Origin of the sequence: Pseudomonas sp. Irchel s3f10, assembly GCF_900187515.1 — a bacterium.
Taxonomy (GTDB): Bacteria; Pseudomonadota; Gammaproteobacteria; order Pseudomonadales; family Pseudomonadaceae; genus Aquipseudomonas; species Aquipseudomonas tensinigenes.
Window position 1 is genome coordinate 1 of the sequence record NZ_FYDZ01000009.1, and the last position, 57,671, is coordinate 57,671.

Below are 57,671 nucleotides of genomic sequence, written 5' to 3' on the forward strand. Positions count from 1 at the left end.
AGGGCCGTCGAAGACTACGACGTTGATAGGTTGGGTGTGTAAGCGCTGTGAGGCGTTGAGCTAACCAATACTAATTGCCCGTGAGGCTTGACCATATAACACCCAAGCAATTTGCGTCGAAAGGCCAGATTGCGGTGTGTGAAGACGAAACGAACCGAAAGTTCGACTGCACTTAAAAAAGCAGCACAAACACCGAAAGCTGTCACATACCCAATTTGCTGAAGCGAGGCCATCTGGCCACGATTCGGTACCCGAATTTCTTGACGACCATAGAGCGTTGGAACCACCTGATCCCATCCCGAACTCAGCAGTGAAACGATGCATCGCCGATGGTAGTGTGGGGTTTCCCCATGTGAGAGTAGGTCATCGTCAAGATTAAATTCCGAAACCCCAATTGCGAAAGCAGTTGGGGTTTTGTTTTGCCTGTGGAAAAGTTCTTACAGCGCATTGACCTGCCCCCCAACCGTCGCAAGAGATGCCATTGGGGAAATTCCTTCTGAGTGACCGGGCTGTTTTTGGTATGGTGCAGCTCGTTTTTTAACGGACTGATGTCATGCCCATGGATCGGCACTCATTTATGTTTATGTCAAAGAGTTGCTGTAGAAATGCCTGAGCCCATCCCGATCAAGGATCACGAAAAAGAGACGCGTCTGGTCAACAAACGGTTGATTGCCTGCGCCATGTTCGTCTTCGCCGTTAGCTGCGCCCTGGTCGTGCGCCTGTACATCCTGCAAGTGGTGGAATTCGACTACCACTCGACCATCTCTGAAAACAATCGTGTCCACGTCTTGCCGATCCCGCCGACACGCGGCTTGATCTACGATCGCAATGGTGTACTGCTCGCGGATAACCGTCCCAGTTTCAACCTGACCATCACCCGCGAACGCGCCACCGACGTCAATCAAGAACTGGACGAAGTCATCAATCTCCTGCACCTGCCTGCGGAAGATCGCACAGTCTTCGATAAAGCCATGAAGCAGTCCCGCCACCCGTTTACGCCGGTGACGCTGTTCTATGAGCTGACGGAAGAGCAAATTGCCGTACTGGCCGTCAACGAGTTCCGCCTCCCGGGCCTGGACGTCGAGCCGCAGTTCGTTCGCCATTACCCGCTCGGCGCCCACTTCGCCCACTCGATCGGTTACGTCGGCCGGATCAACGAAAAAGAATCCAAAACCCTCGACTCGGTGGAGTACCGTGGTACCCAATCGATTGGCAAAACCGGCATCGAACGTTTCTATGAAGCCCAGCTACACGGCCACGTTGGTTACGAAGAGGTGGAAACCAACGCCCAAGGACGCGTACTCCGAGTGCTCAAACATACCGACCCGGTCCCCGGCCAGAACATCGTCCTGAGCCTTGATATCAAGCTGCAGGAAGCCGCCGAAGCCGCGCTGGGTGATCGTCGTGGTTCCGTGGTAGCGCTCGATCCGTCGACCGGTGAAGTGTTGGCCATGGTCAGCAATCCGAGCTTCGACCCGAATTTGTTCGTCACCGGTATCAGCTCCAAGGAATACTCGGCACTGCGGGATTCGATCGACCGGCCGCTGTTCAACCGTGTACTGCGCGGACTTTACGCCCCGGGATCGACCATCAAGCCAGAAGTGGCCATCGCTGGCCTCGATGCCGGTGTGGTGACGCCGCAAACCCGCGTCTTCGACCCCGGTTATTACCAGCTCCCGGACTTCGATCACAAGTACCGCAACTGGAACCACAGCGGCGACGGCTGGGTGGACATGGACGCGGCGATCATGCGTTCCAACGATACCTACTTCTATGACCTGGCGCACAAACTCGGTATCGATCGCCTGCACGATTACATGGCGATGTTCGGCCTCGGCGAGAAAGTCTCTCTGGACATGTTCGAAGAGTCGCCCGGCCTGATGCCATCGCAAGCGTGGAAACGCGCGACTCGCCGGCAAGCCTGGTACCCGGGCGAAACGGTCATCCTCGGCATCGGCCAGGGCTACATGCAAGTCACGCCACTGCAACTGGCTCAGGCCACGGCATTGATCGCCAACAAAGGTGTATGGAACCGGCCGCACCTGGCCAAAACCGTCGATGGCGTCGCCCCGGTCGATGAGCATCCGATGCCGAACATCCTGCTCAAGGATCCGCGAGATTGGGAACAGGTCAATCACGGCATGCAGATGGTGATGCACGATGCCCGAGGCATTGCTCGTGCGGCCGCGGCCGGTGCGCAATACCGTATCGCTGGCAAGAGTGGTACGGCGCAGGTGGTGGCGATCAAGCAAGGCGAACGCTACAACCGCGAGAAAACCCTTGAGCGCCACCGCGATAACGCCTTGTTCGTTGGCTTTGCGCCGGCTGAGCATCCGAAGATTGCGATCTCGGTGATGATCGAGAACGGTGAGGCTGGTGGTCGTGTCGCCGGCCCTGTGGTGCGGCAGATCATGGATGCCTGGCTGCTGGATCAGGACGGTCATCTCAAGCCGCAATACGCGGCGCCGACCAAAGCGCCTGGAGACCCGCACGTCTAACGGTTCGCAGCCTCGGCTCTGCTGGTTGAGCCGAGGCTGTGAGTTGCCCTGCAAAGCCTATTTGCAGCGATAACCCTCGGGCATCGTGACGGTGTAGTTGCGCTGAACACGGTCCTCGAAGTTGAGGTTCTGCAGGCCTTGCTCCACTAGAAAGTCTTCGACCTTGGAGGATTGGCAGTCTTCGTTATAGGACGAAGCGCGAAGCAGGTAGACCGGGCGCTTACTGACTTCATCGCGTGCAGTGGCAACGAAGGTGCTGAGCGTGGTGTAACCTGTTCGCTCCGAGGTGCCTATCGGGCCGTAGGTTGTGTTCGGTTTACTCGTGCACGTCAGCCGATCGTCCTTTTTCTTGCTGCTCTTGCACACGGTAGAGGTGCTGGTCGGCACTTGCCCATACTCGGTGGCGGTATATCGGTAAGTCACCTGTCGGCTGCCGACATCGAGGCTGACGGTCATTTTTATCGGCGCATGGTTCTTCGGCAGACTGGCGTCGGTATAAACCTCTTGGAAGCCCCTGTCTTTCAGCGCATTAACCATGTCGCGAAGATAGTAACGGGCATTCAGCGCGTTTTCGTCACTGCCGCCTACTGACGTCACCAGCACAGTTGCCTTTCGATCAAAATGATAATCCGGATCAGGTGTGGCATTTAGCGCTACGTCCATTTGCGTGGCGCAGCCGCTGATCAACGCTGTCAGTAAAAACAGCGCGCAGAATAAAAACCGGGTCATGACAAAGTCGCCTTACAAACTAAGGATTGAATAAGAGTAAAACGCAGTGGACTGACGACAATTAACTCGCGCGGATGCGCAAGGTTCAGTCTTTCTGGTATTCCAGCAAATCGCCTGGCTGGCAATCGAGTGCTGCGCAGAGCTTGTCCAGGGTGGCCATTTTCACGCCCTTGACCTTGCCATTTTTCAGTAATGACAGGTTGGCCTCGGTGATGCCCAGCAGGCTGGCCAATTCTTTCGAGCGAATTTTTTGCGTGGCCATGACAACGTCAAGGCGGACGATAATGGTCATTGTATTGTTCTATATGTATTGGCTTTGCTCATCGCTGAGTACTTTTGCATCGCGCATGATAATTGAAAACAAACAGAGCAATACGCCTTTGACAATCTCGTAGGCAGAAGTGGAAGACAGGCCGACCGAGAACTGAAAAATACGATCCCCTGGCGGCATATCAATAGACAGGGCCAAACCTTGCAGGGTCTCTACCAGCGGGTAGGCGGCCGGTGAAATGATGCACAAAATCCCCACTCGCCATAACACCTTGATATTGCGCTCGGTCCAGGTTTCGCCGCGGGACAAGCGCAGGAAAAACAACCCGGTCAGCCAGAGCACGTAGGTCGAAAGAAGGACGGGCAGGAAATCCAGAACGACGAGCAGCGCAGTGACCAGTGGCGAGAGCCATGTGTCGGGGGCAAGCAGGGCACCTTCGACAAACGGGTCAAGTAATTGCGGCGAGTTTTCGGCGAAGGCGTAGAGCAGCGCCGCGAGCATTTCATCCGTTTTGAAGAACCAGATCGAAGCGTTGCCACCGACCTCGGTCACCCCCAAAACCCAGACAAGAATCGCTGCCAGTAGTCCGACCCAATGCATGCGCTGCAGTGCCAATCCGTTGTTACGAGTACTCATGAAAAATCCTTGCGGTGTCATTGGGAATGACTAATTCTCGATGTTAAATTATCGAATGGCAATAATAAATTGTTCTTGTTTTGTGAAGGGCACCGCTGGCATCGGGTGCAGGGGCGAAAGACTGAACCTCAGATCAAGCGTTTTGCGGGGGATTTCAATGTCGATAGGCTCTCGAATTCGAAACAAGTCGAGAGCAGAGGAGGGGCGCGATCCACTCGGTGGCCGCTGATATTGATGGTGGGGGCAGGGTCACTATGGCGAGGCGGCTGTCGCGCGATTGATTCTGGTGCGCGATGCCCAGCGGCTGGGATTTTCTCTCGACACCATACGGGGCGTATTCCTGGAGGACGGGAGTTGTTCGAAATCGTTGACCATCGAGCAAATCGATATCCGTATGGATGAGATACGCCAGATCGAGGCCAACCTGACGATGCAGCGGGAGGGTTTGTTGCGGCTACGGCATGTGCTGGAGGAAAGCTTGCGCAGTGGTGCACCTGTCGTGTGCGCGAGTGTGCAATGGACCGAGTCGTATCGGCCCGAGCAGAACATGATCACGCGCAACGCGTTGAACGGGCGTTGACCCACATTTGAAATGCGTTCCAATGTGAGAGCCTGCTCGCGAAGGATTCCTCAAAACCGTGGCAAAAAATCAGGCCCCAGGCACCGGGCAGCTCATGTCACCTTCTTCACACTTCAAATACTGTTTCAGCGCCTCGACCCGCACCTTGGTCACCCCGGTCAGACAACTGCTGTAAACCCACGGATAAACACTCCCGCCAGTTACCCCGGACGATGAAAACTTGCACTCGGCATCCCGAAACCCGAGCCACGCCCGCTGTGCACTGACCAATAGTTTCTTGCCATCCGGGTTGTCCTTCAAACGCCCGGTAATCTGCTGGTACACCGTGTTTAACTCCTTGTCCGCCGCTTTGAAGTCCCGACCGGCGCATTGATTCATCGTCGCCTGATCGCTGGCGTTCGCGCAGTCGACGGCGGCGTGGGCGAGGGGGGTGAACAGGAAGGGCGTGAGAGCCAGAAGCAGGCGTAGGGACATGGTCAAATCTCGCTGTATCGAAGTAAGTGCCGAGCAGTGTAGCGGCTGCGTCGCGCTTATTCCGGCGGGCGCATTCGGGAAGCCGCAAGCAAACGGTCGGCGGTCGCCGCAATCTCTTCAACGTCGTGCAGCTTTTCCAGCCAGTGTTCAGGAATCCCCCGCACGCCGTAATAGGCGCCGGCCAACTGTCCGGTAATCGCGGCGGTGGTATCGGCGTCATCGCCCAGGTTGGCCGCCCGCAAAATGGCCGCTTCGAAGCTGTCCGTGTGGTGAAAGCACCACAACGCCGCTTCCAGCGACTGCACGCTGTAGCCACTGCCTTTGATGTCTGCCTCGGACAGACCGAGGAAATCGCCACGCGCAATGGCGGCGACCTTGGGTTGCGAGAAGCTGGCGACAGGCAGCTGCCGCAGTTCTGCTTTGCTCGCGCCTTCAAGCGCTCTGGCGAGCAATCCCGCCAACAATTGGCAACTTTCGATGGCTTCCGGTGCTGCGTGGGTGGTTCGCGAACTGTCGGCGGCAAAGCTTTGGATTTGCCGGGCGTCGGGAAAGTAGAACAGCACCACCGGAGCCAGACGCATCAGTGAACCGTTGCCGGCACTGTACGGGTCGGTCGAGCCGGCGAAGGGATCAGCGGTTTGCTGATATTGCGCCAGCGCCTGACTGACGGTCATGCCGATATCGAAACATTCACCGGTCGAGCTGAGATAGCCCCATTGCCACCAGTTGAGGTAGCGGCCCATCTGATCGGCAGCATTGAAGCCATTCTTGTTCAGCAGGCTTTCTGCCAGACACAGGGCCATCGAGGTGTCATCGGTCCACTGCCCTGGCTTGAGGTGGAACGGGCCACCGCCGACCATATCGGTCAACGGTTGGAATGATCCCCGTGGTTTGAACTCAACCGTAGTACCGACAGCGTCGCCGCATGCCAGACCAAGCAGGGCACCGCGGTAACGTTCGGCGAGGGATGGCGGCATGATTCGTCCTTGTTGATTCAAATTCGTTGGAAAAGGTAACAGTTTCGTTGGGCGAAGGGTGCCTGGATCCATCACAGTACCGGTCAGAAAACTGCAGCTTGATGTTTCCTTGCTGATGAATGACTGCACCGCTCTGATACAACTTCACAGTGGACATGTGGTCATAGAGGCCTAGTGTTCAGAACAGGAGGTGACGTATGAAACCAGTACCCAATAGTTTCGAACGCAAAATCACGCTCAAGGCTTCGCGTTCGCATGTCTGGCGTGCATTGGTCGATGCCGAGGCGTTTGGCCAGTGGTTTGGTGTGGCGCTGGAGGGCAGGCGGTTTATTGCTGGTGAATGGACGCAAGGGCAGGTCACCTATCCGGGTTATGAACATGTGTTGTGGAACGTGTTGATCGAGCGGGTCGAGCCGCAGCAACTGTTTTCGTTCCGCTGGCATCCGTATGCAGTCAATCCGAAGATTGACTATTCCCAAGAGCCGACCACGCTGGTCAAGTTCGAGCTACAGGATTATGAGGACGGCACACTGCTCAAGGTTTCCGAGTCAGGTTTCGCGCATATTCCCGACGTTCGCCAGAAAGAGGCCTATTTCATGGACAGCCGTGGCTGGGAGGAGCAGTTGAGCCGGCTTGAGCAGTTTCTTGCCGAGAGCGCCAAGGCCCGCGAGCGTGACGGTGGCTGATATTTTCGAACCTTGGCTGAAACGCTGGGCACTGGTGCCGGACGGCGCGCCGATCATCACGCCCGGCAACCGTCTGCTGCCGGTACGCGTGAACGACAGGCCGGCCATGCTCAAGGTTGCGCTGGACATCGACGAGAAGCACGGCAATCGATTGATGACCTGGTGGGAGGGTGACGGCGCTGCGCAAGTGTTGGCGCACCACGAGGATGGCCTGTTGATGGAGCGTGCCATGGGCCGTCGCTCGCTGATGCACATGGCGCTGAATGGCGAAGACGACGAGGCAAGCCGGATTCTCTGTCCGGCGCTGTCGCGATTGCATGCGCCACGTCCGACACAGCCACCGCCGCTGGTGGAGTTGGGGCCATGGTTTGCGTCGCTGCGCATCGCAGCGGCCCAACATGGCGGCCTCTATACCCTGAGCCTGCAAACCGCCGAAGCCCTGCTCGCCGATCCACAGGATGTCGTAGTGCTGCACGGCGACATGCATCACGACAATGTGCTGGATTTCGAGTCGCGCGGCTGGCTGGCAATTGATCCGAAAAGGGTCAGGGGCGAGCGCGGTTTTGACTACGCCAACCTGATTTGCAACCCGGACTTGCCGACGGCCACCGATCCCCAACGCTTTCGTCGGCAGCTGGCTGTGATTGTCGAGGCTGCCGGACTGGATCGGCGGAGGCTGCTGCAATGGGTGCTGGCGTTTGCCGGTTTGTCCGCTGCGTGGTTTCTGGAGGATGATGCGCTGGAACAAGCCTCAGGGCAGCTGAAAGTCGCGCAGATCGCCGCTTCAATGCTCGATGCCTGACAGGGCTAAGGGTTTTCGGAAGGGTTGCTATGGCGAATGTCTTACACGCATTGGTAGCTTTTACGACTATTGCCGATTGGATCCACTGCGTAATCTACACACATCAACTGAGACACAGGGAGTGTTTCAGGATCAGGGATGATCGACCATTTGCAAGGATTGCTGCCGACAGGGAGTCGATAATGGTCTTGGGAAAAACCCGCTTCGGCGGGTTTTTTTTCGTCTGCATGTAGGAGCAGCCGCAGGCTGCGATCTTTTGATCTTGCTTAAAAAAGCCAAAGTCAAAAGATCGCAGCCTGCGACAGCTCCTACATTGGTTTGTGCGTTATGAGGCGATCAACTGGCGCAAGACGTAATGCAAAATCCCGCCCGACTTGAAGTACTCCACCTCATTCAACGTATCGATGCGGCATAACACTTCGATTTTCTCCTGCTTGCCATCCTCACGGGTAATCACCAACGGCAAGTTCATTCGCGGTGTCAGCTCGACGCCGGTCAGCCCCTGGATTTCAAAGGTTTCCTTGCCGGTGAGGTTGAGGCTCTTGCGGTTCTGATCAAGCTTGAACTGCAGCGGCAACACGCCCATGCCGACCAGATTGGAACGGTGAATCCGTTCGAAGCTTTCCGCGATCACCGCTTTCACGCCCAGCAGATTGGTGCCCTTGGCCGCCCAGTCACGGCTGGAACCGGTGCCGTATTCTTGCCCGGCAATCACCACCAGCGGCGTGCCCGAAGCCTGGTACTTCATCGCCGCATCATAGATCGCCAGTTTCTCCCCGGTCGGCATGTAGATCGTGTTGCCACCTTCTTCACCACCGAGCATTTCATTGCGGATGCGGATATTGGCGAAGGTGCCGCGCATCATCACTTCATGATTGCCGCGACGTGAGCCGTAAGAGTTGAAGTCCCGTGGCTCCACGCCTTTTTCGCGCAGATAACGCCCGGCCGGGCTGTCAGCCTTGATGTTGCCTGCAGGGGAGATGTGGTCGGTGGTGACCGAATCGCCGAGCAGGGCCAACACCCGCGCACCTTTGACATCCTTGATTTCCGGCAGCGGCCCGGAAATATCGTCGAAGAACGGTGGATGCTGGATGTAGGTCGAATCGTCCTGCCACACGTAAGTCGCCGCTTGCGGCACCTCGATGGCCTGCCATTGTTCATCACCGGCAAACACTTCGGCGTATTCCTTGTGGAACATTGCCGTGCTGACCTGATTCACCGCATCAGCGATCTCTTTACTCGATGGCCAGATGTCGCGCAGGTACACCGGATTGCCTTGCTGATCTTCGCCCAACGGTTCGCTGCTGATGTCGCTGCGCACGCTGCCGGCCAAGGCATAGGCGACCACCAGTGGCGGCGAGGCCAGCCAGTTGGTTTTCACCAACGGATGCACGCGGCCTTCGAAGTTGCGGTTGCCGGAGAGCACGGATGCCACGGTGAGATCGGCTTTCTGGATAGCTTTCTCGATCGGCTCGGGCAGCGGTCCCGAGTTGCCGATGCAGGTGGTGCAGCCATAACCGACCAGGGAAAAGCCGAGCTGATCGAGATATTGCGTCAGCCCCGCAGCCTTGTAATAGTCGGTGACCACTTTTGAACCCGGTGCCAGCGAACTCTTCACCCACGGTTTGCGGGTCAGGCCTTTCTCAACAGCTTTTTTTGCCAGCAGCCCGGCAGCCATCATCACGCTCGGGTTGGAGGTGTTGGTGCAGGAAGTGATCGCGGCGATGACCACGGCGCCGTTTTTCAGGCGATAGGTGCGGCCTTCGTACTCGTATTCGGCTTCGCCGACCAGATCGGCGTTGCCCACCGCGACCCCACCACCGCCCTCGCTTTCCAGACGTCCTTCTTCCTTGCTGGTGGGTTTGAATTGCAGATCGATGAAGTCGCTGAAGGCTTGCGGTACGTTCGGCAGTGACACACGATCCTGCGGGCGTTTCGGTCCGGCCAGACTCGCTTCGACGCTGCCCATGTCCAGTGCGAGGCTATCGGTGAATTCCGGCTCCTGACCGGGCAGGCGCCACAGTCCTTGCGCTTTGGTGTACGCCTCGACCAGTTTCACCACTTCCGGTGGCCGGCCGGAGAGGCGCAAGTATTCCAGGGTCACGTCATCAACTGGGAAGAAGCCGCACGTCGCGCCATATTCCGGGGCCATGTTGGCGATGGTCGCACGGTCGGCCAGTGGCAGATCAGCGAGGCCGTCACCGTAGAACTCGACGAATTTGCCGACCACGCCTTTCTTGCGCAGCATTTGCGTGACGGTCAGCACCAGGTCGGTGGCGGTGATGCCTTCCTTGAGTTTGCCGGTCAGTTTGAAACCGATCACTTCCGGAATCAGCATCGACACCGGTTGCCCGAGCATTGCCGCTTCGGCTTCGATCCCGCCGACGCCCCAGCCGAGTACGCCGAGGCCGTTGATCATCGTTGTGTGCGAATCGGTACCGACCAGCGTGTCGGGGAACGCATAGGTGCGGCCGTCCTCATCCTTGGTCCACACGGTGCGGCCGAGGTATTCGAGGTTGACCTGGTGGCAGATCCCGGTGCCCGGTGGCACCACGCTGAAATTGTCGAAGGCGCTCTGGCCCCAACGGAGGAAGGCATAACGTTCGCCGTTGCGCTGCATTTCGATGTCGACGTTCTGCTCGAACGCGCTCGCGGTGGCGAACTTGTCGACCATCACCGAGTGGTCGATCACCAGGTCCACCGGCGACAACGGATTGATTCGCTGTGGATCGCCACCAGCCTTGGCCATCGCCGCGCGCATGGCGGCGAGGTCGACCACGGCGGGCACGCCGGTAAAGTCTTGCATCAATACCCGGGCCGGGCGGTACTGGATTTCGCGGTCGGAGCGGCGCTCCTTGAGCCACGCAGCAAGCGCCTTGAGATCGGCGCCGGTGACAGTTTTTTCATCTTCCCAGCGCAGCAGATTTTCCAGCAAAACTTTCAGCGACATGGGCAGCTTGTCGAGATCGCCCAGGCTTTTGGCGGCATTCGGCAAGCTGAAATAGTGGTAGGTCTTGTCGTCGATTTGCAGTGTTTTAAGGGTCTTCAGACTATCGAGGGACGGCATTACGATCACTCCTTTGAATCCGCACGGCTACGGATTGAGGGGACGGGCAGAGCTATCAACGTAGCCCTGTTTTCATTAGCTGGCTAATAACTGGACTCTATGGGCAAGTCCAAGGTTCCGACATCGGCTATCATGCGCCGGTTTTCGTGACAGGCTTTGCTTCAGCGCAAGGCCTGAGCATCGCGCAGCGGCCGAATGATCGCCCGCTGCCCAGGAGTAAGAATGAACACCCTATTCATGCATTGCCGGCCAGGCTTCGAAGGCGAAGTCTGTTCGGAGATTTCCGACCTCGCCGCGCAACTCAACGTGGCCGGCTACGCCAAGGCCAAAGCGGCCACCGCCTGCGCCGAGTTTGTCTGCACCGAAGAAGACGGCGCCGAACGCCTGATGCGCGGCCAGCGTTTCGCCGAGCTGATCTTCCCGCGCCAATGGGCGCGCGGGGTTTTCATCGATCTGCCGGAAACTGATCGCATTAGCGTGATCCTCGCGCACATGGCCGAATTCCCGGTGTGCGGCAGCCTGTGGCTGGAAGTCGTTGATACCAATGACGGCAAAGAGCTGTCGAACTTCTGCAAGAAATTCGAAGGCCCGTTGCGCAAGGCGCTGACCGGCGCCGGCAAACTGCTGGATGATGCGAGCAAGCCGCGTCTGCTGCTGACCTTCAAGAGCGGTCGTGAAGTGTTTCTGGGTATGGCCGATGCCGGCAACTCGGCGATGTGGCCGATGGGCATTCCACGCCTGAAGTTCCCGCGTGAGGCGCCGAGCCGTTCGACGCTGAAGCTGGAAGAGGCGTGGCACCACTTCATTCCGCGTGATCAGTGGGAAGATCGTCTGCACAGCGACATGACTGGCGTTGACCTCGGCGCCGCGCCGGGCGGCTGGACCTGGCAACTGGTCAACCGCGGCATGCTGGTGACCGCCATCGACAACGGCCCGATGGCTGAAAGCCTGATGGACACTGGCTTGGTGCAGCATTTGATGGCCGACGGTTTTACCTTTAAGCCTAAGCAGCCGGTGGACTGGATGGTCTGCGACATCGTCGAGAAGCCGGCGCGTAACGCCGCGATGCTCGAAGAGTGGATCGGCGAGGGGCATTGCCGCGAGGCGGTGGTCAACCTGAAATTGCCGATGAAGCAGCGTTACGCCGAGGTGAAGCGTTTGCTCGAACGTATCGCCGATGGTTTCAAGGCGCGCGGGATCAAGGTCGATATCGGCTGCAAACAGCTGTATCACGACCGCGAAGAAGTGACCTGCCACTTGCGTCGGCATGACATCAAGAAACCAAAATCCCGCTGACACACTGCAAAACCCTGTGGGAGCTGCCGCAGGCTGCGATCTTTTGATCTTGAAAAGCAAAGATCGCAGCCTTCGGCAGCTCCTACAGGGGGGGTGTAACGCCACAGATGACCGAATACCCGGCAATGCGCGACAATGCCGGCCAGTTTCAGGAGTGAATCATGAGTGAAATGATCGATACCCCGGTCGACGGTACCCTCGACGCCACCGGCCTCAATTGCCCGGAACCGGTGATGATGCTGCACCAGCACATCCGTGACCTGGCGCCCGGCGGCCTGCTCAAGGTGATCGCCACCGATCCATCGACCAAACGCGATATCCCCAAATTCTGCGTGTTTCTCGACCATGAACTGGTGAGCCAGCACGAAGAGGCCGGTACTTACCTGTACTGGATCCGTAAGAAACACGCCTGAATCCCAGGCGAACGCAAAACCAAATGTGGGAGCGAGCCTGCTCGCGAAAGCGGTATCTCAGTCACTGTTGATGGCGACTGACACACCGCATTCGCCAGCAGGCTGGCTCCCACATTTTTTCGTCCCGGTTTAAAGGACTTAGCCTGCCGAGCGACTGATCCGAATACGCTTGCGCGCACTACGCGTCAAACGGATCGACAGCATCAACGCCGCACAGCTCAAACCAACGATCAGACCCTGCCACAAGCCGCTCGGGCCGCGTGGCTCGCCGAGCCAGTCGGTCAGGCCGAGGGCGTAACCCACCGGCAAACCAATCCCCCAATAGGCGAACAGGGTCAGGATCATCGTCACCCGAGTGTCCTGATAACCACGCAGTGCGCCGGCAGCGGTGACCTGGATCGCGTCGGAAAACTGGAACAGCGCCGAGTACACAATCAGCATCGCCGCAATGTGAATCACTGTTGGGTCGGCGGTGTAGATCGCCGCAATCGGCTCGCGCAGCAACAGCATCATGCTCGCCGACAGACAGGCGTAGGCCAGCGCGGTGCCCATACCGACGCCAGCGGCAAACCGCGCCTCACGCGGTTCTTCGCGGCCCAACGCCTGACCGACACGCACGGTCACCGCCATACCCAATGAGTACGGAATCATGAACACCAGCGAACTGACGTTCAGCGCAATCTGGTGCCCGGCCACCACGGTAGCGCCGAGGCTGCCGATCAACAGCGCGATCACGGCGAAAATGCTCGACTCGGCAAACACCGCGATGCCGATCGGCAGACCAATCCCCAGCAGACGCTTGATCACTGTCCATTGCGGCCAGTCGAAACGGCTGAAAATCTCGCTCGAACGATAGGCAGGCGCCCAGCGCTCATAACCGGCCAGACCCAGCGCCATCACCCACATCACGATCGCCGTGGCCCAGCCGCAGCCAACGCCGCCCATGGCCGGCACACCGAAGTGGCCATAGATGAAGACGTAGTTCAGCGGAATGTTCAGCGCCAGACCGCACAGGCCCAACACCATTGCCGGACGCGTGCGACCGATGCCGTCACTGGTGCAGCGCAGCACGTGATAGAACGCCACCGCCGGCAGACCGCTGGCGATGCCGTGCAGGTATTGCATGCACGGGCCGATCAGCTCGGGATCGACCTTCATCAGGTGCAACACCGGTTCGGCGGCGACCAGCATCGCTGTCGCGATCAGCCCGACTACCAGCGCCAGCCACAACGCCTGACGCACGAGCGGGCCGATTTCGCTGTGAGTGCCAGCGCCAAAACGCTGGGCGACTTTCGGCGTAGTTGCCAGCAGCGTGCCGGTCATCAGCAGAAACACCGGCACCCAGATCGAGTTGCCCAGCGCCACGGCCGCCAGATCCTTGGGCCCGACGCGGCCAGCCATCACCGCATCGACGAAGCCCATGGCCGTGGTCGCCAGTTGCGCGATGATGATCGGCAACGCCAGGGCGAGCAGGTTCTTGAACTCCAGGCGAATACGCGCGGGGCGGGTGAGGGAAACAGCGACAGGTTGATCAGTTACAGAATTCACGGGCAAAGCGTCCACAGGTGTTGATGCGCAGGGCGCCGCATTCTACGCCGCTGACGCCTTGGTCAGGAAAAATCCTCTGTTGCGGATTTGTAAGCGCAAAGCCTGCTGGCCCGGCGACCGATCTGCACCTAAACTGCCGATCCGCCTAAGGAGCCCGCCATGCTGATTGTTGCCGACGAAAATATCCCGCTGCTCGATGCCTTTTTTGCCGGTTTCGGCGAGATCCGCCGGGTCCCGGGCCGTTCCATCGACCGTGCGACGGTCGAGCAGGCCGACGTGTTGCTCGTACGTTCGGTGACCAACGTCAATCGTGCGTTGCTCGAGGGCAGCAAGGTGCGCTTTGTCGGCACCTGCACCATTGGCACTGATCATCTGGATCTCGACTACTTCAATGAGGCCGGCATCACTTGGTCGAGTGCGCCTGGCTGTAATGCCCGGGGCGTGGTCGATTACGTGCTGGGCAGTCTGATGACGCTTGCCGAAATCGAAGGCGTCGATCTGACTCAGCGGACCTACGGTGTCGTCGGCGCCGGTGAGGTGGGAGGGCGCCTGATCAAGGTTCTGAAGGGCCTGGGCTGGAACGTCAAAGTCTGCGATCCGCCGCGTCAGTCTGCCGAAGGCGGCGATTACGTCAGCCTGGAGCAGATCATCGAGCAGTGCGATGTGATCAGTCTGCACACGCCATTGACCCGCAGCGGTGACGGCGCGACCTGGCATTTGTTCGATCAGCAGCGTTTGCAGCAACTCAAACCCGGCGCTTGGTTGATCAACGCAGCGCGTGGTCCGGTTGTGGATAACGCCGCGTTGCGCAAAGTGCTACTGGAGCGTGAAGACCTGCAGGCCGTTCTCGACGTCTGGGAAGCCGAGCCTGAGGTTGACGCGGCGCTGGCCGAACTCTGCGTGCTGGCCACGCCACACATTGCCGGTTACAGCCTTGATGGCAAACAGCGCGGAACGGCGCAGATATATCAGGCCTATTGCGAGTTCAGCGGTCAGCCGTCCAGCATCCAGCTCAGTGACTTGCTACCGGCGCCGTGGTTGTCGCAAGTGACCTTGCATGGCGACAGCAATCCGGCCTGGGCGCTGGCGATGTTGTGCCGTGGTGTCTACGACCCACGCCGTGATGACGCGGATTTTCGCCGCAGCCTTGTAGGCAATGTCGGCGAGCAGCGAGCGGCGTTCGACGTGTTGCGCAAGCAGTATCCGGTGCGGCGCGAGATTGAAGGGCTGAAGGTGCGGATTGAAGGGGAGTCGCCGGCTTTGGCGAAGATCGTGGCGGCGCTGGGGGCGGTGACGGTCTAGAAACCGGGTCGGCCATTTCGCGAGCAGGCTCGCTCCCACATGGATCTGTGATTCACTGAAGATCCCCAGTGGGAGCGAGCCTGCTCGCGAAGGCCGCGCCACAAATTCCTGATCTGCAGACAGAAAAAACCCGGCCAAAGGGGCCGGGTCATGAAGACGGTGGCTATATCACTCTTGTTCGGCAGGCTTGACCAATCGCTTCTCCAGCTCACTGCAGGCTTGCTGGATCATTTCTTCAGTGATCGGTACTTCGCGCCCATCCTTATCCAGTATCGAGCAACCCAGAGATTGGCCGGGCTTGGTGCGGATCACTTCAATTTTGTCTTCGCTGCTGTGTTGCAAGGACATGGCCTGTCTCCTCATCAGGTTGTGCGCCTAGGGTAAAACCGCCACGTGACCGGGCTGTGACAAACTCCTGCGGTCTGTCAGTGGAGGCATCTCCACTCAAACAGAAACGACCGCTCGTCTCAACCGGGACTTTAGACCAATAGTAACTATGGCCTAGTCTTTGGGGGCATATTTAACCTGACTCATTGTGATTTACAGAGTTCCGCCCCAAGAAGGTTTAGGCTAGCCCTTTCACCAACACGGATGTGTACCTGAATGACCCCGAAGCTTTCTTCACGACACCGTCGGGCCCTGCGTCTGACCAGTCGATTTCTGGCCCCTTACCGCTGGCAAGTCATCGCTGCGCTGCTGGCGTTGATCGTCACCGCCGCCGTCACGTTGTCGATGGGGCAGGGGATCAAACTGTTGGTCGACCGCGGCTTCATGACTCAGTCGCCGCATCAGCTCAACCAGAGTATCGGCATCTTCATGCTGATGGTGCTGGGTTTGGCGGTGGGCACGTTTGCTCGGTTCTACTGGGTGTCGTGGATCGGCGAGCGTTGCGTGGCCGACATTCGCCGTGAGGTCTTCAACCATCTGGTCTATCTGCACCCCGGCTTCTATGAGAACAATCGCAGTTCGGAGATTCAGTCGCGGCTGACGGCCGACACGACACTCCTGCAGTCGGTAATCGGCTCGTCGCTGTCGATGTTCCTGCGCAACCTGCTGATGGTCATTGGTGGTGTCATTCTGTTGTTCGTGACCAACGCGAAACTCACCAGCATCGTGGTAATTGCCTTGCCGTTCGTGGTGGCACCGATTCTGATTTTCGGCCGGCGCGTGCGCAATCTGTCGCGGTTGAGCCAGGATCGGGTCGCCGATATCGGTAGCTACGTTTCCGAAACCCTCGGCCAGATCAAAACCGTGCAGGCCTACAACCATCAGGTGCAGGATGAGCGGCGTTTTGCGACAACGGTTGAGGACGCCTTCGACACTGCGCGCAAACGCATCTTTCAGCGTTCGTGGATGATCACCATGGTGATCGTACTGGTGCTCGGTGCGGTGGCGGTGATGTTGTGGGTCGGCGGCATGGACGTGATCGCCGGGCGCATCACCGGTGGCGAACTGGCCGCGTTTGTCTTTTACAGTCTGATCGTCGGCAGTGCGATTGGCACGTTGAGTGAGGTGATTGGCGAACTGCAGCGCGCGGCCGGGGCCGCCGAACGAATCGCTGAGCTGTTGGGTTCGGAAAATATCATCCAGCCGCCCGCCACCGGGCTTGTGACCCTGCCAGAGCGCGTGCGCGGCGAATTGCAATTTCAGGACGTGCGTTTTTCCTACCCTTCGCGTCCGGAAAGCTACGCCGTCAACGGTTTGAATCTGGCCATCCGGGCCGGTGAGACGCTGGCGCTGGTTGGGCCATCCGGCGCCGGCAAGTCCACGGTGTACGATTTGCTATTGCGCTTTTATGACCCCGTGGAAGGGCGGATCCTGATTGATGGTGTGCCGCTGACCAGTCTCGACCCGCTGGACCTGCGTCGTCACTTCGCTTTGGTATCACAGTCGCCGGCGCTGTTTTTCGGTAGCGTTGAAGAAAACATTCGTTACGGCAACCCGGGGGCGACGCTGGAGCAAGTCAAGGACGCGGCAAAAATTGCTCACGCCCACGACTTCATCGAGAAAATGCCCAACGGTTACCAGACCCATCTCGGCGATGGTGGCCTTGGTCTTTCCGGCGGCCAGCGCCAACGTCTGGCGATCGCAAGGGCATTGCTGGTCGACGCACCGATCCTGCTGCTGGACGAAGCCACCAGCGCCCTCGATGCGCAGAGTGAACACCTGATTCAGGAAGCCTTGCCGAGTCTGATGCAGAACCGCACTACGCTGGTGATCGCGCATCGACTGGCCACGGTGAAAAACGCTGACCGGATTGCGGTGATGGATCAGGGCAAGCTTGTGGCCATTGGTACTCATCAGGAGCTGATTGCCAGCAATCCGCTGTATGCGCGGTTGGCGGCGTTGCAGTTTAATGATGGAAAAGTAACGGTTGATCAAGTCTGATGGACACTGCTCGTATCGGGCATTATGGCGGCCTGTTTGGAATGCCTGGATGAGGACATGAGCCGTTACCAACCGCCGTTGACCCTAACCACACGAATGATTGCGTTGATCGCCGAAATCAGCGAGCAAATCGGTCAGCTTTCGGCTGGGGGCGACAGTCGGCAGACGCCTCATCTGCGCCGAGGCAATCGTATCCGTACGATTCAGGCCTCTTTAGCAATCGAAAACAATACATTGAGCGTCGAGCAGGTAACCGCAGTGCTCGCCGGGCAACGGGTTTTAGGTTTGCCCAAGGAAATTCAAGAAGTGCGCAATGCATTTACAGCGTATGAAACCATGCTGCAATGGCAGCCTGACAACAGGGCTGACCTGCTTCAAGCGCATGAGTTGTTGATGCATGGGCTGATTGATGAGTGCGGGCACTTTCGTCGAGCAGGTGTGGGGATTTATCGCGGAGCGCAACTGGTTCATATGGCGCCGCCTCCGAGCCGCATATCACCGCTGATGGATGACTTGCTGGCATGGCTTGTGCGCTCTGAATGGCATCCGCTGATCATCAGTTGCGTATTCCATTATGAGTTTGAGTTCATCCATCCGTTTGCTGATGGAAACGGGCGAATGGGACGGCTGTGGCAAACATTGATATTGAGCCAATGGCGCCCGGTCCTGGCGTATTTGCCGGTCGAAGCGGTTATTCGAGAGGAGCAGGATGCCTATTACTCTGCCTTGTCTGCTTCTGATCAGCAGGGAGAGTCAACGCCTTTTGTCGAGTACATGCTGCATGCGCTAAATGTTTCGTTGCGTGAAGCCATCGCTAATGAGTCAGCAAGCGACCTAGTAACCGACTCAGTAACCGACCTAGTAGCGAGATTATTGTTAACGCTGGGGGCCCGTTCTCTGAGGATCAGTGATCTGATGGCAGAGATGAGCCTGGTCCACAAGGCTACGTTCAGATCCAACTATCTCAAGCCGGCCTTAACCGCTGGAATGATCGAAATGACCGATCCTCAATCACCCAAGAATCCAACCCAGAAATATCGGCTTACTCAACTTGGCAAAATGATGATTAAAAAGTTGAAGTGTTAATTTGGCAGCCGACAGCTCAATAAAAATGCCCGTATCGCGAGATACGGGCATTTTTCGTTATCCGGCCTTAAGCGCTGGATTACTGATCATCAAAATACCGCTCATGCCAATCCACCAGCGGCTGTGGCGAGTTGAGCTTCTGGCCGTAGATCACCGAGTACGACAGCACGTTCTGCACGTACTGACGGGTCTCGTCGAACGGAATGCTTTCCACCCAGACGTCGAAGCTCAGATGATCAGCGCCGCGCAGCCATTGGCGCACACGACCGGGGCCGGCGTTGTAGGCGGCGGAGGCGAGGACGCGGTTGCCGTTGAACTGGCTATGCACCTGACTCAGGTAAGCGGCGCCGAGCTGGATGTTCTTGTCCGGATCGAGTACCTGCTGCGGCGAGGCCAGCGGGATGCTGAACTTGCGCGCGGTTTCCTTGGCGGTGCCGGGCATCAATTGCATCAGGCCACTGGCGCCAACGCCGGAGCGCGCGTCGTCCATGAAGGCACTTTCCTGGCGGGTAATGGCGAACACCCAGCTCGAATGCAGACCACGTACCTTGGCTTCACGCACGAGGGTTTCGCGGTGGGCCATCGGGAAGCGGATATCCAGATCGTCCCAGTATTGCGCCTGACTGATGGTGCGGATCGCCGGGAAGTACCATTTCAGGTCGTAAGCCAGTTTCGCTTGGGCAACCATCTCATCGCGGTTGAAATGGCGGCTGACGTGATACCACTCGCGGCGACCGTCGACGATCTGCCCGCGGGCGTGGAATTCCAGCGCGCGGCGTACGCCCGGGGTGTTGCGCACCTTGTTGATCAGCGCCTGGCTGAGGACCAACGGCTTGTTGTTCAGCGAGTACGGCGATTGCGAGCGGTCGGCGGCGAGGAAGCCGTAGAAGTCACGTTCCCGGGCGAGGCCTTTGTACAGCGTCTGTGCTTCCGGGTTTTGCGGCTGGGCCAGTTCCAGACTGCGCGCCTGCCAGTAGCGCCAGCGGTTGGTGGTGGCCAGATCCTGCGGCAGACGGCGGGTCAACTGATACGCATCGTCCCAACGGGCCAGACGCAACAGCAAGCGCAGGCGCCATTCTGAAACGGTGTTGTCGCGCAGCTCCGGGTCGTATTTGGTCATCACGTCCAGCGCGCGGCTGTCGAAACGACGGGCGAGGGTCAAGCCGATTTCCCGGGCGATCGCGACTTTTTCATCGCGAGAGAAATGCATGCTGCTGGCGTAACCGTCGAGCAACGCCATGGCCTTGTCCGGGTCCTGACGGGCGAGGCGACGCAGGCCGAGGCTGACCACGTCGGACATCGGCTCATCGGCCGGGGTGAAGCGCGAAGGCTGATTCAGCAACTCCGGTTTCTGTGCCACATCCACCAGCAGACGACCGCGTGGGGCGAGGGTGGTCAGGCCGTTGACCAGACTGTTGGCCAGTGGATAGTTGCGCGTCTGAGCGGCGAGTTTGGTGCGCTCCCAGCGTTTCTGTTCGGTGAGCTGACCGTCGGCGGCCCAGATACCGAACAGCGCGTCGCATGCAGCGGGTTGCGATTTGCCGGTCAGCCAGAGCTTGTCGGCGTTGGCATAGCCTTCGGCTTTCTTATTGTGGGTGATCTGGTATTGCGCATTGAGGCAATCCAGCTCGGTGAAGTTGAGTTTCGGGTCGTAATACTTGACGAAGGTCGCCCAGTCGCCACGGTCGGCGAGCCAGCGCAACCAGCGCAGTTTCATCCAGTTGGCCTGGGGCAGGTCACCGTGCTCGGCGAGAAACTTCTCGATCTCGGCGTTGCTCGCGGTCTTCAGGCGCGCGGTCAGTTCGTCGTAGGCCAGGTACGGTTCCAGCGGGTAATCGGCCAACGCCTGGCTGTAACGGAAATACGGGCCGGTATCACCCTTGGCCAAGGCGCGCTTGGCTTCATCGTAATACTGGCGTTGGGTGGACAGGTCCACCGCCTGGGCGGATTGAGCGGCAGCGGCGGTAAGTAGCAAACAGGACAAAACACTGAAAAGGCGACTGCGCATGAGACATCCGGGCAGAGAAATCATGACAAGTGCCGACACGAATCAGCACTGAATTGTCTGTAGCTTAGCCTTTTGCCAGCAAGCGGCGAAAGCTTTGCGGGCCTCGCAGCACAAGTTCGCAACAAATGTTGTGCAGAGTGCTTCGACAGACAAATTGCCGGCCTGCTGAAGCCCTAACTCAGGTAGAATGCGCGCCCGGTTTTTGGAGAAGCTCATGACCCTGCTCAAATTCAGCGATGTGTCCCTTGCGTTCGGCGCTATGCCGTTGTTGGACAAGGTGTCCTGGCAGATCGCCCGTGGTGAGCGGGTGTGCATCATCGGTCGCAACGGCACTGGCAAGTCCAGCATGATGAAACTGGTCAAGGGCGACCAGAAGCCCGATGAAGGCTCGGTGTGGCGTGCCCCCGGTCTGAAAATCGGCGAATTGCCGCAAGAATTGCCAGTGGCCGACGATCGGACGGTGTTCGACGTGGTCGCTGAAGGCCTTGATGGCGTGGGTGCGTTGCTCGCCGAGTACCATCACCTTGCGCAGAACTGCGTCACTGAAGAAGACCTGAACAAGCTGATGCACGTTCAGCAAGACCTCGAAGCCCGTGATGGCTGGCGCTTGCAGACTCTGGTCGAAAGCACCTTGAGCCGTCTGCAACTGCCGGCCGACAAGACCCTCGCCCAGTTGTCCGGCGGCTGGCGTCGTCGCGTGCTGCTGGCACAGGCGCTGGTGTCCGAGCCGGATCTGCTGCTGCTCGACGAACCGACCAACCACCTGGACATCGGTGCGATTGCCTGGCTTGAAGAAGCGTTGAAAGATTTCCAGGGCGCCGTGCTGTTCATCACGCACGATCGTTCCTTCCTGCAAAACCTCGCCACGCGCATCCTCGAACTGGATCGCGGCGGCCTGATCGACTGGAACGGCGACTACGCCAGCTTCCTCGTTCACAAAGAAGCCGCGCTGGCCGCTGAAGAGACCGCTAACGCGCTGTTCGACAAGAAACTGGCCCAGGAAGAAGTCTGGATCCGCCAAGGCATCAAGGCGCGCCGCACCCGCAACGAAGGCCGCGTCCGCGCCCTGAAAGCGTTGCGCGTCGAGCGTAGCGAGCGTCGTGAACGCACCGGCAAGGCTAACATTCAGCTGGACACTGCCGACAAGTCCGGCAAGCAGGTGATGGTCCTCGAGAACGTGAGTTTCGCTCACCCGGGCGGCCCGCTCCTGATCAAGGATTTCTCGATGGTGCTGACGCGCGGCGACCGTATCGGTCTGCTCGGCGCCAACGGTACCGGCAAGACCACCCTGCTGAAGCTGATGCTCAGCGGTCTGCAACCGACCAGCGGCAAAGTGGAAGAGGGCACGCGGATCGACGTGGCGTACTTCGACCAACTGCGTCATCAGCTGGATCTGGAAAAAACCGTGATCGATAACGTCGCCGAAGGTCGCGACTTCATCGATATCGACGGCCAGAGCCGTCACGTGCTGAGCTACCTCGGCGACTTCCTGTTCAGCCCGCAGCGTGCCCGCACGCCGGTCAAGGCGCTGTCGGGTGGTGAGCGTGCACGTCTGTTGCTGGCCAAACTGTTCAGCAAGCCGGCTAACCTGCTAGTGCTCGACGAACCGACCAACGACCTCGACGTGGAAACCCTCGAGCTGCTCGAAGAAGTGCTGCTGACCTTCAACGGCACCGTGCTGATGGTCAGCCACGACCGGGCATTCCTCGACAACGTGGTCACCAGCACGCTGGTCTTCGAAGGTGAAGGCAAGGTGCGTGAATACGTCGGCGGCTATCAGGACTGGATCCGTCAGGGCGGTTCGCCGCGTCTGTTGGGCGTGACTGAAAGCAAATCGGGCAAGGCTGACCTGAATTCGGCGGTGGTTACTGCAGAGCCCGCAGTGGCTGCAGCGCCTGCGGCAGCTGCTCCGGCGGCGAAGAAAAAGCTGAGCTACAAACTGCAGCGTGAGCTGGAAGCGTTGCCGGGCGATATCGACGCCAAGGAACAGCAGATCGCCGCAGTGGAGGCCGAGATGGCTGAAGGCGGTTTCTATCAGCGTCCACCGGCTGAAACAGCCAAGGTGATTGCTTCGCTGGAGCAGTTGCAGGCTGAGCTGGATGCGTTGATGGAACGTTGGGCCGAGCTGGATGCCTGATTGATCGGGATGTGAAAAAGCCCGGCGTTCAGTGATGAACGCCGGGCTTTTCATATGTAAACGCATTTTCCTTGTAGGAGTGAGCCTGCTCGCGATAGCGGATTAGCATTCAACGAATTCGTCGACTGTCAGAACGCTATCGCGAGCAGACTCACTTCTACATGGAGCGGTGTTTCAACGTTTGACCAGGTGGACGGCGAGGACGTCGCATGGCGCGCCGTGCAGCACGTCATTCGCGGTCGAGCCGAGCAGCAGCGCCAGACCATGTCGACCATGACTGCCGACCACGATCAGATCGCACGCTTGTTCCTTGGCGAAATGATGGATTTCCTGGCGTGGCTGGCCATAGGTCAGGTGGCAATTGGCACCTTCAAGCTCAGTGTACTTTTGTTTCAAACGCTCAAGTCGTTCCTTGGCCTGATCGAACTGCTGTTGTTGCAGTTGTGACAGATCCATCGGTACGTCGCCGCCGAACGCCATGGCCATAGGTTCGACGATATGCACCAGCGAAAGCTTGGCGCCATTGCTCACCGATAGCTCGCGGGCGCGGTGAATCACAGGGTCGCACTCTTCGGTCAGATCTACGGCGACCAGGATGTGGTGGTAGGGCATGAGGTGCTCCTCGTGAGGGTTCAATATTGTTAAGTATGGCTGGTTTCAAGCGCATTGGTTCCAAAGTGACACAATGCGCTGACCAAGAATTGGGAATAGAGATATGACGGTCTGGTTGGTGGTGTCAATCCTGCTGGTGGTTTTAAGTCCGCTGGCGTGGTTGCGCCCATCGCGCGCGCAAAGCGGTCGCATCGCCCTGCGCATGGAGGCGCGCCGCATCGGTCTGGCCATGCAACTGGCGCCTCAGGAATGGCCGCACTGGCTGGCGCAGGAACCGCCGAACCCGTGCGCGCAGTATCATCGACCGCGCCGTGGCAAGTCGCCTGCCTGCTGGACTTACTGGCAGAAAGCGCCGGGGGTGTGGGTCAATCAGTGGCAGGAAGTCTGCGAAGATCGGGCGCTGCTTAATCATTTCGAAAAATTGCCGGGCAACGTTTTCAAAGTCGAGGCAGACAAGCAGATGATCGCCTTGTATTGGGGCGAGAAGGGCGACGCCACGGTTTTGCTGGATATCGATGCCACCCTGAAAGCACTGGCATGACGCGCGGACTTTTCCCACTGCAACGGTGTGGAAGGTCCGGCAGACGCGCAATAAAAAGCCCGACATGATTCATCGGGCTGGGGTGGCCAGGCAGGCCGGAAATCTTTTTGATGCTTAGTCAGTCAGCGCATTTCCCTGTCGTCCACCCAGCGTAGCCCTTTAAACAAGGGCTGCTGCGAATTAGGGCGACTTTTCTAACTATTGATTCTATGAATGGCTTCACATGCAGACGCGTGTTGCGGGTCTTCGTCTTACAGAAATGACCGCAAAGTCGCATTTCAACCCGTATTTTGGGCGATTGACAATTGTCGGAAATTCCGTGAAGGTGACGTACCCAAATCAAACGGGCGTATGAATTGAGCGTTTGTCTTACAGACTGCTCCTACAGAATCCCGACTATCGCGTTGGCGGGTGTGCCGGGTGGATTGGCTTCAGCATCGACGAAAAAGCGTCCTGCCGAGCCATTCGCCTGCGTCCGACGTGTACTGTTCAGCTTCCATATCGTGGAGATCAGTTGATGATTTACGAAGGTAAAGCCATCACGGTTAAAGCTCTTGAAAGTGGCATCGTCGAATTGAAATTCGACCTCAAGGGTGAGTCCGTCAACAAGTTCAACCGTCTAACCCTGAACGAACTGCGTCAGGCCGTAGACACCATCAAGGCAGATGCTTCGATCAAGGGCGTGATCGTCAGCAGTGGCAAGGACGTGTTCATCGTCGGCGCCGACATCACCGAATTTGTCGACAACTTCAAGCTGCCGGATGCCGAGCTGGTTGCTGGCAATCTCGAAGCCAACAAGATCTTCAGCGATTTCGAAGACCTCAACGTTCCGACCGTCGTGGCCATCAATGGCATCGCGCTGGGCGGCGGCCTGGAAATGTGCCTGGCAGCTGACTATCGCGTCATGTCGACCAAGGCCAAGATCGGCCTGCCGGAAGTCAAACTGGGCATCTACCCAGGCTTCGGTGGCACCGTGCGTCTGCCGCGCCTGATCGGTGTCGACAACGCCATCGAATGGATTGCCTCCGGTAAGGAAAACCGCCCTGAAGACGCTCTGAAAGTCAGCGCCGTCGACGCCGTGGTTGCTCCTGAAAAACTGCAGGAAGCTGCCCTTGAACTGATCAAACGCGCCATCTCCGGCGAGTTCGACTTCAAGGCCAAGCGTCAGCCGAAACTTGAAAAACTCAAGCTGAACGCCATTGAACAAATGATGGCTTTCGAAACCGCCAAAGGTTTCGTCGCCGGTCAAGCGGGCCCGAACTACCCGGCGCCGGTTGAAGCGATCAAGACCATCCAGAAAGCCGCGAACTTCGGTCGTGACAAGGCGCTGGAAGTCGAAGCTGCCGGTTTCGTCAAACTGGCCAAGACCTCTGCCGCGCAGAGCTTGATCGGCCTGTTCCTGAACGATCAGGAGCTGAAGAAAAAGGCCAAGGCCTACGACGAAATCGCCAAAGACGTGAAGCAGGCCGCTGTACTCGGCGCCGGCATCATGGGCGGCGGTATCGCTTATCAGTCGGCCTCCAAAGGTACGCCGATCCTGATGAAAGACATCAACGAGCACGGCATCGAGCAAGGTCTGGCCGAAGCCGCCAAGCTGCTGGTTGGCCGCGTTGATAAAGGTCGCATGACCGCTGCGAAGATGGCTGAAGTGCTCAACGCCATTCGTCCGACCCTGTCCTACGGCGATTTCGGTCACGTCGATCTGGTTGTCGAAGCTGTCGTCGAGAACCCTAAGGTCAAGCAAGCCGTGTTGGCTGAAGTGGAAGGTCAGGTCAAAGAGGACACCATCCTCGCGTCCAACACCTCGACCATTTCCATCAGCCTGCTGGCCAAAGCCCTCAAGCGTCCGGAAAACTTCGTCGGCATGCACTTCTTCAACCCGGTGCACATGATGCCGCTGGTGGAAGTGATCCGTGGCGAGAAGTCGAGTGAGCTGGCTGTTGCCACCACCGTTGCCTACGCCAAGAAAATGGGCAAGAACCCGATCGTCGTCAACGACTGCCCGGGCTTCCTGGTCAACCGCGTCCTGTTCCCGTACTTCGGCGGCTTCGCCAAGCTGGTCAGCGCCGGTGTCGACTTCGTCCGTATCGACAAGGTCATGGAAAAATTCGGCTGGCCGATGGGCCCGGCATACCTGATGGACGTGGTCGGCATCGACACAGGTCACCACGGTCGTGACGTAATGGCTGAAGGTTTCCCCGACCGCATGAAGGATGACCGTCGTTCGGCCATCGACGTGCTGTACGAAGCCAAGCGCCTGGGCCAGAAAAACGGCAAGGGCTTCTACGCCTACGAGGCCGACAAGAAAGGCAAGCAGAAGAAAGTCGCCGATCCATCGGTACTGGAAGTGCTCAAGCCAATCGTTTACGAGCAGCGCGAAGTCACTGACGAAGACATCATCAACTGGATGATGATCCCGCTGTGCCTGGAAACCGTGCGTTGCCTGGAAGACGGCATCGTTGAAACCGCCGCCGAAGCCGACATGGGTCTTGTCTACGGTATCGGTTTCCCTCCATTCCGTGGCGGTGCGCTGCGCTACATCGATTCGATCGGTGTTGCCGAGTTCGTTGCCCTGGCTGACCAGTACGCTGATTTGGGCGCGCTGTACCACCCGACCGCGAAACTGCGTGAAATGGCCAAAACCGGCCAACGGTTCTTCGGTTAAGCGTCCCAACTTTTGAGCGAGAGTGAAATTTTATGAGCTTGAATCCAAGAGACGTCGTGATTGTCGACTTCGGTCGTACTCCGATGGGCCGCTCCAAGGGCGGCATGCACCGCAACACCCGCGCCGAAGACATGTCGGCGCACCTGATCAGCAAATTGCTGGAACGCAACGCCAAGGTCGATCCTGCAGAAGTCGAGGACGTGATCTGGGGCTGCGTCAACCAGACCCTGGAGCAGGGCTGGAACATCGCGCGCATGGCGTCGCTGATGACCCAGATCCCGCACACTTCGGCTGGCCAGACCGTTAGCCGTCTGTGTGGTTCGTCGATGAGCGCATTGCACACTGCTGCGCAAGCGATCATGACCGGCAACGGTGACGTGTTCGTGGTTGGCGGCGTCGAGCATATGGGCCACGTGAGCATGATGCACGGTGTCGATCCGAACCCGCACATGTCGCTGTACGCGGCGAAAGCCTCGGGCATGATGGGCCTGACCGCAGAAATGCTCGGCAAAATGCACGGCATCACTCGCGAACAGCAGGACGCTTTCGGCGTGCGTTCCCACCAGTTGGCCCACAAGGCAACTGTGGAAGGCAAATTCAAAGACGAAATCATCCCGATGCAGGGCTACGACGAGAACGGTTTTCTGAAACTGTTCGACTACGACGAAACCATTCGTCCGGAAACCACCCTGGAAAGTCTGGCGGCCCTCAAGCCTGCCTTCAATCCAAAGGGCGGCACCGTGACTGCCGGTACTTCGTCGCAGATCACCGATGGTGCTTCGTGCATGATCGTGATGTCGGCGCAGCGTGCGCAGGACCTGGGTATCCAGCCAATGGCGGTTATCCGTTCGATGGCAGTGGCGGGTGTGGATCCGGCGATCATGGGCTATGGTCCAGTTCCGGCAACACAAAAAGCCCTGAAGCGTGCGGGCCTTGCCATCAACGATATCGACTTCTTCGAGCTCAACGAAGCTTTCGCCGCACAGGCCCTGCCAGTGCTGAAAGATCTGAAAGTGCTCGACAAGATGAACGAGAAGGTTAACCTGCACGGCGGCGCGATCGCCCTGGGTCACCCGTTCGGTTGCTCCGGTGCCCGTATTTCCGGCACCTTGCTGAACGTGATGAAGCAGAATAGCGGCACCTTCGGGGTGGCCACTATGTGCATTGGTCTCGGCCAAGGCATCTCCACTGTCTTCGAACGCGTTTAAGCGTCTCGTCGATGGAAGCCGGGGCCAAGTGCCCCGGTTTTTGTTTTTGTGGATTTATTTTGTTTTTATTTTGAAAAAATTTGAGTGAGGGCCGAAGCATGCCGATACAACCTGGGCTCTACCAACATTACAAAGGTCCGCAGTACCGCGTATTCAGTGTTGCGCGGCATTCCGAGACCGAAGAAGAAGTGGTCTTTTACCAAGCCCTGTATGGCGATTACGGCTTTTGGGTGCGCCCTCTGAGCATGTTTCTCGAGTCAGTCGAAGTTGACGGCGAGCAGGTGCCACGCTTTGCTTTGGTGCAAGCCGAACCGAGCCTTTTTTCCAAGGCATAAGGCGAGGGCGCACAGAACCCTGTGCTTGACCTCACCTTGTATCAACTATATATAGCGGTGCCGCGTCAGGCGCCAACCGCCTTTCACTTCTAGAATTCAGGAATTTTCTGATCCATGGGCAAATCGCTGGTCATTGTGGAATCCCCGGCTAAGGCCAAGACCATCAACAAGTATCTGGGTAACCAATACGTGGTGAAGTCGAGTATCGGCCATATCCGAGACCTGCCCACCAGCGGTTCGGCTAGCGCCAGCAAAGAGCCAGCCGCCAAGCGCGGCAAGGCTGCTGCGGGCGAAGGTCCGGTGCTCTCGCCGAAAGAGAAAGCGCGCAAGCAGCTGGTCTCGCGTATGGGTGTCGATCCCGATCATGGCTGGAAAGCCAAGTACGAGATCCTCCCGGGTAAAGAGAAGGTCATCGAAGAGCTGCGCCGGCTCGCCAAAGATGCTGACACCATCTATCTCGCAACCGACTTGGATCGCGAGGGGGAAGCCATTGCCTGGCACCTGCGCGAAGCCATCGGTGGTGACGACAGCCGCTACAAGCGCGTGGTGTTCAACGAAATCACCAAGAAGGCGATTCAGGAAGCCTTCTCGGAACCGGGCGAGCTGGACATCGATCGTGTCAACGCTCAACAGGCGCGTCGCTTCCTCGACCGCGTTGTGGGTTACATGGTCTCGCCGTTGCTGTGGGCGAAAATCGCTCGTGGTCTGTCCGCCGGTCGTGTGCAATCGGTTGCTGTGAAGCTGGTGGTGGAGCGTGAACGCGAAATTCGTGCGTTCAACCCGGAAGAGTACTGGGAAGTGCACGCCGATCTCGGCACCACGAAAGGCTCGACCGTGCGTTTCGAAGTGGCTCGCGAGAAAGGCGAGGCCTTCAAGCCGCTCAACGAAGCCCAGGCCATGGCTGCGCTGGAGAAGCTAAAGTCTTCCAGCTACAGCATCGTCAAACGCGAAGACAAGCCGACCAGCAGCAAGCCTTCGGCGCCGTTCATCACGTCGACCCTGCAACAGGCTGCGAGCAACCGCCTGGGCTTCGGCGTGAAGAAAACCATGATGATGGCCCAGCGTCTGTACGAAGCCGGCTACATCACTTATATGCGAACCGACTCGACCAACCTCTCGGCTGATGCCGTGGCGATGGCGCGCACTTACATTGAAGACGAGTTCGGCAAGAAGTACCTGCCGGAAACACCGAACGTCTACAGCAGCAAAGAAGGCGCGCAAGAGGCTCACGAAGCGATCCGTCCTTCCGACGCCAACACCACGCCGACCAAACTCGCAGGCATGGAGCGTGACGCTGAGCGCCTCTACGAACTGATCTGGCGCCAGTTCCTCGCTTGCCAGATGCTGCCGGCGCAATACTTGTCGACCACCGTCAGCGTCGGCGCTGGCGACTTCGAGCTGCGTGCCAAGGGCCGTATCCTAAAATTCGACGGTTACACCCGCGTCATGCCGCAGATTGCCAAACCAGGCGACGACGACGTTCTGCCTGATATGGCGCAGGGCGATGTGATGAAGCTGATCAAGCTTGATCCATCGCAGCACTTCACCAAGCCACCGGCCCGTTACTCGGAAGCCAGCCTGGTTAAAGAAATGGAAAAACGCGGCATCGGTCGTCCTTCGACTTACGCTGCGATCATTTCGACCATTCAGGATCGCGGCTACGTGACCTTGCACAACCGTCGTTTCTACTCGGAAAAGATGGGCGACATCGTCACCGAGCGTCTGTCGGAAAGCTTCTCCAACCTCATGGACTACGGCTTCACTGCCGGCATGGAAGAGAACCTCGATGACGTGGCACAGGGTGAGCGCGACTGGAAAAGTGTGCTGGACGAGTTCTACGGCGATTTCAAAAAGAAACTCGAAGTAGCCGAAAACCCGGAAAGCGGCATGCGCGCCAACCAGCCGGTCATGACCGATATTCCTTGCACCACTTGCGGCCGTCCGATGCAGATTCGTACTGCGTCGACTGGCGTGTTCCTCGGGTGCTCGGGCTACAGCCTGCCGCCGAAAGAACGCTGCAAGGCCACCGTCAACCTGGTGCCGGGCGACGAGATCGCTGCGGACGACGAAGGTGAGTCGGAATCGCTGGTGCTGCGTGGCAAGCATCGCTGCCCGATCTGCAGCACGGCGATGGACGCCTACCTGCTGGACGAGAAGCGCAAGCTGCACATCTGCGGTAACAACCCGGATTGTGCTGGCTACGAAATCGAAGAGGGCAGCTACCGTATCAAGGGCTACGAAGGTCCGAGCCTGGAATGCGACAAGTGCGGCAGCGAGATGCAGCTCAAGACTGGCCGTTTCGGCAAGTTCTTCGGTTGCACCAACCCTGAGTGCAAGAACACCCGCAAACTGCTGAAAAGCGGTGATGCAGCGCCACCGAAGATGGATCCGGTGAAGATGCCTGAGCTGAAATGCGAAAAGGTCAACGACACCTACATCCTCCGTGACGGTGCCTCTGGTCTGTTCCTGGCCGCCAGCCAGTTCCCGAAAAACCGTGAGACCCGTGCTCCGCTGGTGATCGAGATTGTGCCGCACAAGGACGAAATCGATCCGAAGTATCACTTCCTCTGCGACGCGCCGAAGAAGGATCCTGATGGTCTGCCAGCGGTTATTCGCTACAGCCGCAAGACCAAAGAGCAATACGTGCAGACCGAAGTCGACGGCAAGCCTACCGGTTGGAAGGCGTACTTCGACGGCGGTAAGTGGACGGTTGAAGACAAGCGTACGAAGGCCAAAGCCGAGTAAGCGTTAGTCTGATACTGAAAGGCCGCATGACGACCCACGGGTTTTCATGCGGCCTTTTTGTTTTGTACTTGCGGTAGGATCGACTGATCCACGACACTGTCCGGCCTGTGTGAAGCAATTATTTCGTTGTGGAGAGTGCCGTCATGGCTCACGAACTCTATACCCGTACCAATCAGAAGATCTATTTCGCCGGCCTGTCGCTCGAAGCCCTGGCTCGCGCTGAAGAAGGGCGGGCGATGAATTCTCTGGCGTTGATTCAGGCTGGTCGAGAATCGGCGTTGTTTCACCTGTACGGCGCCTTGTTGGGGCTTTGTCATGAGATCGCTGGTTTCTATCGTCTGCCGCAGGCCAATGCGCCGCGGGCCGAGATGCTGCTGACGCGTGAAGTGCTGGAGTCGATCGCGATTCCCGAGTTGGCCGAAATGGTCGAGCTGGCAGGTAACTCTGAAACCTGGTTGGCGAAACTGCTGGCTGCGCATTCGGCGCTGTTTCAGCCGCCACGGGTGCCACACAAGCCCAAAGGGGACGTGACTCAGCCGCTGATTCAGGCGATTAATCTGGATGAAGAGGAGTCGCCAGAAGAGCTGAGTCGAGAGGAGCTGGAGAGCTGGCGGCAGAATCTGAAGGGCTTGGCGATTCGCTTTCGCGAAGGCTTGAACGAGTGCTGAGGGCGATTGACACGGTGGCAATCTGAAACATGCTGCTGGTCAAGATCCCGAGCGAAGCCTGAATGATGTCTATATAATCCCTGCCTTTCGTGGAGAACAGACCTATATGCCAACGTCCTTTCTAGAAATTGTCGAGTTACCAGACGGCCGAATCGAGCTGCGCAGGGCTGAGGACGAGGGTTCTTTGGTGACGCTGGATTTCTCCGAGGATGCCAAGGCGTTCCTGCAAGGTCAGCATGTGGAAATCGCCAAGGCGATGTTAAGCGTCGGCGTGCAGATGGCCGGCCGTATGGTTGAAGGCGAGTTTGATAAGGAAGAGGGGCCGCGGGTTCTTCATTGATCCTGGCGTCTCTTTACTTTTTGACGTTACCGCTTCAGATCGGCTTCTCTTTCCCTGGAGAAGCCCTGCGCTTCACACAGCGCGTATAACCACCAATCAACCCAAACGAATATTCAGGCTCTGAGCATCGCCCGTGCGTGCGGCGTTGATCAGTTGTTGTCGTGAATTTGCGTTCAGCGGGTTGAGCCAAGTGACTACGGTGTGACTGCGACCCAGCTTCAGCGCTTCGCATGCCAGTTGCTGAGCGCTTTGAGCGCCCCGTGGTTGCAGCAGCAGAATGCGTTCGCGGTTCAGGCCGGCATCCCGCAGCCATGTCTGGGTCAGGCTTGCAGGAGGCGCTATCAGCGTCAGCCAGCGCGCGTCCTGATCTTCACTGAGTTCGCGAAGGATCGGGGCTAGCAGGTTCAGGCAGTTCCCGGCAGCACCCCGCAGTGACAGCTCACTGAATACTTCGGGTTCGGCATTCCACGGGCGCTCGACCACATCTTTCAGAGTCGGCGCCATCGGTTGCGCCAGAAACGCTTCGAATAAAGGCAGTTGTGTTTGCTGGGGGGTGTGTGGGAACTGCATAAAGCCTCCTTTAGCGGCGAATGACGCCGACACTCAAGCCTTCGATCACCAGTTCCTGATCTTTCAGGTCAACTTCGATAGGGGCGAACTCGGGGTTTTCGGCAATCAGCCAGACCTTGCTGCCTTCACGCTTGAAGCGTTTGACCGTTACTTCATCGCCGATGCGTGCGACGACAACCTGGCCGTTACGCGCTTCACGGGTGGTGTGCACCGCGAGGAGGTCGCCGTCGAAAATGCCGATGTCCTTCATGCTCATGCCGTGCACGCGCAACAGGTAGTCGGCACGAGGGTGAAAGAAGGTCGGGTTGATGTTGCAGGATTCCTCGATATGCTGCTGGGCGAGGATTGGCGCGCCGGCAGCGACCCGGCCAATGATCGGCAGGGTGGAGTCGTCGGCCTTGGCTTCGAAGCCGGGAATGCGAATGCCGCGAGAAGCGCCAGGGGTCATCTCGATGGCACCTTTGCGGGCCAGTGCCTTGAGATGTTCTTCAGCCGCGTTCGGCGACTTGAAGCCCAGTTCCTGAGCGATTTCCGCACGGGTTGGCGGGTAGCCGTGGTCTTCTAGGCAACGTTTGATAAAGGCCAGAATCTCGGCTTGGCGTGGCGTCAGCTTTAGCATATTGATCGCTCTGTCTTTTTATACAGTGACTGGGATTATATACAGTGAAGCGCCCTTGGCAATGCCCGTTTTTTTGCCTGCCGCCGGACGGTCGGAAGAAGGGTTTAATAAAGCGTCGGCCTTGTGTGGTTAAATAGCTGACCGACCATTCCCAAAACGAACTGGCAGGCTTGACAAGGCACAGGCTGAAACGTATGTTTCAAACAAGTGTTTGTCAGGCGGAGTAGCCATGGCCCAGTCGGAAACCGTTGAACGCATTCTTGATGCTGCCGAGCAGTTGTTCGCGGAGAAAGGTTTCGCTGAAACCTCATTGCGTTTGATTACCAGCAAGGCTGGCGTCAACCTGGCAGCGGTGAACTATCATTTCGGCTCGAAAAAAGCGCTGATCCAAGCGGTTTTTTCGCGCTTTCTCGGCCCGTTCTGCATCAGTCTCGATAAAGAGCTGGAGCGGCGTCAGGCCAAGCCTGAAAACAAGCCAACTCTCGAAGAGCTGCTGGAAATCCTTGTCGAACAGGCTCTCGTGGTTCAGCCACGCAGCGGCAACGACCTGTCGATCTTCATGCGTTTGCTCGGTCTCGCGTTCAGCCAGAGCCAAGGCCATTTGCGCCGCTACCTGGAAGACATGTACGGCAAGGTATTCCGTCGCTACATGTTGCTGGTCAACGAAGCCGCACCACGAATTCCGCCGATCGAGCTGTTCTGGCGCGTGCACTTCATGCTCGGCGCCGCCGCGTTCAGCATGTCCGGCATCAAGGCTTTGCGCGCAATCGCCGAGACCGATTTCGGCGTCAATACCTCCATCGAACAAGTGATGCGTCTGATGGTGCCGTTCCTCGCCGCGGGTATGCGCGCTGAAACCGGCGTCACTGATACAGCCATGGCCACCGCGCAACTGCGTCCGCGCAGCAAGTCAACGCCGGTCGCCGCCAAGGTTTAACCGCACACGGGTGGGCGCGGCAGCTTGTATCCGCTAAGCTAGCCGCCCATGCCGACTTTCGTTCTGAACCCGATCTTCATAGAAATTGCCGACCTGCCGAGCATGGCTCACGGTAGCGATTTGCTGCGGGTCGGGTTTTTCGTTTTCAAGGAATTTCTATGACTGCTGGCCTGCAAGGCTCGTTGATGGTGGACGTCGCCGGTACCTGGCTGACGGCTGAAGATCGCCAATTATTGCGTCAGCCCGAAGTGGGCGGCCTGATCATTTTCGCGCGCAACATCGAGCATCCGCGCCAGGTGCGTGAACTCAGTGCGTCGATTCGGGCAGTTCGTCCGGATCTGCTGCTGGCGGTGGATCAGGAGGGCGGTCGCGTGCAGCGTCTGCGTCAGGGTTTTGTGCGTCTGCCGGCCATGCGCGCCATCGCCGACAACCCGAATGCTGAATACCTCGCCGAGCAATGCGGCTGGATCATGGCCACCGAAGTGCTGGCGGTCGGGCTCGACCTGAGCTTCGCCCCGGTGCTCGATCTGGATTATCAACGCAGTGCAGTCGTTGGCACCCGTTCGTTCGAAGGTGATCCCGAGCGTGCGGCACTGCTCGCCGGTGCATTCATTCGCGGTATGAACAGCGCGGGCATGGCTGCCACCGGTAAGCATTTCCCTGGCCACGGCTGGGCCGAAGCCGACTCTCATGTCGCGATTCCAAACGACGAACGCAGCCTCGACGAGATCCGCGCCAACGATCTCGTACCCTTCGCCAAACTCAGCAAACAATTGGCCGCGATCATGCCGGCGCACGTTATCTATCCACAAGTCGATTCGCAGCCTGCCGGCTTCTCCCGCCGCTGGTTGCAGGACATTCTGCGGGGTGAATTGCAGTTCGACGGCGTGATCTTCAGCGACGACCTGTCGATGGCCGGCGCCCACGTGGTTGGCGATGCCGCTAGCCGTATTGAAGCCGCTTTGACTGCCGGTTGCGACATGGGCCTGGTGTGCAACGACCGCGCCGCTGCCGAACTGGCCCTGAGCGCCGCACAACGCATGAAGGTCAAGCCTTCCGAGCGCATCGCCCGTATGCGCGGCCAGGCATTCGCCAGTACTGATTACCGGCAGGATCCGCGCTGGCTCACCGCCATCGGCGCGCTCAAAGACGCTCAATTGATCGATTAAGGATTTTGCTATGACGGTTTACGCAATCATCGGTGGCACCGGCCTGACCCAACTCGAAGGCCTGACCATTCGCCAATCGCTGGCGGTAGACACGCCCTACGGCGCGCCATCGGCCGACGTGCAGATTGGCGAGTACGCTGGCAAGGAAGTGTTGTTCCTTGCACGTCATGGCCACCCGCATCGCTTCCCGCCGCACAAGGTCAACTACCGCGCCAATCTGTGGGCGCTGAAGCAGGCGGGTGCCGAGGCAATCATCGCGGTGAACGCCGTGGGCGGGATCCATTCGGCCATGGGCACCGGTCATTTCTGCGTGCCGCACCAGATCGTCGACTACACCAGCGGCCGCGAGCACACCTTTTTTGCCGATGATCTGGAGCACGTCACCCATATCGACTTCAGCTTCCCCTACAGCGAACCGTTGCGTCAGCAATTGATCGCCGCCGTGGCCGCCGAAGGTTGCGAGTACAGCGATCAAGGTGTGTATGCCTGCACTCAGGGCCCGCGTCTGGAAACCGTGGCGGAGATCGTGCGTCTTGAGCGCGATGGCTGCGACATCGTCGGCATGACCGGCATGCCGGAAGCGGCACTGGCCCGCGAGCTGGATCTGGATTACGCCTGTCTGGCACTGGTGGTGAACCCGGCAGCGGGCAAGACCACCGAAGTGATCACCATGGCCGAGATCGAGCAGGCGTTGCATGACGGCATGGGCAAGGTGAAGTCGGCATTGGCGCGGGTGTTGGCCGGCTAAGGACTGCCCATGAGCATTCTCATCGAACGGCTCAAGTCGTTGGCCTGGACTCAGGCATTCAGTAGCAAGGCGCTGGCCAAGGCTCGCGCTTATGCAGCCGATGACCGGGTAGAGATCATCGAGATCGATGACAGAAAGATCGAGGCGTTCTGCGTCGGTTCGGAAAATCAGGCGTATGAACAAACCATTTACCTGTCCGAAGATCGGCTGGGTTCTGTCAACTTGCGTTGCCTGTGCACCTGTCCTGTCTCAATCGACTGCAAACACTGCGCTGCGGTGCTCTATCACCTGCAGGGCAGTGATCATGAAGCGTCTGAAAGTGACGCACAGATCCCGTTGGGTCGGGCGCTGGAACATTGGCTTTCGACCATCCCCGTTCCGGCCAAGCCTGCCGAAGAAGGCGCGCAAACCGCAGGCACGCGCCTGTTTTACAAGCTCAAGCCAACGCCTGTGAGGGGCAAGTGGCTGCTCGATATTTTCAAGGTTTCCCAGCTCAAGAGCGGCGAGTTACGCGAAGTCAAACCGATGTATTCGCTAGCGGAAATGCTCATGCGTCAGCCCGGCTACCTGTCCGAGCTGGATCTGCGCGTTGCCAGGCTGCTGGTTGCCATGCACTCTCACCACGCCTATTACAGCGGCTATCCGCTGGAAGGCAGCAGCGGCGCCGAACTGCTGGAAATGCTCCTGCGCACCTCGCGGCTGTTCCTCGATTTCGAGGATCTTCGACCGTTGGTGCCGGGCGCGAAGCGCATCGGCCAGTTCGCTTGGGCCGAGCAGGCTGACGGCGGGTTCCGCGCGCAGTGGAGCAGTGCCGAGGCTGCGCAGGAAACCGTGCTGGCGCTGGAGCCGCTTTATTACCTGGATCGTGAACAGCGGCAGATTGGCCCTCTGTTCAATGAACTGGAAGAAAAACTGGCCAGCCATTTGACGCTGGCGCCGGACATTCCGGCGCATCAGGCCATGCAGTTCAGCCATCGCATGAGCGCCGCGACGAGAATCCCGCCGCCGCACCAACTGACCGAACGAATCATCGACGACGTACTACCGCAGCCACAACTGACTCTCGTCAGCGGTCGGGAGCGCTCGCGCTGGGAATACGTTCTGGAGCACCGCGCCGCACTGGTGTTTACCTACAACGGCCAGCCGACGGTGGATCGCAACCCGGAAGTGATGATCCTCAACGGTACCGAAACCCAGCGCATTCAACGCCAGCCTGCGGTGGAAAAGAAACTGCGCCAGATCCTGCAAAGGCTCGGCTTCAAGAAAGCCACGCGCAAGAGCTCGCTGGATCGTCCCGGCGAGATGTTCACGTTGCCGGATGATTCCGCCTGGCTCGGGTTTATGCACGAAGGGCTTGCCACGTTGCGCGCCTCGAACTGGGAAGTGGAGATGAGTCCCGGCTTTCATTTCAATGTGCAACCGGTTGAGCATTGGTACGCCGAGGTCGAAGAAGAGGCCGGGCATCAGTGGTTTGACTTGCAGTTGGGTATCGTCGTCAATGGCCAGCGCTACAGTTTGCTGCCGATCCTTCTGCACTTGTTGCGCACCCAGCCGCGCTTGCTTGACCCGGTCAATCTGGCACAACGCAGCGATGACGAAAAACTCCTGATCGAACTGAAACCCAGCGGTTTTGGCGACCCTTCAGGCGCCAAGGTCGCGCTGCCGCTGAGTCGGGTCAAACCGCTGATGGCCACGCTGGGCGAGTTGTACCTGGGCGGTCATCAGGGCGATGCACTGCGCTTGAGTGTCCCGGATGCCGCGCGCTTGAGTATGCTCGATGGCGTACCGCTGGATTGGCAGGGAGGCGAGCGGCTGCGCACCTTCGCCAAGCGCTTGCAGAATTCCAGTCACACCCACGTCGCTGCACCGGCCGGCCTTAACGCGCAACTGCGCCCGTATCAGCTCGAAGGTCTGAACTGGATGCAGACCCTGCGCGAGCTTGAGGTCGGCGGCATTCTCGGCGATGACATGGGGCTGGGCAAAACGCTGCAAACCCTGGCGCATCTGCTCACGGAAAAACACGCCGGTCGCCTTGATTGCCCGGCGCTGGCGGTGATGCCGACCAGCCTGATTCCCAACTGGCTCGACGAGGCCGAGCGTTTCACACCCCAGCTGAAAGTACTGGCGCTGCACGGCTCTGGGCGGCAAAAGGATTTTGCTGATCTGGCTGATTACGATCTGGTGCTGACCACATACGCGTTGCTGCCGAGGGATCTGGAGACCTTGCAGCCGCAGTCGTGGAGCGTGCTGATTCTCGATGAAGCGCAGAACATCAAGAACCCGCTCAGCAAAGCCGCACAAGCCGCGCGCGACTTGCAGGCCCGCCAGCGCTTGTGCCTGAGCGGCACGCCATTGGAAAACCACTTGGGCGAGCTGTGGTCGCAGTTTCATTTCCTCATGCCCGGTTGGCTTGGCGACAGCAAGTCCTTCAATCGCGATTACCGCACGCCAATCGAAAAGCACGGCAATGTTCAGCGTATGCAGCACCTGACAGCGCGCATCAAGCCGTTTTTGCTGCGCCGCAAAAAGGATCAGGTCGCCACCGAGTTGCCGCCGAAAACCGAAATTGTCCATTGGGTCGATCTCAGCGACGGCCAGCGCGATGTCTATGAAACGGTTCGCGTGGCGATGGACAAAAAAGTCCGCGACGAAATTGCCCGCAGTGGCGTGGCGCGCAGTCAGATCATCATTCTTGATGCCTTGCTCAAGCTGCGGCAGGTCTGTTGCGATTTGCGTCTGATCAAGATGCCGCTGACGGCGAAGGCGCTGCGCTCCGGCAGTGGCAAGCTGGTCAGCCTGATGGAGATGCTCGAAGAGTTGCTCGGCGAAGGTCGCAGGATCCTGCTGTTCTCGCAGTTCACCTCGATGCTCGCGTTGATCGAGCAAGAGCTGCAGCAACGGGACATTGCCTATTCGCTGCTGACCGGTGATACCACGGATCGACGCACGCCGGTGAAGGACTTTCAGGGCGGCAAGGTGCCGCTGTTTCTGATCAGTCTGAAGGCCGGGGGCACCGGTTTGAATCTGACCGCCGCAGACACGGTGATCCACTTCGACCCTTGGTGGAACCCGGCGGTGGAGAATCAGGCCACCGATCGTGCGTATCGAATCGGGCAAAACAACCCGGTATTCGTTTACAAGCTGATCGCTCGCGGCACAGTAGAGGAAAAAATACAGGCGCTGCAGCAGGAGAAAGCAGCGTTGGCCGGGGCGGTGCTTGAGGGCGGGACGACGGGTGGCTGGAAACTGGAGCAGGGTGACATTGAGGCGCTGTTTGCGCCGTTGCCTGTTGCCAAGGGCTGAGCCCTAAGTAATAGAGCAATATCTGATGGCCCCATCGCTGGCAAGCCAGCTCCCACAGGGTTGTGAGTCGTACACAAAACTGTGTTCCAACTCGATACCTGTGGGAGCTGGCTTGCCAGCGATGGCTATCTAACAGGCGACAAATATCTCAACGCTTATCGAGCTTATCCGGCAACGGCGCAAACAACGCTTCGATATCATCACTCTGCAACTTCCAGTCCCCGGCCTTGCGCCCATCCAGCACGCCTGCCGCCAAGTCGGATTTTTCCTTTTGCAGGTGCTGAATCTTCTCTTCCACCGTGCCCCGGGCAATCATCTTGTAAACGAACACCGGTTTCTCCTGACCAATCCGATACGCCCGATCCGTCGCCTGATTCTCGGTCGCCGGGTTCCACCACGGGTCGTAGTGAATCACCGTATCCGCTTCCGTCAGGTTCAAGCCCACGCCACCAGCCTTCAGGCTGATGAGAAAGATCTGACGCTTGCCGCTCTGGAATTCCTTCACCGGCGTACGTCGATCTCGGGTTTGGCCGGTCAGCAGCGCGTAAGCGACATTACGTTTTTTCAGCTCGTCTTCGATCAAGGACAGCATCGAGGTGAACTGCGAAAACAACAGAATCCGCCGACCTTCCTCAAACAACTCCTCAAGCATTTCCATCAGGCTGTCGAGCTTGCCCGAGGTGCTGCCGCGAGCGGGCAGGGTGGCGTCGTTGACCAGACGCAGATCGCAGCAAACCTGACGCAGCTTGAGCAGCGCCTCAAGAATGATGATCTGACTGCGCGCCACGCCTTTACGGGTGATCTCGTCGCGGACTTTCTTGTCCATCGCCAGGCGCATGGTTTCATACACATCGCGCTGCGCTTCGTTGAGATCGACCCAATGGATGATCTCTGTTTTAGGCGGCAACTCGGTGGCAACCTGTTCTTTGGTCCGGCGCAGCAGAAACGGTTTTATCCTACCGTTCAAGTGCTGAAGTCTGACTTCACTGCCACGCTTTTCAATCGGCACACGGTAATCGGCATTGAAGCTTTTCACGTCGCCGAGCCAGCCCGGCAGCAGGAAATGGAACAGTGACCACAACTCACCCAAGTGGTTTTCCAGCGGCGTACCGCTGAGGCACAGGCGCTGGCGTGCATTGAGCTCGCGTGCGGCTTGAGCGGCTTTGCTGTTCGGATTCTTGATGTACTGCGCCTCATCCAGCACCAACACATGCAGCGGCTGCCTGGCCAGACGTTCGACGTCTTTGGGCAGTAGTGCGTAAGTGGTGAGGATCAGGTCGTAATCCGCCAGATTGTCGAAGTGCTTTTTGCGAGTGGCGCCGTACAGCGCGACCACTTTCAGTTGCGGCGTGAAGTGCGCCGCCTCATCGAGCCAGTTCGGAATCAGGCTGGTCGGCATCACCACCATGCACGGGCGATCGAGGCGACCGGCGATTTTCTCACTGAGAATATGCGCCAGAGTCTGTAGGGTTTTGCCCAAACCCATGTCGTCCGCAAGAATCCCGCCGACTTCCAGTTGCCGCAGCGATTGCATCCAGCTCAAGCCTTCGAGCTGATAAGGGCGCAGCGTCGCATTCAAGCTCTCTGGGGCTTCTGCACTGAAATCACGAATGTCGCGCAGGCGTTGAGCGAGCGTGCGGATCTGCTCGCCACCCTCCCATAGCAGCGGCAGGCCTTCCAGAGAGTTGAGGCGCGTGGCGTCGGCCTTGCTCAGGCGCAGGGTGGTTTCGCCCGGCTCCTGCAAATAAAACTCGCCGAGCGTCATCAGTACCGGCTTCAACCGGCCCAACGGCAAAGCCACTTGCAACGGCCCATGGTCGCTGGTGCGTTGCGGGATATTGACCAGAATCAGTTCATCGTCGCGGCGACGGGCGAGGCGTTCCGGGTTGAGGATTTCCGCGTGCGAACGCATCAGATTGAGCAGGATAGGCAACAGGCTCAGGCGCTCACCGTTGACGATGATCCCCAGTTCCAGATCAAACCAGTCGCGCTCCGGCACCTGTTCTACGGTGGCGTACCAGTCATCCACGGCGGTCAGGTCGAAGCCGAACTCCTCATCGATCTGCAGCTCCCAACCTTGGCTGCGCAGCTTCGGCAGTTCGTTGAGGGTGAAAGTCAGCCAGGCGCTGTCATTGACCATCTCGTAGAGCTCGCCGGCACTTTCCGGCAGCGCTTTGCTCTGTCGCGTGGCGATGCGAAAGCCGAGGATTCTTAACTGTTCGCGGTAGGACTGTTCGACTTCCGGGTGACGTTTTATCCGCAGCGTCTGGGTTTCCTGACGAATCAGGATGTCGCTGTTCTTCTGCCCGCTGACGTATTCGTCGAGATAGCTGAACGACAGCGCCGCACGATGCTGGATGTAGCGCTGCATCTTGCCGTTGCGAGGTTCGAAAGCGCTGAACTCGACGCTGGCCAGCCACAGGCGCGGCATCGGCTGCACATTGTCGACCAGCACTTGCGGCGGCGCTTTCGGGCTGCGGTTTTCCAGCACGGCCTGGAGCTTTTCCAAGAGTTCGGCGTCTTTTGCAGCGGCGGGGTAATCGAGGGTTTCCTGTACTTTCAGCAACACCGCCGCGCAGTGTTTGCAGTTGGTGCGCACCGGGCAGGTGCAGCCGGCATCGACCAGCAGCAAAGTGCCTTTGACTGAATCGCGAAGATGAATCGTCTGACGGTACACGTTACCGCCAGAGCCTTCGCAACTGGCGGTGATGGTCGCATCGCCGACCTGGGCGATGCGTACCCGGTTTTCCAGGGCGTAACGGCGGCCACGCTCCAGGCTCTGTTCCTTGAATCGGCTGACCCAGGAGGGCGCCAACGGTTTACTCAGCGGCGGGTTCATAAGGACTTCGATCAGTCCGGAATCGCTTCAGGCGCTTCCCGAGGCGCAGGCGCGGTCAGGGAAGTGATCTTGATCAGCAGGGCCAGATGGCCGTTGTCGAGATAGTTGAGTTGGCCATTCTTGGTGTGGCTGTCCTGCTTCAGGCGCTCACTGGCGGTGACCAGGCCATTGGCGTCGATCTGATTGACCCAGAAGTCGGCGTTCACATCGGTGAAGCGCCCGAGCTTCATCTCCAGCGTGCCCTCGATCGGGAACTGACCGAATTGCTCCTGGCCGTCGCTGACCGCGACTTTGGCTGGCGTCTCACCGAGGGTTTGCTGCCAGGCCTTGTGCATCAAGACTGTGTAGTCGCCGCTGGCGGTGAGCTTGGTGACGACGTCATTCAGCGCAGGTGTGCGCTGGCTGTCATCGGCCAAGCGCTGAGCGCCAGCGGCCCAGTCTTCCGGCGCGGCACGGCTGACGATGGCCGGCACGGCGTTCTGACGCACCAGAATCATTTCGACCTGATACAGGTCATCGGCGAAAACCGAGGGTGCTACCAGGGTGAGTAGCAAAGTCAGCGAGCGAAACAGGCGCATGCGGCGTCCTTTAAACAGATTTCGGGAGGAGGCGCTCAAACAGCGCCTCTACAGTATTAAAGCGCTCTTCCGGGCGTTCCATCGGCACCTGGAACTTGAACATTGTGGCGCCTTCGAATTTGTAGCGTTTTGGCTGGCTCTGGATCAGCTTGATCAGCGTCATCGGATCGACCGGCGTCTGCGCTTCGAACTCGATGCGCCCACCTTGCGGGCCACCATCGACCTTTTTGATGCCCAGTTGCTCGGCCTGCAACTTCAATGCAGTGATGCGCACCAGATTCTTCGTTGGCTCCGGCAGCAGACCAAAACGGTCGATCATCTCGACTTGCAGATCCTTCAAGCCTTCCTCATCGGTGGCTGAAGCAATGCGCTTGTACAGAATCAGGCGAGCGTGAACGTCTGGCAGGTAGTCTTCCGGAATCAGCGCCGGCACCCGCAGGTTGACTTCCGGGCCACCGCCCAGCGGTTGATCGAGGTTCGGTTGCTCGCCCTTGCGGATCGATTTCACCGCGCGCTCAAGCATTTCCATATACAGCGTGAAACCGACGGCTTGAATCTGCCCGCTCTGGCCATCGCCAAGCAACTCGCCGGCACCACGGATTTCCAGGTCGTTGGTCGCCAGTACGAAACCGGCGCCGAGATCCTGAGTATTGGCGATCGCTTCCAGACGCTTTTCCGCATCGGAAGTGATTTGCTGGCGCGGCGGCGTCAGCAGGTAGGCGTAAGCCTGGTGGTGACTACGGCCAACGCGACCGCGCAACTGGTGCAGTTGCGCCAGGCCGAACTTGTCGGCGCGCTCGATGATGATGGTGTTGGCGCTCGGCACGTCGATGCCGGTCTCGATGATGGTCGAGGCGATCAGCACGTTGAAACGCTTGTGATAGAAGTCGCTCATCACCTGTTCGAGTTCGCGCTCGCGCATCTGTCCGTGACCGATGCCGATGCGTGCTTCCGGCACCAGCTCGGCGAGGTCGGCAGCGCACTTCTCGATGGTTTTCACATCGTTGTGCAGGTAGTAAACCTGGCCGCCACGCAGCAGTTCGCGGAGCAGGGCCTCTTTGACCGTGCTCTTGTTCTGCTCCATGACGAAGGTGCGCACCGACAAGCGTCGCGCTGGCGGCGTGGCGATGATCGACAGGTCGCGCATGCCCGACACCGCCATATTCAGCGTGCGCGGAATCGGTGTGGCGGTCAGCGTAAGAATGTCGACTTCGCTGCGCAGGGCCTTGAGCTGTTCTTTCTGACGGACACCGAAGCGGTGTTCTTCGTCGATGATCACCAGCCCGAGATTTTTGATTTTTACATCGTCGGACAGCAGCTTGTGCGTGCCGATGACAATATCGATCTTGCCTTCCGCCAGATCGGCGATCGCCGCATTGACTTCCTTGGCCGATTTGAAGCGGCTCATTACCTCCACGGTCACCGGCCAGTCGGCGAAGCGATCGCGGAAGCTGTTGTAGTGCTGCTGGGCGAGCAGGGTGGTCGGTACCAGAATCGCCACTTGACGACCGCCATGCACAGCGATGAACGCTGCGCGCATGGCCACTTCGGTCTTGCCGAAACCGACGTCACCGCAGACCAGTCGATCCATCGGTTTCGGCGCGAGCATGTCTTCGCGCACGGCTTCGATGGTCGATTGCTGATCCGGGGTTTCTTCGAACGGGAAACCGGCGCTGAACGTCGCGTAATCGGCTTTCGGGTCGGCGAATGCGTAACCTTCGCGAGCGGCGCGACGGGCATAGATGTCGAGCAGTTCAGCGGCGACATCGCGCACCTGTTCGGCGGCTTTGCGCTTGGCTTTCTGCCAAACCTCGGAGCCGAGGCGGTGCAGCGGGGCCAGGGCGTCGTCGCTGCCGGTGTAGCGCGCAATCAAATGCAGGTTGGCCACCGGCACGTAAAGCTTGGCGTTCTCGGCGTATTCGAGGGTGAGGAATTCGGCAGCCTGATTGTCGATTTCCAGAATCGTCAGGCCCAGATAACGGCCGACACCGTGATCGATGTGCACCACCGGCGCGCCTTCGCGCAGTTCGGTGAGGTTCTTGATCACTGCGTCATTGCTGACGTCGCTGCGTTTCTCGCGGCGACGACGTTGCATCACGCGCTGGCCGAACAGCGGACTTTCCGCGACCAGTGCCAGCGCCGGGTCATCCAGCATCAGGCCTTCGTCGAGCGGGGCAATGGTGATCGCCAGGCGATAGTTGCTCGCGACGAAGTCTGGCCAGCTGTCGACAGTTTTCGGCCGCAGCTTCAGGCGTTCAAGCAACTCCAGCAGCACTTCGCGACGGCCGGCGGATTCGGCGGTGAACAGCACGCGTCCGGGGAATTCATCGAGGAACCCGGCCAGCGCGGCCAGCGGTTGCGTGGCTTTGGCTTCAATCGCCAGATTCGGCAGTGCTTGCGCCGGGAAGCGTTCGCGACCAGCGCCGCTTTCGACGTCTTGCTGACTGGTAACCACACGCGGCCAGCTCTTCAGGCGCGCGAAGCAGTCTTCCACCGGCAGGAACAATTCGGCGGGTGGCAATAAAGGACGCGATGGATCGACGCGGCGCTCTTCGTAACGGTTGCGCACGTCGTTCCAGAAATTCTCCGCCGCTTGCTCGATGCCCGGCAGAGAGAACACCTGGGTGTCCTGCGGCAGGTAATCGAACAGCGTCGAAGTTTCGTCGAAGAACAGCGGCAGGTAGTACTCGATACCGGCCGGAGTGATGCCGCTGCTCAGATCCTGAAAGATCGGGCAGCGACGGAAGTCGACGTCGAAACGCTCGCGGAAGCGTGCCTTGAAACGGGTGACCGCGTCTTTCTGCAGCGGGAACTCACGAGCCGGCAGCAGCTTGACCGAATCGACCTTGTCGATGGAGCGCTGGTTTTCCGGGTCGAAGGTGCGCAGGGTTTCGATTTCGTCATCGAACAGGTCGATGCGATAGGGCAGTTTGCTGCCCATCGGGAACAGGTCGATCAGCGCACCGCGTACGGTGAACTCGCCGTGCTCGTACACCGTGTCGACGTAGCGATAGCCGCTGGCTTCAAGCCGCGAGCGCATCTGTTCAACATCGAGCTTCTGCCCGACATCCAGCACCAGGCTGCTGCCGAGCAGGAACTTGGTCGGCGCCAAGCGGTGCAACGCTGTGGTGATCGGCACCACCAGTACGCCATGCGCCAGTTCCGGCAGCCTGTATAAGCTGGCGATGCGCTGGGAAATGATGTCCTGGTGCGGCGAGAACAGGTCGTAGGGCAGGGTTTCCCAGTCGGGGAAATGCAGCACGGGCAAATCCGGGGCGAAGAAACTCAGCTCCTGTTCCAGTCGTTCAGCGCTCTGGCTGTCGGCGGTCAGTAGCAGGGTGAAGCGCTTGGCAGCGCTGGCAGCCTCGGCAATCGCCAGGCTGAGGGCAGCACCGGGCAGATTGCCCCAATGCTGTTTACCTGCCTCGGCAGGGAGTAGCGGTAGACGCAGAACGGGCACGGAAGGTTGAGCTCCAGGCTTTGCGACAAAGTCGGTAATTGTAGCGGCGTCCGGTGCCGCCTGTCAGTTGCAGACTACGTCTATCTTCGCTGTTTGGACGAAATGTAGTGGTAACCATAAAAACCAGCCGTTTTTTTGTGGTTATGTAGTGCCGAAACGGGGTGGTGTTACGGAGGGTTACAGACATCGTCTAACAGTCGTCGAAAAATTGACTGCGCTGAAAGCCCCGGTTTTACTGGGCTCGAGAGAGGCGTAATTTTTTTGAACGGAATTTTGTTACCGATTTCGCGACAAGCGCGCATTGCTACGGGAGGTTGTCGGCGGCATAATGTAGCCCCTTTTTTCTGCCCCTACATGTGGAAGGTTACCGTGACTCAGAAGCCCGACCAGTGTCTTGGTGAATGGATCGACCGTGAAGCACTCGCAGAAGCGATGATTCCGCTTATCGGTCAGCTCTACCGCAATAACAACGTGGTGAGCTCGATCTATGGCCGCAGCCTGATCAACCAGTCTGTCATCGCGATTCTCAAAGCTCACCGCTTTGCGCGCCACCGTTCTTCCGACGACAGCGAACTCTCCGTCCACGAAACATTCCCACTGCTCAAAGCCATGAGCGAGCTCAAGCTCGGCGCGGCTTCGGTAGATCTGGGCAAGTTGGCGTTCAAATTCCGCAACGAAGGCAATGGCCGCAGCGCCGAGCAGTTCGTTCGTGAAGAGATGGCTGACGTGGTTGGCCAGCAAAACGCTTCCGCACGTAAAGGCACCGACGTTGTGCTCTACGGCTTCGGTCGTATCGGCCGTCTGCTGGCGCGCATCCTGATCGAGAAAACCGGTGGTGGCGACGGTCTGCGTCTGCGTGCCATCGTCGTGCGCAAAGGCGCCGACAACGACCTGACCAAACGCGCCAGCCTGCTGCGTCGCGACTCGGTACACGGTTCGTTCAACGGCACCATCACCATCGACGAAGAAAACAACACCATCACCGCCAACGGTAACCTGATCCAGGTGATCTACGCGAAGAACCCGACTGAAGTGGATTACACCCAGTACGGCATCAAAGACGCGCTGCTGGTGGACAACACCGGTGTATGGCGTGACGCCGATGGCCTGGGTCAGCACTTGCAGTGCCCGGGTATCGACCGCGTTGTTCTGACCGCGCCTGGCAAGGGCAAGCTGAAGAACATCGTTCACGGCATCAATCACGGTGAAATCACCGCTGACGACAAGATCGTGTCCGCCGCTTCCTGCACCACCAACGCCATCGTGCCGGTGCTGAAAGCTGTGAATGACAAGTTCGGCATCATCAATGGTCACGTCGAAACCGTTCACTCGTACACCAACGACCAGAACCTGATCGACAACTTCCACAAGGGCGATCGCCGTGGTCGTAGCGCCGCGCTGAACATGGTTATCACCGAAACCGGTGCTGCCACCGCTGCTGCCAAGGCCCTGCCTGAGCTGGCCGGCAAGCTGACCGGTAACGCGATCCGTGTTCCGACGCCAAACGTGTCGATGGCCATTCTCAACCTCAACCTTGAGAAAGCCGCCACCCGTGAAGAGATGAACGAGTACCTGCGCTACATGGCGCTGCACTCCGATCTGCACAAGCAAATCGACTTCGTCAATTCGCAGGAAGTGGTTTCGACCGACTTCGTCGGCTCGCGCCACGCCGGTGTAGTCGATGCTGAAGCGACCATCGTTCAGGACAACCGCGTTGTGCTGTACGTCTGGTACGACAACGAGTTCGGTTACAGCTGCCAGGTTATCCGCGTGATGGAAGACATGGCAGGTGTAAACCCGCCAGCGTTCCCGCGCTAAGCGATAGCTGCAGATGAAAACGCCCCGACCTAGGTCGGGGCGTTTTTGTTTGTGTGTCAGTTGGATCTTTGATGCCAGTCTAGGCCTCATCGCGAGCAGGCTCACTCCTACATGGGGATTTGTGAACGACGCAGATCCAATGTAGGAGTGAGCCTGCTCGCGATAGCTATTTAACGAGCGCCGCCGGGTATGGCGGCTTGCGCCGTGCGTAACTCATGCTTATTGCCCCGGAACAACACCAGCGTCGCAATCAACCCCAGCACCGCTGCACCACTGAGCCAGATCCCCGGCGCAGCCTTGTTGTCCAGCACATGAATCAAATAAGTGCACGCCGCCGGGGTAAACCCGCCGAATGTCGCTGTTGCCAGGCTGTAAGCCAGCGAGAACCCGGTCGTACGCACTTCCACCGGCATGATCTCGGTCAGCGCCACCACCATCGCGCCGTTGTATGAGCCGTACAGGAACGACAACCACAGCTCGACGATCAGCAAATGGCTGAAGCTCGGGTTCGCCACCAGCCACGACAGGGCAGGGTAAGCGGTCAGGATCGCCAGAATCGTCGCTGCCAGCAGTAAGGGTTTTCGGCCGATCTTGTCAGACACCGAGCCCATCACCGGCAACCAGAAGAAGTTCGACAGGCCGATGCACACCGTCACCAGCAATGCGTCGAAGTCCGACAAATGCAGTTCAGATTTGCCGAAGGTCGGGGTGTACGCGGTGATGAGGTAGAACGACACCGTGGTCATTACCACCAGTGCCATGCCTGCGATGACGATGCCAAAGTTCTGACCGATCGAGCGGACAATTTCCCGCAGGGTAGGGCGATGTTTCCTGGCCTGGAACTCCGGCGTTTCCTCCAGTGAACGGCGAATGACGAAAATCACCGGCACAATCATGCAGCCGATCAGGAACGGCACGCGCCAGCCCCAATCACCCATTTGTTCCGGGCTCAGCCAATGGTTGAGGCCGACGCCGAGCAACCCGGCGAAGACCACTGCCGCTTGCTGACTGGCAGACTGCCAACTGACAAAGAAACCCTTGCGGCCCGGTGTCGCGATCTCTGCCAGATACACCGACACACCGCCCAGCTCCACGCCGGCCGAGAAGCCTTGCAGCAAACGGCCAAACAGGACGAGCAGAGGCGCGGCGACGCCTAGGGTCGCATAGCCCGGCACGCAGGCAATCAGTACCGTACCGGCAGCCATCAGCGCGAGGGTGATGATCAGTCCTTGACGACGACCATGACGGTCGATGTAGGCGCCGAGGAAAATCGCCCCCAGCGGACGCATCAGGAAGCCGGCACCAAAGGTCGCCAGCGAAAGCATCAGCGAAGCGAAGGCACTGTCGGTGGGGAAGAAGGTTTTGGCGATGGCCGTGGCGTAAAAGCCATAGACCATGAAGTCGAACATTTCGAGAAAGTTGCCGCTGACAACGCGAAAGATCGCTTTGCCTTTGCCCGTGGTGGAGGACATGTTCAGGTACTCGCTATTGGATTTTGTATAAAGATGTTGCAGATCCTTTAATTCATAATGGCCGCCGCGGTTTTACGGAGAGATGAATAATTGTTCACTGGACGCTTGTTTTGGCTTGTGATGCTGGCTGGCGTATTGGCTGGCTGCGGTAATGGCGAGTCCATGGAAAGCTTCGGCGGGCCTACCATGGGCAGCACGTATTCGATCAAGTACCTGCGTCACGCAGGCATGCCTGAAGCGACGCAGGTTCGCAGTGAGGTGGAGGGCATCCTTGGCGAAGTCGACCGGCAGTTATCCACCTATCGCGATGATTCGGACATCGAGCGCTTCAACGCTTTGCCCGCCAACAGCTGTCAGAAAATGCCTGCGTCGGTACTCGAATTGGTCCGAACTGGCGAACAACTCTCAGCGCAAAGCGAAGGCTCCTACGACCTGACCGTCGAGCCACTGATGAATCTCTGGGGCTTCGGCCCACAAGGTCGTGAAGAGAAAGTCCCTGATGCCGCTGCGCTGGCCGAGGTGATGCAGCGGGTCGGTCACCAGCATCTGCAGATCAATGGCGATCAGTTGTGCAAGGATGCCGCCGTCGAAGTCGATTTCAACAGCATCGCCGCTGGTTATGCCGTCGACACCATCGCGGCAAGGCTCGATGCCATGGGCATCCACGACTACCTCGCTGAAGCGACGGGGGAGTTAAAGGCAAAGGGTCGAAAGCTTGACGACTCATCGTGGCGCATCGCTCTGGAAGAACCCCGCGACGATCAGCAGGTCGCCGAGCGCATCATCAATGTCGACGGCTACGGCGTTTCCACCTCCGGCGACTACCGCAACTATTTCCTGCAGGACGGCCGGCGTTATTCCCACACCTTCGATGCCCGCAACGGTGCACCGGTCCTACACGACCTGGCGTCAGTCACGGTGATTCATCCTTCAGCGTTGATGGCCGATGGACTATCGACGCTGTTGCTGATTCTCGGCCCCGAAAGGGCTTGGGACTATGCCGAAAAACATGACATTGGTGCATTCTTTGTGATTCGTGCCGATACAGGTTTTGTCGTCCGCACCAACACGGCTTTCGAACGCCTCAGTGGCAAGAAAACTGACTGAGAACAATACGAAAGCTGGCGTTGTAGTGCAGGCAAAAGTAGCCTACGACGCGACCAAGGGTTAATGTGCGCGGCGTTGACGCTTCTATAGACTGTGTCCGGGTTCTTGATTGACCCCCAATTGTTCCTTCGCGCCGCCGTTCGGCGTGATTTAGCCGCCGGTGCTGCTGGCATCGCGGCCTGTTCTGAGGAGTACGCATGGCTGTCTACAACTACGACGTGGTGGTGCTGGGTTCCGGCCCGGCGGGAGAAGGCGCGGCAATGAACGCCGCCAAAGCAGGGCGCAAGGTCGCGATGGTCGACAGCCGTCGCCAGGTCGGCGGCAACTGCACCCACCTCGGCACCATCCCGTCCAAGGCACTGCGTCACTCGGTGCGGCAGATCATGCAGTTCAACACCAATCCTATGTTCCGGGCGATCGGCGAGCCACGCTGGTTCTCCTTCCCGGACGTGTTGAAAAGCGCCGAGAAGGTTATTTCCAAACAAGTCGCTTCGCGCACCGGTTACTACGCCCGTAACCGCGTCGACGTGTTCTTCGGCACCGGCAGCTTCGCCGACGAGCAAACCATCGAAGTGGTCTGCGCCAACGGCGTGGTCGAGAAACTGGTGGCCAAGCACATCATCATCGCCACCGGTTCACGTCCTTATCGCCCGGCGGACATCGATTTCCACCACCCGCGTATCTACGATAGCGACACCATCCTCAGCCTCAACCACACCCCGCGCAAACTGATCGTTTACGGTGCTGGAGTGATCGGTTGCGAATACGCGTCGATCTTCAGCGGTCTGGGTGTATTGGTTGAACTGGTCGATAACCGTGGTCAGTTGCTGAGCTTCCTCGACTCGGAAATCTCCCAGGCGTTGAGCTACCACTTCAGCAACAACAACATCACCGTGCGCCACAACGAAGATTACGATCGCGTTGAAGGCGTCGACAACGGTGTGATCCTGCACCTCAAGTCCGGCAAGAAGATCAAGGCCGACGCCTTGCTCTGGTGCAACGGCCGTACCGGTAACACCGACACGCTGGGTCTGGAAAACATCGGCGTCAAGGTCAACAGCCGTGGCCAGATCGAAGTCGACGAGGCTTACCGTACCTGCGTGCCGAACATCTACGGCGCCGGTGACGTGATCGGCTGGCCGAGCCTGGCCAGTGCCGCCCACGACCAGGGTCGTTCGGCCGCTGGCAGTATCGTTGATAACGGTAGCTGGCGCTTTGTGAATGACGTGCCGACTGGCATCTACACCATTCCGGAGATCAGCTCGATCGGCAAGAACGAGCAGGAACTGACCCAGGCCAAAGTGCCGTACGAAGTCGGCAAAGCGTTCTTCAAGAGCATGGCGCGTGCGCAGATCGCCGGCGAGCCGCAAGGCATGCTGAAGATCCTGTTCCACCGTGAAACCCTGGAAGTGCTGGGCGTTCACTGCTTCGGTTACCAGGCTTCGGAGATCGTCCACATCGGTCAGGCGATCATGAGCCAGCCGGGCGAACTGAACACGCTGAAGTACTTCGTCAACACGACGTTCAACTACCCGACCATGGCTGAAGCCTATCGGGTAGCAGCGTACGACGGCCTCAACCGGCTTTTTTGACGGGCTCCGGCCGGTGGCCTGAGCCGGCCGGGGAGACCGATTTCAGCAATTCTCGAGGGTGGCAGTGGCCAAACCGGGAAAGTCTGTAATCAGGCTGTCAACGCCGAAGTCGGCGAGTCTGCGCATCAGCGCAGGCTCGTTGACGGTCCACACCGACACATGCAGCCCTTGACGCTGCGCCTTCTGCAGGCGTTCCGGCGTACACAGCGTCCAGTTCAACGCGAGAATCTCACAGCCATAGCTGGCCGCGACCTTTAGCGGGTCGAGCCAGGCGTATTCGGCGACCAGTCCCCGTGACACATCCGGCACCAGATCCAGCGCCGCTTTCAGCACTTCCCGCGAACTCGAGGTGATCGTCACCTTGTCGAGCAGGCCATGGCGCTGAGCCATTTCACGAATCGCCAGCACGGTGGTTGCCGCGCGAGTACGCGAAGCGCTTTTGACTTCCAGCTGCCAGTGATCAAAATCACATTTCTCGAACAACTCTTCCAGGGTCGGAATCGGGCACGGCTTGATCCAGCCCGGGCCGCCCTTGCGTGCGTCGTAAGTGACCAGTTCGGCGGCGGTGTGCTCAACGACCTTGCCACGCCGTTCCGTGGTGCGCTTGAGGGTCGGGTCGTGGATGACCATCAACTCGCCGTCCTTGGACAGGTGCAGATCCAGTTCGCAACGGCGCACGCCGTGCTTGAGACATTCCTGAAAACTGCTCAGGGTGTTTTCCGGTGCTTCGCCCTTGGCGCCGCGGTGGCCGTAGATGAGGGTCACGGTGCTTCCTTAAGTTAAATGCCAGATTCGTTCTGTTCGCGGGCCAGACGTCGTTCCTGTGCCTGCTTCTGCAAGATATAGCGGGCGAGCAATTGGCGCTGGGCATCGGTCAAGTGTTCGAACTCGGTGCCGACGTCATAACCTTCGCCCTTGCGGTCGCAGTGGGTGACGCGTGCGCGCAGCAGCAGGCCCAGCGCTTGTGGCATCAGCACCAGTTTCACGGACAGGTGTGCACCGGTGGCAATCGGTGTCGGGTGCTGAAAGTCGATCCCGCCTTCGGAGATGATCACCGGTTGCGGCTCGCCGATATGGCCGAGCACGGTCAGGGCGACCACCTGGCTGAGTAGGTCGATGCGTTTGTTCTGGGATTTCAGGAACGCGGCGATGGCCCGGTCGCGCTCGCTGATCTGGCGCAACAGGTGCTGCGACTCGAATTCGCTCAGGTGCAGTTCGCTGAGCAGGTTGAACAGTGGGGAAGCATCCTGCAACACTTCCTGGCCTGCGGCTTCGGGAGCGGGCAGGGGCCGAATTTCCAGTGCGATCGTGTCCTCGATACGGTAGTATTCGCGGCGATCTTCTTCATCTAATGTCGACATGGCGAACCCATGGTAGCGGCGGTGGTCTGAGTGTAAAGCTGGTTATCGACCCCCGCCACAAGGACGTTCCTTTTCCCTCCGAACAAGCCCCGACATGTTCAGACCTCTCTTCGTATTTATCGGCACGCGTTATACCCGTGCAAAGCGTCGCAATCATTTTGTGTCATTCATTTCCCTGACTTCGATGATCGGGCTCGCCCTTGGCGTGGTCGTGATGATCGTCGTGCTGTCGGTGATGAATGGCTTCGATCATGAGATGCGCACCCGCGTGCTGGGCATGGTGCCCCACGCGACCATTGAATCCACTGAGCCGCTCAACGATTGGCAAAGCCTCGCGACCCAGGTCAAGCAGAACCCGCAGGTGACGGCGGTTGCGCCGTTCACCCAGATGCAGGGCCTGCTGACCAATAACGGTCAGGTGTCCAAGGTGTTGCTCAACGCCATCGACCCTGCGCTTGAGCGTAACGTGTCGATCATCGACAACTTCATGAAGCAGGGCAAACTCGACGATTTGACGCCGGGCAGCTTCGGCATCGTCATCGGCGACAAGGCCGCGACCAAGCTCGGCGTGGGCATCGGTGACAAAGTCACCTTCGTCGCGCCGGAGGTCAGCGTGACCCCGGCCGGGATGTTTCCGCGCATGAAACGCTTCACCGTAGTCGGCATTTTCCATGTCGGCGCCGGCGAGCTCGATGGCTATCTGGGCGTCACCAACCTGCAGGATCTGGCGAAGATGCACCGCTGGAAGCCTGATCAGGTGCAGGGCATTCGCCTGAAGTTCGACGATCTGTTCCAGGCACCGCGCGTGGCGTGGAACATCGCCCAGCAACTCGGCGAAGACCATTACTACGCCCGCGACTGGACGCGTACTCACGGCAATCTGTATCAGGCGATCCGTATGGAAAAAGCCATGATCGGCCTGCTGTTGCTGCTGATCGTCGCCGTCGCTGCGTTCAACATCATTTCCACGCTGGTGATGGTGGTCAACGACAAGAAGGGCGACATCGCCATTCTGCGTACGTTGGGCGCGACGCCGGGCACGATCATGCGCACGTTCATGGTGCAAGGCACGGTGATCGGTGTGGTCGGCACGGCGATTGGCGCGGTGCTCGGGATTCTCGCTGCGCTTAACGTCAGCGCAGCGATCTCGGCACTGGAAGGCCTGATCGGCCACAAATTCCTTAATGCTGACGTGTATTTCATTGATTATCTTCCGTCGCAGGTACAGAGCCAGGATGTCGTCATGGTCTGCGCTGCTGCGTTGGTTCTGAGTTTCCTCGCCACCCTGTATCCCGCCTGGCGTGCCGCGCGCACCCAGCCGGCGGAGGCGCTACGTTATGAGTGAGTCGGGCATGAGTGAACAAGCAATCTTGAGCTGCCGCAACCTGGGCAAATCCTACGAGGAAGGCCCGGAATCGGTAGAAGTACTCGCCGGCCTGCAACTGGAGTTGCACCCGGGCGAGCGTGTGGCGATCGTCGGCACTTCGGGTTCGGGCAAAAGTACGTTGCTCAACCTGCTCGGCGGACTGGATACGCCGACCAAGGGCAGCGTCTGGCTCGACGGCGAAGAATTGTCGGCACTGAGCGAGAAGAAGCGTGGCCTGCTGCGTAACCGTGCGCTCGGTTTCGTGTATCAGTTTCACCACTTGCTGCCGGAATTCACTGCGCTGGAAAACGTCTGCATGCCGCTGCTGATCGGCAAGACGCCGATCCCGGAAGCCCGTCAGCGCGCCACGGCTTTGCTGGAACGCGTCGGCCTCGGCCATCGCCTTGAGCACAAACCCTCGGAACTGTCCGGTGGTGAGCGTCAGCGTGTCGCCATCGCTCGCGCTCTGGTGAACAAGCCAGGCCTGGTGATGCTCGATGAGCCAACCGGCAACCTCGACTCCCACACCGCGCAAGGCATTCAGGATTTGATGCTGGAACTCAGCACCTCGATGCGTACCGCGTTTCTGGTGGTGACTCACGACATGAACCTGGCCCGCCAGATGGATCGCGTACTGCACCTGCAAGAAGGTTGCCTGACGCCCATCTGATTGGCTGAAACCCGGCGCCTGCAAAGGCGTCGGGTCTTTTATTTTTATACGGTGCCCCAGCGAATGTTCAGACCGTTATCGATCTTTATCGGCACGCGCTATACCCGCGCCAAGCGCCGCAATCGCTTTGTTTCGTTCATTTCGATGACCTCGATGATCGGCCTCGCCCTCGGCGTGCTCGCGATGATCGTGGTGTTGTCGGTGATGAACGGCTTCCAGCGCGAAATGAGCTCGCGCATCCTCGGCATGGTGCCGCACGCGACCATCGTTGGCGTCAAGCCGATTGATGACTGGCAGCCAGTGGCTGCCGCCGCGATGAAGAATCCTGAAGTGACTGCCGCCGTGCCGTTCACCGAGATGGAAGGCATGCTCTCCTATAAGGGCCTGATGCAGCCGATCCAGATCAGTGGCGTCGATCCGGCGCAGGAAGGCAAGGTGTCGATCGTTGCCCAGCACATTGTGCAGGGGCGTCTGGATGCCTTGAAACCGGGCGAGTTCGGCGTGGTGATTGGTGAAATCACCGCACGACGTTTCCGCCTCAATGTCGGCGACAAAATCACCCTGATCGTCCCGGAAGTCAGCACCGCGCCGGGTGGCATCACCCCGCGTATGCAGCGACTGAACGTGGTCGGCGTGTTCAAGGTTGGCGCCGAACTGGACGGCTCGATGGGCCTGATCCACGTGGCCGATGCCGCGACCATGCAGCACTGGGAACCGAATCAGGTGCAGAGCGTGCGTCTGGCGGTGAAAGACCTGTACGCCGCGCCGAAAGTCTCCTCGGACATTGCCGCCGGGTTGGGCGCCGAGTTCAAGGCTGACGACTGGACCCACACCCAGGGCAGCCTGTTCAGCGCGATGAAAATGGAAAAAACCATGATCGGCCTGCTGTTGCTGATGATCGTCGCGGTGGCGGCGTTCAACATCATCGCCACCCTGATCATGGTGGTGAACGACAAGGGCGCGGACATCGCGATTTTGCGCACCATCGGCGCCACGCCACGGCAGATCATGGCGATCTTCATGGTGCAGGGCACGGTGATCGGCATTGTCGGCACATTGATTGGCGGTGTGCTCGGCGTGATCGCCGCGCTGAATGTCAGTCAGATCGTGGGCTGGATCGAGCGAGTCAGCGGGCAGCATATCTTCAGTTCGGATGTGTATTTCGTCAGCAATCTGCCGTCGGAATTGCAGGGTGGGGATGTGCTGTTGATCTGTTCGGCGGGCTTTATTCTGAGCTTTTTGGCAACGGTGTATCCGGCCTGGCGGGCGGCGAAGATCGAGCCGGCTCATGCGCTGAGATATTCTTAAGCAGACAGGCCGCTTTCGCGAGCAGGCTCGCTCCCACAGGGGATTTGTGAACGACGCAGATCCAATGTGGGAGCGAGCCTGCTCGCGAAGGGGCCGCAACTGCTGGCCTCAATCTCTCTTGGGTAGCTCAATCACAAACCGCGTCCATCCCGCTTCAGATTCGCAACGAATTTGCCCACCATGGGCGCGGACGATGGATTGAGTAATCGCCAACCCCAACCCCGCATGCTCACTGCTGCCTTCCTGCCGCGCCGGATCGGCCCGATAAAACCGGTCGAACAATCGCGGCAACAACTCCGCAGAAATTCCCTCACCGCTGTTCTCGACTGAAATGCGCACAACGCTCGCTTGATCAACGATCCGCAAGCTCACATAGCCCTCAGCCGGGGTAAACCGCAGCGCGTTATCCAGCAGATTCGACAAGGCCCGGCGCAACATACTGCGATCACCCTCGATCCGCGCGTTGCCTCCTCGACTCAGCTTGACCCCGGCGTCCTCCGCCAGCGGCGCAAAAAACTCCAGCAGCAGATCGGTCTCATCCGCCAATTCCAAGGGTTCGCGCTTGGGCATCAGCAAACCGTGATCAGACTTGGCCAGGTACAACATGTCGTTGACCAACTGCGCCATCCATTGCAGTTCTTCGAGATTGCTGTGCAGCGCTTCGCGGTAATCCTCGATTGGCCGTGGGCGGGTGAGGGTGACCTGAGTGTGAGTGAGCAGGTTCGACAGCGGTGTACGCAGC

General features: G+C 58.8%; 46 protein-coding genes and 2 rRNA genes (1 of these 48 running past the window's edge). 29 read left to right on the forward strand and 19 right to left on the reverse strand.

Annotated features, from left to right (window positions below; all coding sequences use genetic code 11):
• The 3 genes from CKW17_RS19065 to mrdA all read left to right on the forward strand — a co-directional run.
• Positions 1-95: ribosomal RNA gene (locus tag CKW17_RS19065) — 23S ribosomal RNA — on the forward strand; the annotation flags it as partial.
• 164 nt (positions 96-259) lie between these two features.
• A 5S ribosomal RNA gene (gene rrf, locus CKW17_RS19070) occupies positions 260-375 on the forward strand.
• A gap of 230 nt (positions 376-605) precedes the next feature.
• Positions 606-2,498: a penicillin-binding protein 2 gene (gene mrdA / locus CKW17_RS19075; protein ID WP_095121026.1), complete on the forward strand. Its 1,893-nt coding sequence runs from the start codon at positions 606-608 to the stop codon at positions 2,496-2,498.
• Positions 2,499-2,555: 57 nt separating this feature from the next.
• On the opposite strand, the gene CKW17_RS19080 is transcribed toward mrdA, so the two are convergent.
• From CKW17_RS19080 to CKW17_RS19090, 3 genes are all read right to left on the reverse strand, one after another.
• The gene (locus CKW17_RS19080) at positions 2,556-3,227 is read right to left on the reverse strand and encodes a hypothetical protein (RefSeq protein ID WP_095121027.1); all 672 of its coding nucleotides are present in this window, start codon (positions 3,225-3,227) and stop codon (positions 2,556-2,558) included.
• 85 nt (positions 3,228-3,312) lie between these two features.
• Positions 3,313-3,519, reverse strand: coding sequence for a helix-turn-helix transcriptional regulator (locus CKW17_RS19085; protein WP_007910409.1), 207 nt, complete (start codon positions 3,517-3,519; stop codon positions 3,313-3,315).
• Positions 3,520-3,528: 9 nt separating this feature from the next.
• Positions 3,529-4,134 (reverse strand): hypothetical protein, encoded by a 606-nt coding sequence (locus CKW17_RS19090; RefSeq protein ID WP_095121028.1) that lies wholly within the window; start codon positions 4,132-4,134, stop codon positions 3,529-3,531.
• Positions 4,135-4,411: 277 nt separating this feature from the next.
• Between CKW17_RS19090 and CKW17_RS19095 the strand changes: the two genes are divergently transcribed.
• The gene (locus tag CKW17_RS19095) at positions 4,412-4,714 is read left to right on the forward strand and encodes a MerR family DNA-binding protein (RefSeq protein WP_256586262.1); all 303 of its coding nucleotides are present in this window, start codon (positions 4,412-4,414) and stop codon (positions 4,712-4,714) included.
• A 69-nt stretch (positions 4,715-4,783) separates the two neighbouring features.
• On the opposite strand, the gene CKW17_RS19100 is transcribed toward CKW17_RS19095, so the two are convergent.
• Both CKW17_RS19100 and CKW17_RS19105 read right to left on the reverse strand, forming a co-directional pair.
• Positions 4,784-5,188 carry a lysozyme inhibitor LprI family protein gene (locus CKW17_RS19100; protein ID WP_095121029.1) on the reverse strand — a complete coding sequence of 135 codons (405 nt, stop codon included), beginning with the start codon at positions 5,186-5,188 and terminating at the stop codon, positions 4,784-4,786.
• Between the two features lie 56 nt (positions 5,189-5,244).
• The gene (locus tag CKW17_RS19105) at positions 5,245-6,165 is read right to left on the reverse strand and encodes an ADP-ribosylglycohydrolase family protein (RefSeq protein WP_095121030.1); all 921 of its coding nucleotides are present in this window, start codon (positions 6,163-6,165) and stop codon (positions 5,245-5,247) included.
• Positions 6,166-6,362: 197 nt separating this feature from the next.
• Here CKW17_RS19105 and CKW17_RS19110 point away from each other — a divergent pair, with 197 nt between their 5' ends.
• Positions 6,363-6,851 (forward strand): SRPBCC family protein, encoded by a 489-nt coding sequence (locus CKW17_RS19110; RefSeq protein WP_095121031.1) that lies wholly within the window; start codon positions 6,363-6,365, stop codon positions 6,849-6,851.
• Positions 6,838-7,653 carry an aminoglycoside phosphotransferase family protein gene (locus tag CKW17_RS19115; RefSeq protein WP_095121032.1) on the forward strand — a complete coding sequence of 272 codons (816 nt, stop codon included), beginning with the start codon at positions 6,838-6,840 and terminating at the stop codon, positions 7,651-7,653. The genes CKW17_RS19110 and CKW17_RS19115 overlap by 14 nt, the downstream gene beginning before the upstream one ends.
• 325 nt (positions 7,654-7,978) lie before the next feature.
• On the opposite strand, the gene acnA is transcribed toward CKW17_RS19115, so the two are convergent.
• On the reverse strand, positions 7,979-10,720 hold the full coding sequence (gene acnA, locus CKW17_RS19125; RefSeq protein ID WP_095121034.1) for an aconitate hydratase AcnA: 2,742 nt from the start codon (positions 10,718-10,720) through the stop codon (positions 7,979-7,981).
• Between the two features lie 222 nt (positions 10,721-10,942).
• Here acnA and rlmM point away from each other — a divergent pair, with 222 nt between their 5' ends.
• Both rlmM and tusA read left to right on the forward strand, forming a co-directional pair.
• On the forward strand, positions 10,943-12,016 hold the full coding sequence (gene rlmM, locus CKW17_RS19130; RefSeq protein WP_095121035.1) for a 23S rRNA (cytidine(2498)-2'-O)-methyltransferase RlmM: 1,074 nt from the start codon (positions 10,943-10,945) through the stop codon (positions 12,014-12,016).
• A gap of 161 nt (positions 12,017-12,177) precedes the next feature.
• Complete coding sequence (gene tusA, locus CKW17_RS19135) at positions 12,178-12,429, forward strand: sulfurtransferase TusA (RefSeq protein ID WP_038369409.1); 252 nt, start codon at positions 12,178-12,180, stop codon at positions 12,427-12,429.
• 138 nt (positions 12,430-12,567) lie between these two features.
• On the opposite strand, the gene CKW17_RS19140 is transcribed toward tusA, so the two are convergent.
• The gene (locus CKW17_RS19140; protein ID WP_095121036.1) at positions 12,568-13,977 is read right to left on the reverse strand and encodes an MATE family efflux transporter; all 1,410 of its coding nucleotides are present in this window, start codon (positions 13,975-13,977) and stop codon (positions 12,568-12,570) included.
• Positions 13,978-14,136: 159 nt separating this feature from the next.
• On the opposite strand from CKW17_RS19140, the gene pdxB reads away from it, so the two are divergent.
• Positions 14,137-15,279, forward strand: coding sequence for a 4-phosphoerythronate dehydrogenase PdxB (gene pdxB / locus CKW17_RS19145; protein ID WP_095121037.1), 1,143 nt, complete (start codon positions 14,137-14,139; stop codon positions 15,277-15,279).
• 168 nt (positions 15,280-15,447) lie between these two features.
• Here the strand turns inward: pdxB and CKW17_RS19150 are convergent, their stop codons facing one another.
• Complete coding sequence (locus CKW17_RS19150) at positions 15,448-15,627, reverse strand: PA1571 family protein (RefSeq protein WP_038369402.1); 180 nt, start codon at positions 15,625-15,627, stop codon at positions 15,448-15,450.
• A 255-nt stretch (positions 15,628-15,882) separates the two neighbouring features.
• On the opposite strand from CKW17_RS19150, the gene CKW17_RS19155 reads away from it, so the two are divergent.
• The gene (locus tag CKW17_RS19155) at positions 15,883-17,667 is read left to right on the forward strand and encodes an ABC transporter transmembrane domain-containing protein (protein ID WP_095121038.1); all 1,785 of its coding nucleotides are present in this window, start codon (positions 15,883-15,885) and stop codon (positions 17,665-17,667) included.
• Between the two features lie 57 nt (positions 17,668-17,724).
• The gene (locus CKW17_RS19160; RefSeq protein ID WP_095121039.1) at positions 17,725-18,753 is read left to right on the forward strand and encodes a Fic family protein; all 1,029 of its coding nucleotides are present in this window, start codon (positions 17,725-17,727) and stop codon (positions 18,751-18,753) included.
• Positions 18,754-18,832: 79 nt separating this feature from the next.
• Here CKW17_RS19160 and CKW17_RS19165 read toward each other — a convergent pair whose 3' ends face one another.
• Positions 18,833-20,761, reverse strand: a complete 1,929-nt coding sequence (locus tag CKW17_RS19165) for a transglycosylase SLT domain-containing protein (protein ID WP_095121040.1) — start codon at positions 20,759-20,761, stop codon at positions 18,833-18,835.
• 214 nt (positions 20,762-20,975) lie between these two features.
• On the opposite strand from CKW17_RS19165, the gene CKW17_RS19170 reads away from it, so the two are divergent.
• Positions 20,976-22,898, forward strand: a complete 1,923-nt coding sequence (locus tag CKW17_RS19170) for an ATP-binding cassette domain-containing protein (protein ID WP_095121041.1) — start codon at positions 20,976-20,978, stop codon at positions 22,896-22,898.
• A 174-nt stretch (positions 22,899-23,072) separates the two neighbouring features.
• Here the strand turns inward: CKW17_RS19170 and CKW17_RS19175 are convergent, their stop codons facing one another.
• Positions 23,073-23,510, reverse strand: a complete 438-nt coding sequence (locus CKW17_RS19175) for a universal stress protein (protein ID WP_095121042.1) — start codon at positions 23,508-23,510, stop codon at positions 23,073-23,075.
• 103 nt (positions 23,511-23,613) lie between these two features.
• On the opposite strand from CKW17_RS19175, the gene CKW17_RS19180 reads away from it, so the two are divergent.
• From CKW17_RS19180 to CKW17_RS19215, 7 genes are all read left to right on the forward strand, one after another.
• The gene (locus CKW17_RS19180) at positions 23,614-24,051 is read left to right on the forward strand and encodes a hypothetical protein (RefSeq protein ID WP_095121043.1); all 438 of its coding nucleotides are present in this window, start codon (positions 23,614-23,616) and stop codon (positions 24,049-24,051) included.
• A 517-nt stretch (positions 24,052-24,568) separates the two neighbouring features.
• Positions 24,569-26,716 (forward strand): fatty acid oxidation complex subunit alpha FadB, encoded by a 2,148-nt coding sequence (fadB, locus tag CKW17_RS19190; RefSeq protein ID WP_034156439.1) that lies wholly within the window; start codon positions 24,569-24,571, stop codon positions 26,714-26,716.
• Positions 26,717-26,748: 32 nt separating this feature from the next.
• Positions 26,749-27,924 carry an acetyl-CoA C-acyltransferase FadA gene (gene fadA / locus CKW17_RS19195; protein ID WP_095121044.1) on the forward strand — a complete coding sequence of 392 codons (1,176 nt, stop codon included), beginning with the start codon at positions 26,749-26,751 and terminating at the stop codon, positions 27,922-27,924.
• Positions 27,925-28,022: 98 nt separating this feature from the next.
• Positions 28,023-28,259 carry a DUF1653 domain-containing protein gene (locus CKW17_RS19200; RefSeq protein ID WP_007910467.1) on the forward strand — a complete coding sequence of 79 codons (237 nt, stop codon included), beginning with the start codon at positions 28,023-28,025 and terminating at the stop codon, positions 28,257-28,259.
• A 114-nt stretch (positions 28,260-28,373) separates the two neighbouring features.
• Positions 28,374-31,004 (forward strand): type I DNA topoisomerase, encoded by a 2,631-nt coding sequence (gene topA, locus CKW17_RS19205; protein ID WP_095121045.1) that lies wholly within the window; start codon positions 28,374-28,376, stop codon positions 31,002-31,004.
• Between the two features lie 143 nt (positions 31,005-31,147).
• The gene (locus tag CKW17_RS19210) at positions 31,148-31,672 is read left to right on the forward strand and encodes a DUF6586 family protein (protein WP_095121046.1); all 525 of its coding nucleotides are present in this window, start codon (positions 31,148-31,150) and stop codon (positions 31,670-31,672) included.
• A gap of 106 nt (positions 31,673-31,778) precedes the next feature.
• Positions 31,779-32,012, forward strand: a complete 234-nt coding sequence (locus CKW17_RS19215; protein WP_003226592.1) for a hypothetical protein — start codon at positions 31,779-31,781, stop codon at positions 32,010-32,012.
• 96 nt (positions 32,013-32,108) lie between these two features.
• Here CKW17_RS19215 and sulA read toward each other — a convergent pair whose 3' ends face one another.
• Together sulA and lexA are read right to left on the reverse strand one after the other, a co-directional pair.
• A complete protein-coding gene (gene sulA, locus CKW17_RS19220) occupies positions 32,109-32,582 on the reverse strand; it encodes an SOS-induced cell division inhibitor SulA (RefSeq protein WP_095121047.1) in 474 nt (157 codons plus the stop codon).
• Positions 32,583-32,592: 10 nt separating this feature from the next.
• On the reverse strand, positions 32,593-33,201 hold the full coding sequence (lexA, locus tag CKW17_RS19225; RefSeq protein WP_095121048.1) for a transcriptional repressor LexA: 609 nt from the start codon (positions 33,199-33,201) through the stop codon (positions 32,593-32,595).
• Between the two features lie 229 nt (positions 33,202-33,430).
• Between lexA and CKW17_RS19230 the strand changes: the two genes are divergently transcribed.
• The 4 genes from CKW17_RS19230 to CKW17_RS19245 all read left to right on the forward strand — a co-directional run bounded on the left by CKW17_RS19230 (position 33,431) and on the right by CKW17_RS19245 (position 39,358).
• The gene (locus tag CKW17_RS19230; RefSeq protein WP_016986747.1) at positions 33,431-34,138 is read left to right on the forward strand and encodes a TetR/AcrR family transcriptional regulator; all 708 of its coding nucleotides are present in this window, start codon (positions 33,431-33,433) and stop codon (positions 34,136-34,138) included.
• A 158-nt stretch (positions 34,139-34,296) separates the two neighbouring features.
• Positions 34,297-35,307 carry a beta-N-acetylhexosaminidase gene (gene nagZ, locus CKW17_RS19235; protein ID WP_095121049.1) on the forward strand — a complete coding sequence of 337 codons (1,011 nt, stop codon included), beginning with the start codon at positions 34,297-34,299 and terminating at the stop codon, positions 35,305-35,307.
• A 10-nt stretch (positions 35,308-35,317) separates the two neighbouring features.
• Positions 35,318-36,055, forward strand: a complete 738-nt coding sequence (locus tag CKW17_RS19240; protein WP_007910483.1) for an S-methyl-5'-thioinosine phosphorylase — start codon at positions 35,318-35,320, stop codon at positions 36,053-36,055.
• 9 nt (positions 36,056-36,064) lie between these two features.
• Positions 36,065-39,358, forward strand: coding sequence for a DEAD/DEAH box helicase (locus CKW17_RS19245; RefSeq protein ID WP_095121050.1), 3,294 nt, complete (start codon positions 36,065-36,067; stop codon positions 39,356-39,358).
• Between the two features lie 148 nt (positions 39,359-39,506).
• Here CKW17_RS19245 and CKW17_RS19250 read toward each other — a convergent pair whose 3' ends face one another.
• From CKW17_RS19250 to mfd, 3 genes are read right to left on the reverse strand one after another with little or no spacing between them, the layout of a single operon-like run.
• A complete protein-coding gene (locus CKW17_RS19250) occupies positions 39,507-42,197 on the reverse strand; it encodes a DEAD/DEAH box helicase (RefSeq protein WP_095121051.1) in 2,691 nt (896 codons plus the stop codon).
• An 11-nt stretch (positions 42,198-42,208) separates the two neighbouring features.
• The gene (locus CKW17_RS19255) at positions 42,209-42,775 is read right to left on the reverse strand and encodes a CsiV family protein (RefSeq protein ID WP_095121052.1); all 567 of its coding nucleotides are present in this window, start codon (positions 42,773-42,775) and stop codon (positions 42,209-42,211) included.
• Between the two features lie 10 nt (positions 42,776-42,785).
• The gene (gene mfd, locus CKW17_RS19260; protein ID WP_095121053.1) at positions 42,786-46,235 is read right to left on the reverse strand and encodes a transcription-repair coupling factor; all 3,450 of its coding nucleotides are present in this window, start codon (positions 46,233-46,235) and stop codon (positions 42,786-42,788) included.
• Positions 46,236-46,589: 354 nt separating this feature from the next.
• Here mfd and CKW17_RS19265 point away from each other — a divergent pair, with 354 nt between their 5' ends.
• Positions 46,590-48,053: a glyceraldehyde-3-phosphate dehydrogenase gene (locus CKW17_RS19265; RefSeq protein ID WP_007910488.1), complete on the forward strand. Its 1,464-nt coding sequence runs from the start codon at positions 46,590-46,592 to the stop codon at positions 48,051-48,053.
• Between the two features lie 170 nt (positions 48,054-48,223).
• On the opposite strand, the gene CKW17_RS19270 is transcribed toward CKW17_RS19265, so the two are convergent.
• On the reverse strand, positions 48,224-49,525 hold the full coding sequence (locus CKW17_RS19270; protein ID WP_095121054.1) for an MFS transporter: 1,302 nt from the start codon (positions 49,523-49,525) through the stop codon (positions 48,224-48,226).
• A 120-nt stretch (positions 49,526-49,645) separates the two neighbouring features.
• Here CKW17_RS19270 and CKW17_RS19275 point away from each other — a divergent pair, with 120 nt between their 5' ends.
• Positions 49,646-50,632, forward strand: coding sequence for an FAD:protein FMN transferase (locus tag CKW17_RS19275; protein WP_176470101.1), 987 nt, complete (start codon positions 49,646-49,648; stop codon positions 50,630-50,632).
• A gap of 197 nt (positions 50,633-50,829) precedes the next feature.
• Complete coding sequence (gene sthA / locus CKW17_RS19280) at positions 50,830-52,224, forward strand: Si-specific NAD(P)(+) transhydrogenase (protein ID WP_038362239.1); 1,395 nt, start codon at positions 50,830-50,832, stop codon at positions 52,222-52,224.
• A gap of 42 nt (positions 52,225-52,266) precedes the next feature.
• Here the strand turns inward: sthA and CKW17_RS19285 are convergent, their stop codons facing one another.
• On the reverse strand, positions 52,267-52,989 hold the full coding sequence (locus CKW17_RS19285) for a glycerophosphodiester phosphodiesterase (RefSeq protein ID WP_095121056.1): 723 nt from the start codon (positions 52,987-52,989) through the stop codon (positions 52,267-52,269).
• A gap of 14 nt (positions 52,990-53,003) precedes the next feature.
• Positions 53,004-53,585 (reverse strand): PilZ domain-containing protein, encoded by a 582-nt coding sequence (locus tag CKW17_RS19290; protein ID WP_095121057.1) that lies wholly within the window; start codon positions 53,583-53,585, stop codon positions 53,004-53,006.
• 94 nt (positions 53,586-53,679) lie between these two features.
• On the opposite strand from CKW17_RS19290, the gene CKW17_RS19295 reads away from it, so the two are divergent.
• The 3 genes from CKW17_RS19295 (at position 53,680) to CKW17_RS19305 (ending at position 56,929) form a co-directional block, all read left to right on the forward strand.
• Positions 53,680-54,930: a lipoprotein-releasing ABC transporter permease subunit gene (locus CKW17_RS19295; protein ID WP_095121058.1), complete on the forward strand. Its 1,251-nt coding sequence runs from the start codon at positions 53,680-53,682 to the stop codon at positions 54,928-54,930.
• Complete coding sequence (lolD, locus tag CKW17_RS19300) at positions 54,923-55,621, forward strand: lipoprotein-releasing ABC transporter ATP-binding protein LolD (protein WP_095121059.1); 699 nt, start codon at positions 54,923-54,925, stop codon at positions 55,619-55,621. The genes CKW17_RS19295 and lolD overlap by 8 nt, the downstream gene beginning before the upstream one ends.
• Positions 55,622-55,684: 63 nt before the next feature.
• Positions 55,685-56,929: a lipoprotein-releasing ABC transporter permease subunit gene (locus tag CKW17_RS19305; RefSeq protein WP_095121060.1), complete on the forward strand. Its 1,245-nt coding sequence runs from the start codon at positions 55,685-55,687 to the stop codon at positions 56,927-56,929.
• 108 nt (positions 56,930-57,037) lie between these two features.
• Here CKW17_RS19305 and CKW17_RS19310 read toward each other — a convergent pair whose 3' ends face one another.
• On the reverse strand, positions 57,038-57,671 hold the final stretch of the coding sequence (locus CKW17_RS19310; RefSeq protein ID WP_095121061.1) for a heavy metal sensor histidine kinase. Its footprint extends 716 nt past the window's final position; only the last 634 of its 1,350 coding nucleotides appear in the window; its start codon lies off the right edge, out of view; it ends in the stop codon at positions 57,038-57,040.

Excerpts from the sequence above, each read along its gene's own strand:
- mrdA (WP_095121026.1), top strand. The coding sequence starts at position 606 with ATGCCTGAGCCCATCCCGATCAAGGATCACGAAAAAGAGACGCGTCTG.
- CKW17_RS19080 (WP_095121027.1), bottom strand. The coding sequence starts at position 3,227 with ATGACCCGGTTTTTATTCTGCGCGCTGTTTTTACTGACAGCGTTGATC.
- CKW17_RS19085 (WP_007910409.1), bottom strand. The coding sequence starts at position 3,519 with ATGACCATTATCGTCCGCCTTGACGTTGTCATGGCCACGCAAAAAATT.
- CKW17_RS19090 (WP_095121028.1), bottom strand. The coding sequence starts at position 4,134 with ATGAGTACTCGTAACAACGGATTGGCACTGCAGCGCATGCATTGGGTC.
- CKW17_RS19100 (WP_095121029.1), bottom strand. The coding sequence starts at position 5,188 with ATGTCCCTACGCCTGCTTCTGGCTCTCACGCCCTTCCTGTTCACCCCC.
- CKW17_RS19105 (WP_095121030.1), bottom strand. The coding sequence starts at position 6,165 with ATGCCGCCATCCCTCGCCGAACGTTACCGCGGTGCCCTGCTTGGTCTG.
- CKW17_RS19110 (WP_095121031.1), top strand. The coding sequence starts at position 6,363 with ATGAAACCAGTACCCAATAGTTTCGAACGCAAAATCACGCTCAAGGCT.
- acnA (WP_095121034.1), bottom strand. The coding sequence starts at position 10,720 with ATGCCGTCCCTCGATAGTCTGAAGACCCTTAAAACACTGCAAATCGAC.
- rlmM (WP_095121035.1), top strand. The coding sequence starts at position 10,943 with ATGAACACCCTATTCATGCATTGCCGGCCAGGCTTCGAAGGCGAAGTC.
- tusA (WP_038369409.1), top strand. The coding sequence starts at position 12,178 with ATGAGTGAAATGATCGATACCCCGGTCGACGGTACCCTCGACGCCACC.
- pdxB (WP_095121037.1), top strand. The coding sequence starts at position 14,137 with ATGCTGATTGTTGCCGACGAAAATATCCCGCTGCTCGATGCCTTTTTT.
- CKW17_RS19150 (WP_038369402.1), bottom strand. The coding sequence starts at position 15,627 with ATGTCCTTGCAACACAGCAGCGAAGACAAAATTGAAGTGATCCGCACC.
- CKW17_RS19155 (WP_095121038.1), top strand. The coding sequence starts at position 15,883 with ATGACCCCGAAGCTTTCTTCACGACACCGTCGGGCCCTGCGTCTGACC.
- CKW17_RS19160 (WP_095121039.1), top strand. The coding sequence starts at position 17,725 with ATGAGCCGTTACCAACCGCCGTTGACCCTAACCACACGAATGATTGCG.
- CKW17_RS19165 (WP_095121040.1), bottom strand. The coding sequence starts at position 20,761 with ATGCGCAGTCGCCTTTTCAGTGTTTTGTCCTGTTTGCTACTTACCGCC.
- CKW17_RS19170 (WP_095121041.1), top strand. The coding sequence starts at position 20,976 with ATGACCCTGCTCAAATTCAGCGATGTGTCCCTTGCGTTCGGCGCTATG.
- CKW17_RS19175 (WP_095121042.1), bottom strand. The coding sequence starts at position 23,510 with ATGCCCTACCACCACATCCTGGTCGCCGTAGATCTGACCGAAGAGTGC.
- CKW17_RS19180 (WP_095121043.1), top strand. The coding sequence starts at position 23,614 with ATGACGGTCTGGTTGGTGGTGTCAATCCTGCTGGTGGTTTTAAGTCCG.
- fadB (WP_034156439.1), top strand. The coding sequence starts at position 24,569 with ATGATTTACGAAGGTAAAGCCATCACGGTTAAAGCTCTTGAAAGTGGC.
- fadA (WP_095121044.1), top strand. The coding sequence starts at position 26,749 with ATGAGCTTGAATCCAAGAGACGTCGTGATTGTCGACTTCGGTCGTACT.
- CKW17_RS19200 (WP_007910467.1), top strand. The coding sequence starts at position 28,023 with ATGCCGATACAACCTGGGCTCTACCAACATTACAAAGGTCCGCAGTAC.
- topA (WP_095121045.1), top strand. The coding sequence starts at position 28,374 with ATGGGCAAATCGCTGGTCATTGTGGAATCCCCGGCTAAGGCCAAGACC.
- CKW17_RS19210 (WP_095121046.1), top strand. The coding sequence starts at position 31,148 with ATGGCTCACGAACTCTATACCCGTACCAATCAGAAGATCTATTTCGCC.
- CKW17_RS19215 (WP_003226592.1), top strand. The coding sequence starts at position 31,779 with ATGCCAACGTCCTTTCTAGAAATTGTCGAGTTACCAGACGGCCGAATC.
- sulA (WP_095121047.1), bottom strand. The coding sequence starts at position 32,582 with ATGCAGTTCCCACACACCCCCCAGCAAACACAACTGCCTTTATTCGAA.
- lexA (WP_095121048.1), bottom strand. The coding sequence starts at position 33,201 with ATGCTAAAGCTGACGCCACGCCAAGCCGAGATTCTGGCCTTTATCAAA.
- CKW17_RS19230 (WP_016986747.1), top strand. The coding sequence starts at position 33,431 with ATGGCCCAGTCGGAAACCGTTGAACGCATTCTTGATGCTGCCGAGCAG.
- nagZ (WP_095121049.1), top strand. The coding sequence starts at position 34,297 with ATGACTGCTGGCCTGCAAGGCTCGTTGATGGTGGACGTCGCCGGTACC.
- CKW17_RS19240 (WP_007910483.1), top strand. The coding sequence starts at position 35,318 with ATGACGGTTTACGCAATCATCGGTGGCACCGGCCTGACCCAACTCGAA.
- CKW17_RS19245 (WP_095121050.1), top strand. The coding sequence starts at position 36,065 with ATGAGCATTCTCATCGAACGGCTCAAGTCGTTGGCCTGGACTCAGGCA.
- CKW17_RS19250 (WP_095121051.1), bottom strand. The coding sequence starts at position 42,197 with ATGAACCCGCCGCTGAGTAAACCGTTGGCGCCCTCCTGGGTCAGCCGA.
- CKW17_RS19255 (WP_095121052.1), bottom strand. The coding sequence starts at position 42,775 with ATGCGCCTGTTTCGCTCGCTGACTTTGCTACTCACCCTGGTAGCACCC.
- CKW17_RS19265 (WP_007910488.1), top strand. The coding sequence starts at position 46,590 with ATGTGGAAGGTTACCGTGACTCAGAAGCCCGACCAGTGTCTTGGTGAA.
- CKW17_RS19270 (WP_095121054.1), bottom strand. The coding sequence starts at position 49,525 with ATGTCCTCCACCACGGGCAAAGGCAAAGCGATCTTTCGCGTTGTCAGC.
- CKW17_RS19275 (WP_176470101.1), top strand. The coding sequence starts at position 49,646 with ATGCTGGCTGGCGTATTGGCTGGCTGCGGTAATGGCGAGTCCATGGAA.
- sthA (WP_038362239.1), top strand. The coding sequence starts at position 50,830 with ATGGCTGTCTACAACTACGACGTGGTGGTGCTGGGTTCCGGCCCGGCG.
- CKW17_RS19290 (WP_095121057.1), bottom strand. The coding sequence starts at position 53,585 with ATGTCGACATTAGATGAAGAAGATCGCCGCGAATACTACCGTATCGAG.
- CKW17_RS19295 (WP_095121058.1), top strand. The coding sequence starts at position 53,680 with ATGTTCAGACCTCTCTTCGTATTTATCGGCACGCGTTATACCCGTGCA.
- lolD (WP_095121059.1), top strand. The coding sequence starts at position 54,923 with ATGAGTGAGTCGGGCATGAGTGAACAAGCAATCTTGAGCTGCCGCAAC.
- CKW17_RS19305 (WP_095121060.1), top strand. The coding sequence starts at position 55,685 with ATGTTCAGACCGTTATCGATCTTTATCGGCACGCGCTATACCCGCGCC.